The sequence below is a fragment of the Bacillus sp. NTK071 genome, from assembly GCF_017303315.1.
Taxonomy (GTDB): domain Bacteria; phylum Bacillota; class Bacilli; order Bacillales; family Guptibacillaceae; genus Guptibacillus.
In genome coordinates, this window is sequence record NZ_JAFKOI010000001.1 from 748,460 (window position 1) to 806,130 (window position 57,671).

Annotated in this window: 56 protein-coding genes, 1 other RNA gene and 4 pseudogenes (2 of these 61 running past the window's edge); 11 read left to right on the forward strand and 50 right to left on the reverse strand. The window is 37.3% G+C overall.

Annotation, left to right across the window (positions count from 1 at the left end; all coding sequences use genetic code 11):
* On the reverse strand, positions 1-729 hold the start of the coding sequence (locus JI666_RS03755; RefSeq protein ID WP_286170554.1) for a carboxypeptidase M32. It extends 795 nt beyond the left edge of the window; 729 of the gene's 1,524 nt are visible here — the first part of the coding sequence; the start codon lies at positions 727-729; the stop codon falls past the left edge of the window.
* 164 nt (positions 730-893) lie between these two features.
* Between JI666_RS03755 and yppF the strand changes: the two genes are divergently transcribed.
* Positions 894-1,100 carry a YppF family protein gene (gene yppF, locus JI666_RS03760; protein WP_206889079.1) on the forward strand — a complete coding sequence of 69 codons (207 nt, stop codon included), beginning with the start codon at positions 894-896 and terminating at the stop codon, positions 1,098-1,100.
* A 92-nt stretch (positions 1,101-1,192) separates the two neighbouring features.
* On the opposite strand, the gene JI666_RS03765 is transcribed toward yppF, so the two are convergent.
* Together JI666_RS03765 and JI666_RS03770 are read right to left on the reverse strand one after the other, a co-directional pair.
* Positions 1,193-1,450 (reverse strand): hypothetical protein, encoded by a 258-nt coding sequence (locus tag JI666_RS03765; RefSeq protein ID WP_206889082.1) that lies wholly within the window; start codon positions 1,448-1,450, stop codon positions 1,193-1,195.
* Positions 1,451-1,502: 52 nt separating this feature from the next.
* Positions 1,503-1,808, reverse strand: coding sequence for a DUF4359 domain-containing protein (locus JI666_RS03770; protein WP_206889088.1), 306 nt, complete (start codon positions 1,806-1,808; stop codon positions 1,503-1,505).
* Positions 1,809-1,922: 114 nt separating this feature from the next.
* Between JI666_RS03770 and JI666_RS03775 the strand changes: the two genes are divergently transcribed.
* Positions 1,923-2,162: a hypothetical protein gene (locus JI666_RS03775; RefSeq protein ID WP_206889091.1), complete on the forward strand. Its 240-nt coding sequence runs from the start codon at positions 1,923-1,925 to the stop codon at positions 2,160-2,162.
* Positions 2,163-2,239: 77 nt separating this feature from the next.
* Here JI666_RS03775 and JI666_RS03780 read toward each other — a convergent pair whose 3' ends face one another.
* The 11 genes from JI666_RS03780 to JI666_RS03830 form a co-directional block, all read right to left on the reverse strand.
* Positions 2,240-3,382: a THUMP domain-containing class I SAM-dependent RNA methyltransferase gene (locus JI666_RS03780; RefSeq protein WP_206889305.1), complete on the reverse strand. Its 1,143-nt coding sequence runs from the start codon at positions 3,380-3,382 to the stop codon at positions 2,240-2,242.
* Positions 3,383-3,599: 217 nt separating this feature from the next.
* Positions 3,600-3,997, reverse strand: an RNA gene (gene rnpB, locus JI666_RS03785) — RNase P RNA component class B.
* Between the two features lie 151 nt (positions 3,998-4,148).
* The gene (gpsB, locus tag JI666_RS03790) at positions 4,149-4,469 is read right to left on the reverse strand and encodes a cell division regulator GpsB (protein ID WP_048309322.1); all 321 of its coding nucleotides are present in this window, start codon (positions 4,467-4,469) and stop codon (positions 4,149-4,151) included.
* 91 nt (positions 4,470-4,560) lie between these two features.
* Complete coding sequence (locus JI666_RS03795) at positions 4,561-5,136, reverse strand: SLOG family protein (protein WP_206889095.1); 576 nt, start codon at positions 5,134-5,136, stop codon at positions 4,561-4,563.
* 58 nt (positions 5,137-5,194) lie between these two features.
* Positions 5,195-5,689: a CotD family spore coat protein gene (locus JI666_RS03800; RefSeq protein ID WP_206889097.1), complete on the reverse strand. Its 495-nt coding sequence runs from the start codon at positions 5,687-5,689 to the stop codon at positions 5,195-5,197.
* A gap of 421 nt (positions 5,690-6,110) precedes the next feature.
* Positions 6,111-6,833 carry a 3'-5' exonuclease gene (locus JI666_RS03805; protein ID WP_206889099.1) on the reverse strand — a complete coding sequence of 241 codons (723 nt, stop codon included), beginning with the start codon at positions 6,831-6,833 and terminating at the stop codon, positions 6,111-6,113.
* Between the two features lie 2 nt (positions 6,834-6,835).
* Positions 6,836-8,740, reverse strand: coding sequence for a DUF294 nucleotidyltransferase-like domain-containing protein (locus JI666_RS03810; protein ID WP_206889101.1), 1,905 nt, complete (start codon positions 8,738-8,740; stop codon positions 6,836-6,838).
* A gap of 15 nt (positions 8,741-8,755) precedes the next feature.
* Positions 8,756-9,997, reverse strand: coding sequence for a ribonuclease H-like domain-containing protein (locus JI666_RS03815; RefSeq protein ID WP_206889103.1), 1,242 nt, complete (start codon positions 9,995-9,997; stop codon positions 8,756-8,758).
* Entirely contained in the window at positions 9,981-12,278 is a 2,298-nt protein-coding gene (locus JI666_RS03820) for a DEAD/DEAH box helicase (protein ID WP_206889105.1), read from the reverse strand. Before JI666_RS03820 ends, JI666_RS03815 begins: the two co-directional genes overlap by 17 nt.
* Before the next feature lie 189 nt (positions 12,279-12,467).
* Positions 12,468-14,519, reverse strand: a complete 2,052-nt coding sequence (locus JI666_RS03825) for a thioredoxin domain-containing protein (protein WP_206889107.1) — start codon at positions 14,517-14,519, stop codon at positions 12,468-12,470.
* Between the two features lie 96 nt (positions 14,520-14,615).
* Entirely contained in the window at positions 14,616-16,094 is a 1,479-nt protein-coding gene (locus JI666_RS03830; RefSeq protein WP_206889110.1) for a recombinase family protein, read from the reverse strand.
* A gap of 114 nt (positions 16,095-16,208) precedes the next feature.
* Here JI666_RS03830 and JI666_RS03835 point away from each other — a divergent pair, with 114 nt between their 5' ends.
* Positions 16,209-16,445 (forward strand): helix-turn-helix domain-containing protein, encoded by a 237-nt coding sequence (locus JI666_RS03835; protein WP_349769294.1) that lies wholly within the window; start codon positions 16,209-16,211, stop codon positions 16,443-16,445.
* A 61-nt stretch (positions 16,446-16,506) separates the two neighbouring features.
* Here the strand turns inward: JI666_RS03835 and JI666_RS03840 are convergent, their stop codons facing one another.
* The 7 genes and pseudogenes from JI666_RS03840 to JI666_RS03870 form a co-directional block, all read right to left on the reverse strand.
* A complete protein-coding gene (locus JI666_RS03840; RefSeq protein ID WP_206889118.1) occupies positions 16,507-17,175 on the reverse strand; it encodes a class I SAM-dependent methyltransferase in 669 nt (222 codons plus the stop codon).
* The gene (locus JI666_RS03845; protein WP_206889120.1) at positions 17,165-17,860 is read right to left on the reverse strand and encodes a hypothetical protein; all 696 of its coding nucleotides are present in this window, start codon (positions 17,858-17,860) and stop codon (positions 17,165-17,167) included. The genes JI666_RS03840 and JI666_RS03845 overlap by 11 nt, the downstream gene beginning before the upstream one ends.
* Before the next feature lie 23 nt (positions 17,861-17,883).
* Positions 17,884-18,744 carry a DUF6414 family protein gene (locus JI666_RS03850; protein WP_206889124.1) on the reverse strand — a complete coding sequence of 287 codons (861 nt, stop codon included), beginning with the start codon at positions 18,742-18,744 and terminating at the stop codon, positions 17,884-17,886.
* A gap of 234 nt (positions 18,745-18,978) precedes the next feature.
* Positions 18,979-19,173 (reverse strand): annotated as a pseudogene (locus JI666_RS03855) (DUF255 domain-containing protein); the annotation flags it as partial.
* Positions 19,174-19,296: 123 nt separating this feature from the next.
* Positions 19,297-19,818, reverse strand: a complete 522-nt coding sequence (locus tag JI666_RS03860) for a DUF6241 domain-containing protein (protein WP_206889130.1) — start codon at positions 19,816-19,818, stop codon at positions 19,297-19,299.
* 563 nt (positions 19,819-20,381) lie between these two features.
* The gene (locus JI666_RS03865; RefSeq protein WP_206889133.1) at positions 20,382-20,885 is read right to left on the reverse strand and encodes a hypothetical protein; all 504 of its coding nucleotides are present in this window, start codon (positions 20,883-20,885) and stop codon (positions 20,382-20,384) included.
* 32 nt (positions 20,886-20,917) lie between these two features.
* Entirely contained in the window at positions 20,918-21,619 is a 702-nt protein-coding gene (locus tag JI666_RS03870; protein WP_206889135.1) for a MerR family transcriptional regulator, read from the reverse strand.
* 299 nt (positions 21,620-21,918) lie between these two features.
* On the opposite strand from JI666_RS03870, the gene JI666_RS03875 reads away from it, so the two are divergent.
* Positions 21,919-24,297 (forward strand): penicillin acylase family protein, encoded by a 2,379-nt coding sequence (locus JI666_RS03875; RefSeq protein WP_206889137.1) that lies wholly within the window; start codon positions 21,919-21,921, stop codon positions 24,295-24,297.
* A 48-nt stretch (positions 24,298-24,345) separates the two neighbouring features.
* Here JI666_RS03875 and JI666_RS03880 read toward each other — a convergent pair whose 3' ends face one another.
* Complete coding sequence (locus JI666_RS03880) at positions 24,346-25,413, reverse strand: branched-chain amino acid aminotransferase (protein ID WP_206889139.1); 1,068 nt, start codon at positions 25,411-25,413, stop codon at positions 24,346-24,348.
* Between the two features lie 380 nt (positions 25,414-25,793).
* Between JI666_RS03880 and JI666_RS03885 the strand changes: the two genes are divergently transcribed.
* The gene (locus JI666_RS03885) at positions 25,794-26,411 is read left to right on the forward strand and encodes an acetate uptake transporter (RefSeq protein ID WP_211201406.1); all 618 of its coding nucleotides are present in this window, start codon (positions 25,794-25,796) and stop codon (positions 26,409-26,411) included.
* 74 nt (positions 26,412-26,485) lie between these two features.
* Here the strand turns inward: JI666_RS03885 and JI666_RS03890 are convergent, their stop codons facing one another.
* The 20 genes and pseudogenes from JI666_RS03890 to JI666_RS03980 all read right to left on the reverse strand — a co-directional run bounded on the left by JI666_RS03890 (position 26,486) and on the right by JI666_RS03980 (position 44,185).
* Positions 26,486-28,066, reverse strand: coding sequence for a long-chain-fatty-acid--CoA ligase (locus JI666_RS03890; RefSeq protein WP_206889141.1), 1,581 nt, complete (start codon positions 28,064-28,066; stop codon positions 26,486-26,488).
* A 259-nt stretch (positions 28,067-28,325) separates the two neighbouring features.
* A complete protein-coding gene (locus JI666_RS03895; protein WP_206889143.1) occupies positions 28,326-28,916 on the reverse strand; it encodes a kinase in 591 nt (196 codons plus the stop codon).
* 23 nt (positions 28,917-28,939) lie between these two features.
* Entirely contained in the window at positions 28,940-29,299 is a 360-nt protein-coding gene (locus JI666_RS03900) for a nuclear transport factor 2 family protein (RefSeq protein ID WP_206889145.1), read from the reverse strand.
* 193 nt (positions 29,300-29,492) lie between these two features.
* A complete protein-coding gene (locus JI666_RS03905) occupies positions 29,493-30,941 on the reverse strand; it encodes a DUF11 domain-containing protein (RefSeq protein ID WP_206889148.1) in 1,449 nt (482 codons plus the stop codon).
* A 285-nt stretch (positions 30,942-31,226) separates the two neighbouring features.
* Positions 31,227-31,757, reverse strand: a complete 531-nt coding sequence (locus JI666_RS03910; protein ID WP_206889151.1) for a GNAT family N-acetyltransferase — start codon at positions 31,755-31,757, stop codon at positions 31,227-31,229.
* A gap of 57 nt (positions 31,758-31,814) precedes the next feature.
* Positions 31,815-32,729, reverse strand: coding sequence for an aminoglycoside phosphotransferase family protein (locus JI666_RS03915; protein WP_206889154.1), 915 nt, complete (start codon positions 32,727-32,729; stop codon positions 31,815-31,817).
* A gap of 58 nt (positions 32,730-32,787) precedes the next feature.
* Positions 32,788-33,357: a class I SAM-dependent methyltransferase gene (locus JI666_RS03920; RefSeq protein ID WP_206889158.1), complete on the reverse strand. Its 570-nt coding sequence runs from the start codon at positions 33,355-33,357 to the stop codon at positions 32,788-32,790.
* 41 nt (positions 33,358-33,398) lie between these two features.
* Positions 33,399-34,034 (reverse strand): pyridoxamine 5'-phosphate oxidase family protein, encoded by a 636-nt coding sequence (locus JI666_RS03925; protein WP_206889160.1) that lies wholly within the window; start codon positions 34,032-34,034, stop codon positions 33,399-33,401.
* A gap of 78 nt (positions 34,035-34,112) precedes the next feature.
* A complete protein-coding gene (locus tag JI666_RS03930; protein WP_206889307.1) occupies positions 34,113-34,652 on the reverse strand; it encodes a GNAT family N-acetyltransferase in 540 nt (179 codons plus the stop codon).
* Positions 34,653-34,755: 103 nt separating this feature from the next.
* Positions 34,756-35,835 carry a PQQ-dependent sugar dehydrogenase gene (locus JI666_RS03935; RefSeq protein ID WP_206889162.1) on the reverse strand — a complete coding sequence of 360 codons (1,080 nt, stop codon included), beginning with the start codon at positions 35,833-35,835 and terminating at the stop codon, positions 34,756-34,758.
* A 77-nt stretch (positions 35,836-35,912) separates the two neighbouring features.
* Entirely contained in the window at positions 35,913-36,260 is a 348-nt protein-coding gene (locus JI666_RS03940; protein ID WP_206889163.1) for a VOC family protein, read from the reverse strand.
* Between the two features lie 751 nt (positions 36,261-37,011).
* Positions 37,012-38,010, reverse strand: a complete 999-nt coding sequence (locus JI666_RS03945; protein WP_206889164.1) for a tRNA dihydrouridine synthase — start codon at positions 38,008-38,010, stop codon at positions 37,012-37,014.
* 363 nt (positions 38,011-38,373) lie between these two features.
* A complete protein-coding gene (locus JI666_RS03950; protein WP_206889165.1) occupies positions 38,374-39,270 on the reverse strand; it encodes a GNAT family N-acetyltransferase in 897 nt (298 codons plus the stop codon).
* 108 nt (positions 39,271-39,378) lie between these two features.
* Positions 39,379-39,676: pseudogene (locus JI666_RS03955) on the reverse strand (protein kinase); the annotation flags it as partial.
* The gene (locus tag JI666_RS21600; protein ID WP_286170581.1) at positions 39,645-39,791 is read right to left on the reverse strand and encodes a hypothetical protein; all 147 of its coding nucleotides are present in this window, start codon (positions 39,789-39,791) and stop codon (positions 39,645-39,647) included. The gene JI666_RS21600 and the pseudogene JI666_RS03955, both read right to left, overlap by 32 nt.
* 142 nt (positions 39,792-39,933) lie before the next feature.
* Positions 39,934-40,356, reverse strand: coding sequence for a hypothetical protein (locus JI666_RS03960; protein WP_206889166.1), 423 nt, complete (start codon positions 40,354-40,356; stop codon positions 39,934-39,936).
* A 131-nt stretch (positions 40,357-40,487) separates the two neighbouring features.
* The gene (locus tag JI666_RS03965) at positions 40,488-41,189 is read right to left on the reverse strand and encodes a Type 1 glutamine amidotransferase-like domain-containing protein (RefSeq protein WP_206889168.1); all 702 of its coding nucleotides are present in this window, start codon (positions 41,187-41,189) and stop codon (positions 40,488-40,490) included.
* Positions 41,190-41,366: 177 nt separating this feature from the next.
* Positions 41,367-42,023: pseudogene (locus JI666_RS03970) on the reverse strand (Type 1 glutamine amidotransferase-like domain-containing protein).
* A gap of 491 nt (positions 42,024-42,514) precedes the next feature.
* On the reverse strand, positions 42,515-43,147 hold the full coding sequence (locus JI666_RS03975) for a type 1 glutamine amidotransferase family protein (protein ID WP_206889169.1): 633 nt from the start codon (positions 43,145-43,147) through the stop codon (positions 42,515-42,517).
* A gap of 72 nt (positions 43,148-43,219) precedes the next feature.
* On the reverse strand, positions 43,220-44,185 hold the full coding sequence (locus JI666_RS03980; protein WP_206889170.1) for a helix-turn-helix transcriptional regulator: 966 nt from the start codon (positions 44,183-44,185) through the stop codon (positions 43,220-43,222).
* Positions 44,186-44,901: 716 nt separating this feature from the next.
* On the opposite strand from JI666_RS03980, the gene JI666_RS03985 reads away from it, so the two are divergent.
* The 5 genes and pseudogenes from JI666_RS03985 to JI666_RS04005 all read left to right on the forward strand — a co-directional run.
* Entirely contained in the window at positions 44,902-45,585 is a 684-nt protein-coding gene (locus tag JI666_RS03985) for a response regulator transcription factor (RefSeq protein ID WP_206889174.1), read from the forward strand.
* Positions 45,582-46,586, forward strand: coding sequence for a sensor histidine kinase (locus tag JI666_RS03990; protein WP_206889177.1), 1,005 nt, complete (start codon positions 45,582-45,584; stop codon positions 46,584-46,586). Before JI666_RS03985 ends, JI666_RS03990 begins: the two co-directional genes overlap by 4 nt.
* Positions 46,587-46,688: 102 nt before the next feature.
* Positions 46,689-47,450: an ABC transporter ATP-binding protein gene (locus tag JI666_RS03995; protein ID WP_206889181.1), complete on the forward strand. Its 762-nt coding sequence runs from the start codon at positions 46,689-46,691 to the stop codon at positions 47,448-47,450.
* On the forward strand, positions 47,440-49,386 hold the full coding sequence (locus JI666_RS04000; RefSeq protein WP_206889184.1) for an ABC transporter permease: 1,947 nt from the start codon (positions 47,440-47,442) through the stop codon (positions 49,384-49,386). Before JI666_RS03995 ends, JI666_RS04000 begins: the two co-directional genes overlap by 11 nt.
* Before the next feature lie 205 nt (positions 49,387-49,591).
* Positions 49,592-49,735, forward strand: a pseudogene (locus tag JI666_RS04005) (IS1595 family transposase); the annotation flags it as partial.
* Between the two features lie 462 nt (positions 49,736-50,197).
* Here the strand turns inward: JI666_RS04005 and JI666_RS04010 are convergent.
* The 5 genes from JI666_RS04010 to JI666_RS04030 form a co-directional block, all read right to left on the reverse strand.
* Positions 50,198-50,674, reverse strand: a complete 477-nt coding sequence (locus JI666_RS04010; RefSeq protein WP_206889186.1) for a GNAT family N-acetyltransferase — start codon at positions 50,672-50,674, stop codon at positions 50,198-50,200.
* A 179-nt stretch (positions 50,675-50,853) separates the two neighbouring features.
* Positions 50,854-51,309: a rhomboid family intramembrane serine protease gene (locus JI666_RS04015; RefSeq protein ID WP_206889187.1), complete on the reverse strand. Its 456-nt coding sequence runs from the start codon at positions 51,307-51,309 to the stop codon at positions 50,854-50,856.
* Between the two features lie 583 nt (positions 51,310-51,892).
* Positions 51,893-52,648 carry an IS21-like element helper ATPase IstB gene (gene istB / locus JI666_RS04020; RefSeq protein ID WP_206889188.1) on the reverse strand — a complete coding sequence of 252 codons (756 nt, stop codon included), beginning with the start codon at positions 52,646-52,648 and terminating at the stop codon, positions 51,893-51,895.
* Complete coding sequence (istA, locus tag JI666_RS04025) at positions 52,645-54,183, reverse strand: IS21 family transposase (RefSeq protein ID WP_206889189.1); 1,539 nt, start codon at positions 54,181-54,183, stop codon at positions 52,645-52,647. The genes istB and istA overlap by 4 nt, the downstream gene beginning before the upstream one ends.
* 26 nt (positions 54,184-54,209) lie before the next feature.
* A complete protein-coding gene (locus JI666_RS04030) occupies positions 54,210-54,464 on the reverse strand; it encodes a hypothetical protein (RefSeq protein WP_206889190.1) in 255 nt (84 codons plus the stop codon).
* Between the two features lie 189 nt (positions 54,465-54,653).
* Between JI666_RS04030 and JI666_RS04035 the strand changes: the two genes are divergently transcribed.
* Positions 54,654-55,184, forward strand: a complete 531-nt coding sequence (locus tag JI666_RS04035; protein ID WP_206889191.1) for a hypothetical protein — start codon at positions 54,654-54,656, stop codon at positions 55,182-55,184.
* Between the two features lie 157 nt (positions 55,185-55,341).
* Here the strand turns inward: JI666_RS04035 and JI666_RS04040 are convergent, their stop codons facing one another.
* The 3 genes from JI666_RS04040 to JI666_RS04050 all read right to left on the reverse strand — a co-directional run.
* Positions 55,342-55,773, reverse strand: coding sequence for a hypothetical protein (locus tag JI666_RS04040; protein ID WP_206889192.1), 432 nt, complete (start codon positions 55,771-55,773; stop codon positions 55,342-55,344).
* 166 nt (positions 55,774-55,939) lie between these two features.
* Positions 55,940-56,974, reverse strand: a complete 1,035-nt coding sequence (locus JI666_RS04045; RefSeq protein WP_286170557.1) for an alpha/beta fold hydrolase — start codon at positions 56,972-56,974, stop codon at positions 55,940-55,942.
* 563 nt (positions 56,975-57,537) lie between these two features.
* Positions 57,538-57,671, reverse strand: partial view of an HAD family hydrolase gene (locus JI666_RS04050; protein ID WP_206889193.1) — the 3' portion only. It continues 484 nt past the right edge of the window; the window shows 134 of its 618 coding nt (coding positions 485-618); its start codon lies beyond the right edge, outside the window; its stop codon occupies positions 57,538-57,540.

A 57,671-nucleotide genomic window follows, 5' to 3' on the forward strand; every position in this document is an offset into this window, starting at 1 on the left:
TCCTGTTGCGAAAGGGTGGACTGTTGTATCAAGACGACCAGCATTGAAATCATAGCCCATTCCCTCAAGAATATCCAGGCTGAATGCTTTCTGCTTTTCCTGTGGGAAATGACTATATAAGAAATCTGTTTTAGGCTTGTCACTCGCATTTACAACCTGTTGAACTAGTGGCACAATATGCTCTCGCAATTGATTAAATACTCGGTCTATTACCTTAACCGTGACACCTGGCTCATATAGGTCAAGAAGCGTATCGTACTTGTTCTCCTCGTAACCCCAATATTCTACAAATTTTTGATTAAATGCTACGAGCTTTTCAAGATAGGGACGGAACAATTCGAAATTCGACTGTTCCTTGGCTTCTTCCCAAATCGTTTCCGCCTTCGAACTTAGAATAACGTACTCAGAATATTCCTCTGCAGGGATTTTAATATTACGGTCATACTCTTTTCCACATTCTTCTACTGTTTTCCTAGTGCGTTCACTCAAGTTGTTTTGTACTTCTTCTTTTGTAAGTTCATCAAGATACGTCTTCATCTCGTTTGATACCGACATCTCAAATACTTCTGAAGACATCATACCAATCACTTCTGAACGCTGCTCAGCCCCTTTTTTCGGTGCACCAGTTCTGAGATCCCAGTACATTAAGCCAATCGCTTCATTAAAACTCGTCATTTTTTTAACATACTCAAGAAAGTGTTGTTCTGTTTGCATTAGATCAGTTGCCATTACCATTTCATCCTTTCAAGTAGGTTGTAAACTAGTAAATTTCATTCGACACTTCTCGTTTTATTATGTAAAGATTTGTCGGAAGTTAAAAAATTCAAAAACAATGGATTTTCAAAAACTCATGTTATCCTTTGGATAAGCTAAATCGTTCAAGGAGGGATTAGATGTCAGTACAGAATCTGATTAATGCATTCAATGAGGTAAGAGGAAGAAAGCCAGCTACCGCAGACGAATTACTCGACTTTGTACAAGTAAATTACTTACGAGGTACACTCTCTTTAAATGAGTATCAAATCTACTTTAAAGAACTTCATGCACAGGGTGCAAAGAAACCTGAGTACTTTGCTCATGAAGAATTGAAAGCCTTTTAATCTCTCCTGTTCTATCCTACCATAAGTTTACAATATTACGCACACAAGAAGACATGGGCTAATCCCATGTCTTCTTCTATTTCCAATTGCAGTTACATCCCAATGGAATTAAAAAATGCAACAGCTAGAGTAATCAAGACGAATATTAGAATAATCGTCAAAATAAATATCGCAACAAAAATCCAACCTGCAACCTTGCGTCCTGTTTGAATTAAATAGATGCCAAGTGGTAGAAAAGTAAAGAAAAATCCTAGTATCCCCCAAAGCCATGGATTTTTGCCGTGTTTAGGTGCGTCAATTGCAAGATATATAACAATCGCGATGGGTATAATGAACCCAACAAACTCCATGTAAAGCCCTCCTTTCGTATGCATATTCTACGACAGGATACCTTACTTTACCTTACTCGTCTACAATTCTTACAAACTCTTCTTTATCTAGGATAAATTGGCTGAAAACTCCAATCGCCACTACTTCTTTACCATCCCAAATTTCTGTTTTGTAGACGGAGAATAAATACCAATTTTCTCTAGTTGTATTCTCTTTAAAATATGGCACAACAGCTAAATCAACTCCGATTTCAATAAGAGCATTTTGATCTTTCTTCAACTGTTTTCCTATCCAACTACTGTAGTCTTCTTGATCTGGATTGGTAAAGAAAAGAGCGATTGCAAGTAATCCGACAGTAATCACAAACTTATTTCTCATATAATCCTCCTTTTATACAAGCCTATTGTTACTATATACAAGTTTCATAGTTTAAATGTTCTTTAAAGGTGGGTACAGTTAATTAGATCCCATTATTTACAAGGAGGAATTCATATGAGACAGCATCCTATTAATACTTTGAAGCAGGGTGAACACTATACAGCAAAGGAATTAGATAGTTTTGTATCTACTACTGACGTTGTACTATTTTCAAGTAACGCATCTCAGCTGTTTTCTGAACCCGAACGAGAATATAAAGTTGTCCATGAAGTAGAAGGCTTTTTTGAACATTCTTCAGATGATGGGGAGAAATATTTTCGAGATAAACGTGCATATGTAGTTGAAAAGGTATAAAAAATCAGCATCCTGCACTTTAAGCAGGATGCTGATTTTGTTTATAAGCGTAAATAGAAAATAGATCGAATTCTAATTTAGTTGTTCTTAGGCGGTCTTGGACCAAAAAACTGGTAATAATGAGTTTTAATATCACCATTATATAGCTTTCGGTTTTTCGTTGCTCTTTTGCCATAAACCTCTTGGAAACGTGGATGAGAAGTAAGAATGTATACAGACCATGTGTCCAGGCGCTCACGGAACGCTTTCCCCATTTTACGATACATATCTTCTACCTCTTCACGTTCACCAAGACGCTCCCCGTATGGAGGGTTTCCTATTAGTGTCCCATACTCAAACCTTGAACTGACATCGGTCACTTGCATCTGTTTAAATTGAATTAAATCAGCAAACCCAGCTTCTAGTGCATTGTTTTTTGATAAATCAACCATTTTGGGATCAAGATCACTTCCAAAAATATGAAGAGGCTGATCATATTTAGCAAGATCTTCTGTTTCTATCATTGCTTCTTCCCAGCGTTTCTGACCAATCCATTCCCAATCTTCGGAAGCAAACGCACGATTGAATCCTGGTGCAATGTTCTGGCCAATCATAGCAGCTTCAATTGGAAGCGTACCTGAACCACAGAATGGATCTATAAACGGTTTATCAGCGTTCCAATTTGTTAGCATAATCATCGCAGCTGCCATTGTTTCTTTAAGAGGAGCTGCACTATGCAAATAACGGTATCCTCTTCTATGCAAACCTGTACCACTAGTATCTATTGTTAATACCGCTGTATCTTTATGGATTGCCACTTCAATTTTAAACAAGGGCCCATCTTCGTCAAACCATGATACATTGTATTTTTCTTTCATACTTTCCACAATCGCTTTTTTTACGATAGCTTGACAGTCAGGAACACTATATAAAGTCGATTTAACTGATCTTCCACTAACCGGAAATTCTGCGTTAACAGGAAGTAAATCTCCCCACGGAAGTGCTTTTGTCGCTTCGAAAAGCTCATCAAAAGTTGTGACTTTAAATTCTCCCACTTTAAGTTTCACGCGATCTGCTGTTCGTAACCAGTAATTTGACCGGCATATACCGAGCTCATCACTATCGTATGTTACCTTCCCATTGTCGACACGAACATTTTCAAAACCTAGATCTTTCACCTCACGAGCAACCAATGATTCGAGCCCCATGGTGGCCGTTGCAATTAATTCGTATTTTGCCATCTTCTCAACTCCAATCGTTGTTTGATCTCGCATTATGTACTCTTTTATTTCTGTTTTCATATTACAACATTTAATGTCTAATTGTTAAGGCAACTTAGTCAATTGGCTGGTATAATATATGCCTTTGCTTTTTCTTATACTTTAACCGTTTATCATCATTATCTATTCATAAAGTACAAAAAAGCCCCATAAGGGCTTTTCATCAAAGATGATAACGTTCTGTAAGCCATGTTCTGTTCCATTGTACTACGAACGGGTCTCCCCTCGTACTCAGGTGGTAATCATCTATCTCCAGGTGCGTCCTCGCCACCTGGCTCTCTCTCCGTTCAATTCCTTCGAGAAAGCTCCCCTACCATAATTTGGGTTTCTCGCTCGTGGGGTTTACCTCGTTCCACTCTTAATGTTTCCATTAAGACTTCGTCACTGTGGCACTTTCAGAGTATTCGGGCCATATCCGTTAAGAACTTAGGCCGTTTCCCCGCCGTTAGCCCAAAAATGGACTACCCTGACTTATTGTTTCATCAGGCACGAACACTACGATCATCTCAGATCGTGCGAGCATGGACTTTCCTCTATATACTGCTTATATGCAATATACAGCGATCACCCGAACGTTATCATTATTAGGACAGCAAAAGCAATTATATCTTATATATCACTTTCATGCAAGGTTTCTTGTATAATCAGTTAAATGGTACATTTATTATTATATTACGGTGAGTGAAATTTATCAAATGGATAAAAAAACCACCCTATTATGGGCGGCTTATTCGTAAAGCTTACTTCCGAAAACGTGCTTCTCTAAATTGGATAGACGTTTTAAGATATCATAGTTTGTGTTGCCAGGTTGCGTTTGGGAACGTGTCTGCTGACGTTTTTGTTGCTCTGACATGCGATCCATTTCTCTTCTAAGCCGGGTATTCTCCTGGCGAAGTTGTTCGATGTCATTTTCAAAACGTTCATAGTCCTTAATTACAACGTCTAGAAACTTATCTACATCATCTTGATCATATCCACGAAATCCACTTTTAAAATCTTTTTCAAGAATGTCTTTTGCTGTTAATTGAGTCGGTTGTTGCTCTGCCATTTTATCACCTCTATATGTATGCAGTTATATTCTTTTATTTTATTCTTCCAAAAGACCTTCATCTTGTCAATTGGAATCTGTTCAAATAATGCTACTGGCTGTAAAAATCAGGGTTACTTTCACGCAAATCCTGTTCTAGCAGATCAAGATCAACAGGGGTAATGGTAAAAACTTCGTAAGCTGGATCATTTCTCTGTCTGTTTTTGCTTTCTTTCAAATAATAATCTGGCGAACCTGGCGTATCCTCATCGTATAAAACGAGCATTGCGTCACTTTTTTTGACTAAAAATTCATTTTTAGCTTTTAACTGCCCTGGATTTTCGTAAGGTCTACTCGTAATAGACTCGACGAAGTCCGCTTCTGCCATAATCATATTATAATATTCCTGAGTAGGCTCTTTCCATTTACTCTCCTGTTCAAGAAATGGTGTTAATACCGCTAGCTTAAGATCAGGGTATTCTTCTCGAAGATCAAGAGCTGTTTCTCCTGCCCAAAGCTCAACGCCAGTTTGACCACTAATTAAAATCCATTCAAAGTTCCTCTCCTCAATGAGCTGTATCATTCTCATACGGAGTGCTGCCTTAATAATGGGTAAGCCAGGATGGTCATCGTTAAAAATGCCGAGTTCGTGAGCTTTATATCCAGTAATAAGCAAAACGTTCGCCATTCTGACACCTCCTATGTAAAAACGAACTGGATATCCAGTTCGTTTCATTATACCTTTACTATCTTCGTTTTTGTGCTGGACTAACCTGACCAGGACCTGGCATTCCGCTGCCATACTGTCCTTGCATAGCGCCTGCTACTTGGGAAGGATTTGTTGGTCCATACCCAGCCGGCATAGCTCCTGTTGGACGTGGTGGTGGGTAATTGTTTGTGTGTGATGCTAATACTTCATTCGATTCAGTTAATGGATAACTGTGATTATGCTCATACATGTGATGATGGACATTCTTAATATGAGTAGGATGAATATGATCCACATTGTGTTTGTAATAATGATTCTTCACACAACACTTCGTTGGATAAACAACTGGACTTGTTGGACATGGACCTCCTGGCCCTGGCCCTTGCATAGCAGGACTAACTTGCCCTGGCATGCCACCTTTCATTGCTGGACTAACCTGCATAGGCATATTTGCATTTGGACCCTGCATTGCTGGACTTACCTGATTTGGCATATTCGCATTAGGTCCCATGCGATGACGATGATGAAACATAGTGTAGGTTCCCCCTTCTTAATTTGGTGAATTCCCTACTAGCCTATGTAGCACGCATAGTACATGTACTGTGTATTCGTCCTCATTTTACAAATGCTTAACGAAAAAGAAAGCCTATTTTTGCAAGACTACTTCAGAATCATTAAAGATTTGGGCTGACTCACTAATTTGACTCATAACAACCACTGTTAATGCAATAACCATAAAAAACATGACCATAATAATTTGTTTCAATTTCCATCTCTCCATTACATTAAAACTTAATTACTTTTGATTAGAACTAACAGAAACTTCAATATACTATTCAAAGTTACAACAAGAGACGACAATTGTAAACGGCGTATCAACAAGTTATCACACAGAAATCGTCGAATGTTTGTTCTTTATGCGCTTACCCGGGGAATAATTATGGATAAATAATTTATTTCCTACCAAAAACGAGGTTATCTCGGGCTATTCGCTCTCTAATTTCCTGTTCATAATTATCTTTTAAATCTAGTTTGTCAAAAAGCTTTAGGCACAGCTCTGCCGTCATCCGAGCGTCATTTAAAGCATGATGTCTCTCATGGCGTTCAATGTTTAATTTTCGAATTAAAGAATCGAGTTGCGGATTACTTTTCGGAAATATTTCTTTTGCCAGTGCCTCAGAATCAAGGTAAGGTGGCAAGTAATCAGGTAAATCCCACTTTTGAGAAAGTGTTTGCAGGAAATAAACATCAAATTTAACAGGATGGGCAATTAAGGTTGTTCCTCTACTAAAAGTTAAAAAATCATCTAACGCTTCGATAAATGACCATCCTGCCCTAATCTCCCCGATCGAGAGACCGGTTAACTGCCTCACGAATCGAGGTACTTTATGAATGGGTCTTACAATTCGATAAAACGATTCCTCTAAAATACATCCTTCAACAAGATCTATTTTAACAGCTCCAATTGAGATCACTTCATCTCCAAGTGCGGGATAAAAGCCTGTTGTCTCAAGATCAAATACGGTAAAATAGCGACTACTTGATTCTTGATAAGACTGTAATGAATCTGTTAATTGTGCGTAAGCGGGTAAGGATTGATCACTTTTAATCCGTTTTTTCCATCTAATTCTGTCATATATATAATAGCGTAGTAGCTTAAACCCTATCGAAGACATTGCTAAATACTCCGATTCCTGCGGAAGCTCAATTCACTTACCTGCTGCATTCGCTTAGCAACAAGTAAAGCTTCTCTCATTTTTCTTCTTTCTTCCTTTTCCCATTCAATCGGCCGAACTAAATTCGATATTTCTATTCCATTATTCAACTGATGAAGGTTCTGCCTAACTCGAAAAGTGTAAAGGTAATGAAGAGCTGTTTCGATATTTATAACATCTCGGTGATGGAATATTTCTTTTTTCTTCAACTCATGCAGTCTTTTAATTGTATTAACTTCTTCTACTCCATATTTCATCGCAAAGATACGAATACCATTTACAATTTGCATAATAGCGGCTTTTTTCAAGTCAAGCGTTTTTTCTTTTCCACGCAGTTGGATTTTCCCTAAAGGATTTAGTGGTACGCGGAAACGAACAGTATCTTTCATCAACAACATTTGAAGTGTTTGAGCTCTTCTTATGCGCTCAGTTATTCGGCTTCTTAAAGTTCGTGACAGATCAAAATCACCATAGACTGGTCTGAAATCCATAAATATTGTGAAATTGCGTATTTCTTCAGCATCCGTTTCAGTGATCCATCGGTTCACTTCCTTTTGCCAATTGGATAACGATCGCCGCCATTTAGGGTTCTTCGCCATAATGCCCCCATCACATTCAGGCAATCCACATGTTGTTAGCATCGTATTTATCTTTTCGGAAAAAACGCTGAAATAAGTTTCAATTTCCGCTTTATGTTCAAGATGTTCATAGTCATCAATAATTAATCCATTATCTTGATCCGTACTAAAAGCCTGCTCTTTTCTACCTTCACTCCCCATTACAATAAAGCAAAAGTTTACTGGAGCACGCCCATAACCTTCCTGCATCATTTGTTTCTCTGCAAGTAAAATCACGCGTCTATGCATTTCATCGTTATAGTTAGACATCATTTCGCATATTTCGTATCCAAGAGTATTCGCATCTAGCAATTCCTGTATAAATGATCGAAACTCTTGGTGAATAGGTGGAGATAAATTCATAATTTCGTTTAATTCTTTTGCTCTAGATAATCTATAAGAAAGATCCAAGTATGCTGATTCCTGAATACCAAGAAATGATTTTGCGGAAACCATCCCAACAAGTCGATCACGCTTTACAACTGGTAAAAGTGAGACTTTATGATATTTCAAATACGCAAGCGCTTCATAGCTGAATGCATCTTCTTCAACTAGGTTTGGTTTTTGATACATCCATTTGTGGATTGGATCTTGGAACTCACCTCTTGTTAGTGCACTAATGATCTCAAGTGGCGTAACTGTTCCTAGTACACTTTCACGATCTTCACTTACAATTACTCCATCGTAATTATTCGTGCGAAAAAGCTCAGCCGCCTCAAGGACTGTATACGTCGGCGGAATTGTTACCATAGAATCCATAATGGAACTTACGCGTGTCCGATAAAGTGCAATATTTTCTCCATCTGCTTCTCTGTCCCGCTCTTGCTTAATCTCATCATAAAGACTTCTCATTCGTTCACCTATTGTATCTAGTACATTATGTGAAAATGCAGGATTTTCGGTCATGATTTTAAGCATAACTTCTTTTTTAATGCGAATAACCTGGCAGTCTTCATTTGCTTGTACAGAAAATGTCATTGATTCATCTGTTAACATAATCATTAAGCCGACGAGATCACCAGGATAATAAAACCGCATTGTCGTCTGCTGACCGTTTGCTTTATGAACAATATTCTTTGCTATGCCTGATACAAGCAGGAATAACGTATTCGTATCTTCATCTTCGTGGTAAAGGAATTCGCCCTTTTGGTAGGTGGAGAAATGAGCAGATACCATTAACTGTTCAATTTCAGCATCACTTAGCGAATGAAATGGTTCCTTTTTCTTTAATACATCATAGAAATCTTGCATGACAACCTCCTACCGTTAACGTGATTCTTTTTGTTCAAGTCTTTCAATTCTCTTCATATACTGAAGTCGCTCCGATTCTTCTTTATCTTTAAGAATACGTTTTTTATGTTTCCATTTTTGATACCCGGATAATGCATAATAAAGAGCTTTCTCATAGTCTCTCACTTTATGCTCATAGTATTTAGCAAGCTCGACATCGCTTTCTTCATCATTCGATGATTCAGAAAGATCCTGCCAGATGAGAATGGCTTTATCTAGGTTTCCCTGTTTTTTGTAAATACGTGCAAGAGCTTTTCTAGCTTCCCGTTCATGACGACCCGTTGTTTGCTTATATAACTGCGCAGCATGGTCTTCTTCTCCAACGGCATCCCACCAGCGAGCTGACTGGAATTGTTCAGTAGCTGATAAGGATTTCCCTTCAAAATCAAGGAGAAGGTGAGACATTCGAATATATAGGGTGATTAAAGACAAAATATCCTCTTCGTTATGTTTGAGTACACCAGCAATCAATTCTGGATCAGGGTCTTTCACGAATTCGAAATAAAGCATAGGAGCTAGATAACCTGGTATATCTTCATTTCGTGTAAAGCCTAGCTGCTGTTCTTCTACGTTCGAGAGTCTAACAGATTCCATCTCATTTTTCCAGAAACGACGCGCGCCATGCAGAAGGTCAAAATGACCAAATTGTGGCAATTTAGGAACTTGTTCACGAATAAGCGTATGCCTCGTTTTCACCTGTGGCCAATCAAAGGCTTTGCCATTATACGTCACTAAATTCTTCAATTCTTTAACATCTTCTAGAAATGCCTGGTACATAGGAACTTCCGCTCCTGGGCCTGGGAGGAAATATTGATTTACTGAGATACCTTTTTCAGTATACTGGCTGTATCCCAACAAGAAAATCGTATTCCCAACTCCTCCACCTAGACCAGTTGTTTCGGTATCAAAAAACAATAAATCAGATGGGGTTAGATGTTTAGAAGAAAGAGGATGGCTTCGATGAAAGCTATTCCAACGATCGACAACATCTTCAAGCTCTTGAAAAACATACCGTCCATGTTGATATGTTTTAGGATATTGTTTCGTTCGAACGAATGCATATTCACCATCTAAGAAAAAAGGGCTTGCATCGAGTTCACGCCATTTTTGAAGATGTGGAACAGAATGAATAGGCTGTTCCACTTTTTGCGGCGTGTCTTCCCCTTCACTAAGGTTCATATGCTTTTTCATTCGATTTAATTTACCCTTCCGTGACATTAGAATGCTCTCCTCTTAAAAATTCAAGTAAATAGCGGGCAGTTTCTTTGCTATTCTCTCCTGTTTCTCCTGCGACACCTACGCACGACGGACAGCCACTTTCACACTCACAACCAACAACGATTGATTCAGCTTCTTTCAGAATGAGTCCTAGTTCTTTATAGACACGTTCAGAAAGACCAATCCCACCAGGGTATCTATCATAGAAGAAAATAGTAGGTTTATTAGAGTGTATGGCTTTGATTTGTGGTGTTACGTGAAGATCGGAAACATCACACATGACAAAAAGTGGTGCAACGTTACGGAGCACGTTCCCAAGACCTAACAATCCTTCCTCTAATCGGTTTTCCCCCATCGTTTGCACAAAACTTTCTGGAAATTCAAACCAGCATGCGTTTGTATGCAGTTCTTCTTCTGGTAAATGGATAGGTCCAGAACCAATATTCTCATGTGTTTCAAATTTTATCTTCTTAAAGATTGTAGCCATCGCATTCACCATTACTTCACCATACGTGGCTGTGGTATGTGGAAGTTGATCATGCTGATCTTCTTCAAGAACCTTAAGCTGGACGGCAAGATTAGCATCCGTATAATAGTCCACATCAACTTCACGTACCCAGGCTTTCTTTTCCTCGTAATCAAGCAATTCAACCTGATATTGCACACCTTGATGAAGATAAATAGCTTCCTCATGTAGTAAAGTCATAGCACTAAACCTGTCCATTTCCCCAATAACTTTCACATTTGCTGCTGTCGTTTGATCTATAATAACCACATTTTCTTGTGATGCAGAACGAAGGCTAACGTTATGTGCTGGAAAAGCATCATTCATCCAGAACCATCTGTCTGCTCGATGATGGAGCAATTGCTCTTCTGTTAGAAACTCAAGCACATCTTCTACATCTTCACCGCCAAATGTATCACCCTGTTTAAATGGTAATTCATATGCCGCACATTTTACGTGATCGACTAGAATAATTAAATTATTCGGATTCACGCGAGCTTCTTCTGGATTGCGTTCAAAAAAGTAGTCTGGGTGTGTAATCATATATTGATCTAATGGACTTGAACTCGCAACAACAAAGACTACCGATTCATCCTGCCTACGACCTGCTCGTCCAGCTTGCTGCCAGGTGCTCGCAATTGTACCTGGATAGCCTGTCAGAACACATGCTTGAAGCTGACCTATATCTACGCCTAGTTCAAGTGCATTTGTACTAACGACACCTTTTATCTTCCCATTACGAAGCCCCTGTTCAATCTCTCTTCGCTGTTTAGGGAGATAGCCGCCACGGTATCCCATTATGGACCTTGGACCTAGCTCCCGCTGTTCTAGTTGCTGCAAATACGTTAACAGAATTTCTACACGTACCCTACTTCTTGCAAATACGATGGTCTGAATATTATTCCTTAATAGTTCAACAGCAATATTTCTTGCCTCTAACGTTGCTGAACGCCTGATATTAAGAGCTTGATTCACAACTGGGGGATTGTATAGGACAAAATGCTTCCGACCTGTAGGTGCACCATTATTATTAATGAGCGTAATTGCTTCTCCAGTAAGCTCCTCTGCAAGTTCCTTAGGATTTGCAATTGTAGCTGATGTACAAATAAAAATGGGATTGCTTCCGTAAAAGCTACAAATTCGTTTTAACCTTCTTATCACATTGGCTACATGACTCCCAAATACCCCGCGGTATGTATGAAGCTCATCGATAACGATTACTTTTAAATTTTCAAAAAGGGAAACCCACTTTGTATGGTGGGGGAGAATGGCAGAATGAAGCATATCCGGGTTTGTCATGACAATATGCCCAGCTTTGCGTACGATTTGCCTAATTGTTGGAGAGGTATCCCCATCATATGTGTACCCTTTTAAATCTACTTCCATTTCATCAATAAGCTCATTGATTTCACTTTTCTGATCCTGAGCGAGCGCTTTCGTTGGAAACAAGTACAGTGCTCTGCTTGACGGATCTTTCAAAATCGTATCAAGAACAGGGAGGTTGTAGCATAACGTTTTTCCTGAAGCAGTAGGCGTCACAGCTACAAAACTATTTCCTTCAGTTGCTTCTTCGTAAGCAGTTGCTTGATGTGTATATAATTCGTTAACTCCTCTATTTAAAAGAGCCTCTCGCAAAACAGGAGCCACACCTTCAGGGAAGGGTGCGGTTTTTGCTGCTTTCGGTTCAATTGTTTTCCATGTGACGATATTCGATCTATACTTTTCCTCCTGCTGAAACATGTCCAGTAGTTGAGGGAGTTTCTTCTTTATTTCCATCCGATCACCTCAAAAAAATGTCTACTTCTATTGTAGCGAATACGCGTTCGAATGGATACCGTTTTGATTTGGAATACAAGCTTTTCCATTATGATGATAGTATGTATCCAAATACACCAACTTCTTCTTCATAATCAACAGGGTGACAAAAAAAGCTATCAGAGGTTTCCCTGATAGCTCCTGACCTATTTATAATTGCTTGATTAATTGCTCAACATCTGTTGCAGGTAATGAACAGGTAAAGTTCTCACAAAGATAGATCGTGGTTTGTGTTGATTTCATAAATTCAGAAGCAAATGGAGCTGCTTCCTTTAGTAACTCAGGATCTTTCGTACTAATACTTGTAAGCTCTGGTAAAAATGATTGTTGTATAAACTTCTCCATTATTACTCTATTTTCATCGTCAGGCTCCCCAATGATAACCAATTCTTTCGGTGAAGAAACAGTAAACAGTTTGCTCATTAGAAAGTACGCATGCCCACTTGAATAAGAGCTAACATCACCAGAAAAAGCCGTAAACATCTGATTCGCCCATTCATCGTACTTTATTTCACCGGTCATTTTTGATAATCGAAGAAGCTGAAGGACTGCAACGCTGTTACCTGAAGGAAGGGCACCATCGTGCACATCTTTTGGACGGGCAATCAATTCCTCTGCATCATGTCCGTACAAATAGAATCCACCACTTGTTTCATCCCAAAAGAGATGATGCATCTCATCTGATAGCTTTTTAGCTTTCAGAAGAAAATTTGAATCATATGTTGCTTCATAAAGTTCATTTAACGCCCATAATCCATATGCATAGTCATCATGGTACGCTTTGAATTTGACTTCTCCTTCTCGAACGCGTGCCATTAACCTGCCATCAACAACGAGATGTTTCTCTATGAATTCATAGGTATGTTGAGCTGTCGTCAGATAGGAAGGGATATTAAAAACTTTGCCTGCTTTAGCGAATGCAGCAATCATTAGCATATTCCAGCTTGTTAGAATTTTATTATCTTTATGTGGATGAATTCGTTCTTCTCTCACATCAAATAATTTTCGCCGTGCTTCTTCAAGCTTATCTTCGAAGTCTTTCTCGGTTCCATCAAACTTCTCTTTCATTTTTGAAAGGTTTGTATGGATTAAATTAGGTATATTTTCACCTTCAAAGTTACCTTTAGATGTAATATCAAACGTCCGATTATAAAGGGAACCTAACTCATCACCAAGAATATCTAGAATTTCCTGTTTTGACCACACATAGAATTTTCCTTCTACACCTTCAGAATCAGCATCTTCAGCAGAATAAAAGCCACCATCAGGTTCCTTCATATCTCGTTCCACGTAATTCAACACATCACATGCTATTTTCTTATACCGCTCATTTTTGGTCACCTGGTAAGCTTCGGTATAAGTTAAAACAAGCATCGCATTGTCATATAACATTTTCTCAAAATGCGGAACAAGCCACTCCTGATCGACAGCATACCGCGCAAATCCATAACCAATGTGATCATAGATTCCGCCGTTTGCCATGGCATCAAGCGTTCTTGTTACCATCGTTAAGGCGAGCTCATTCTCATATTTCCGATAATAACGAAGCAAGAACATGAGCATGTGTGGAGATGGAAATTTAGGAGATTGACCAAACCCTCCGTAAATCGTATCGAAAGAGTTTTGCATTTGTTGGAAAGCTTTATGAAGCGCTTCCTCCTTTAACTCTCCCCCTTCAGCATTCATCCGTTCTTGAAGAGAAGCTGTAATTTTCTCACCTATTGCTGTAATGCGTTCAGGGTTATCCTGATACTGCTGATACAACTGCATAATTGCATCTTTAAATCCAGGTAGATTGTATCTGCCCTCTTTTGGAAAATATGTTCCAGCATAAAATGGCTTTTGATCCGGGGTTAGAAATACATTCAACGGCCAACCGCCCTGCCCAGTTAATCCCTGACATACTTTCATATAAATTGAATCAATATCAGGACGCTCTTCTCGGTCAACTTTAATTGATACAAATCGATCATTAAGTAATTTTGCTGTTTCCTCATCCTCAAAACTTTCTCTCTCCATCACATGACACCAATGGCAGACCGAGTAGCCTATGGATACTAAAACGGGCTTATTTTCATTTTTAGCTTTTTCGAACGCTTCTTCGCCCCACGGATACCAGTCGATGGGGTTGTATGCATGCTGTAGTAAATAAGGGGATTTCTCATTTATTAACCTATTAGGCTTTTTTTCGTTTGAAGACATTTACCTCACATCCTTTTTATTAAATCCTGTATAATGTCAATCCTCACGTAATGGAATTAAAATGGTTTAAAGGTTAACAAATCAGACGAAGTTATTTCAAAGGTTCTTTATAGAAAAGTGAATTGTCATTTCAACCTCAGCACCAATTAGCCTTTTCCATTCAATTCTTTCAACCAAGGATTTTAAAACATTATTTTCCTCCTGTTCAGTCAAGACTTCTTTATTCATTAAGTCTAATCTTCTATTTAGTTTCTCTATTTTCTCATTAAGAGTTTCCTTACTTATTGATTCTAACATTTTTTCTAAGACCCTTTTTTCTTCCTTAAGTCTTTCCATCTTTAAAACAGTATTATTTTGTCTCCCTAAAAAATCATTAACACTGTATAACCCTATTTCATATGAGTCATGTATTTTCCTAAGCCGAGAATAGTATGTTTCTAAACCCTGTGTAATTCTGTCCAATTTATTTTGTATTTCCACCCGTTGACCATTAACTTCACCATTTCCTTGTTGAAGTTTATTGATATAGAGGATAAGTTGTTCTAAAATTTCTTTTTTAAAGTAGGTAAGCTCTGAACCACGATTAGGACATTTATTGCCATCAGTATCTAGGCTTTGACAGGGTTTAAGAGAAAGTTTGTTTCTTTTGTAATTTAAATACATTGGACTCTTGCATACACCGCATACAAACAAGCTAGATAATGAATACCTCAATTTCCTGGCGGGCTTCTTCCTTTCTAACCTTAAAATTATTTTGTCGTGTTCTTCTTGAGACTTTACTGCTTGATGTGCATCTTCTTTCACTATCCACTGCTTTCTAGGTAGTAATTCTCCTCTTTTCTGTGATGAATTATTTCGACTCTTGTTATAAACAATCCGCCCGAGATGTGTTTCATCTAATAACAACCTCTTAATTGTACTATCTAGCCAATTCTTACCCCTAGGAGATTTAATACCTTTTTCATTTAAATAATTAGCAATGTTATAAATAGAATCTCCCCTGATAAATTTTTCAACAATGTCTCTATATACAGCTAGCCTTACCGTGTTTACGGTAAGACTTTTTGTGTTCTTGTCGTATTCATAAGGGAACGGAGGTGTCCCATTTGTCCATCTACCCATTTTTGCACCTATCTGTTTTCCTTGCTGAAGTCGTTTCTTTATCATTTTGTATTCTTGTCTTGCAATGAAACTGTGGAAATCCGTATATTGTTCATCTTGCTCATTTGATAAATCATAGACTTTGTATGGATTAGCAGTAATTAACTTTGTATTAGAGGTCTTAAAAGCTTTAATAACCTTGTCTTGGTCACCTAAGTCACCTCTTCCGAGTCTATCGTAATCAAAAACTAGTACTGCTTGATATTTGTTCTTTTGGATTAAATCTAAAAGCTCAATCATTTTGGGTCTTGTGTATAGCGAATCCCCACTACCTATCTCAGCAAACTCATCGTAATCCCAGTTTTTATCCTTACATATACTTATCAACTCACTACGGTGATTACTTAAATCTTTCTCACTATCTCCTCTAGACTTCCTTATATAAATAGCAACATGACAGATTCTACCTTTCATTTTAACCCTCCACGTTTAATGACTATAGTTATCTATTAATCTATCACACTCTAATCGTGATGACTATAGTCTGTCGACTCCTTGTCTCTTTAAATGGAGTATTAATAGTAGGGGGTGCTGATATTGCGTGTAGAAGTTGCATTTGGAAAAGTATTAAAGAAAATTAGATTAGAAATGGGATTGTCTCAAGAAAAGCTAGCATTACTATGTGAGCTAGACAGGACTTATATAGGATTATTAGAAAGGGGACAAAGAAAACCTACAATCACAACCATTTTCACAATTGCAGAAAATTTGGATGTTAAACCAAGTTCCTTAATAACTGAAGTGGAATTAATGACTAGCAAATAGTAATTACTTGATTGTTGATTTAACTAAAAATGATGAAGAGAATTAGCTGGTAAAATTACAGCTAATTCTCTTCATCATTTTTTATTAATAAGTATGCAGATTCACCTACTGAACGACACTCAATAACTTTTAAACCTGCTTTTTCACATAAATCTCTTAAAGAAGAAGGAGGAATTATTCCATAAAAAGAGTAATTATTGTTATTTTTTATTAACCATCCATCTTTATACTTAACAGCATTTTTTTTGGATTCATAACTCTTAAAATACGAATTTCTATACTGGGTAGTAATTAGTGCTTTACCTTCAAACTTCAATGCTTTTCGAATAGTAGTTAAAACGTTAACTCTTTCTTCTTCATATGGAATTGCTGAAAGTACATTTGTGCAAATTGCCCAATCAAAATAATTAGCCATATCAAATTCATCGGTAGTGAAAACAGACAAGTTGTCTTCTTCTTCAGCAAAATCCGTAATGGTTAAATGGTTGACTCTATCGAGCTTCTGAGTACGATTAATTTGTTCTTTCGAATCCACAGCAATAACCTCTTTGACTCTATTTAATAAGGGAATTGTATACCTAAGCTTTCCACAACCATAATCTAGAATCACACTACTTTGGGGCAACTCGTTAATCCATTCAAGTAGCCAATTGCTTTGTTGCAAAATAGATTTTGCAGCATATTCGCTTTTAACAATAACTTCTTTCTCATCTTCAATTTTATAATGCATCTTGATACACCTTTTTAATAGATTCCGACACTTGCTCAGTCTCAGACTCAATATTGAATATCAACCTAATCTCAGTATTGATAATTCTTATTGCTCTTTTATAAAACACAACACCTAAAGCACTTAAAATTATAATCAACAAAGCTAAAATTAAGGAAATGCCATTTAACGTCAAAAATAAGAATAGAATTAAAAAAATCATCAAAACCGTAATACTTTCAATACAAATCCAAAATAACGCCCAGTTTGTTAGTGCTAAAATAATGTTATGTTTACTTATTTTAGGTTCTGTAGAATCAGCATATTTATAAAATACTTTATCCATCAATTCATTTCTATCTTCATAAACTTTTTTTCTTTGCTCTGCGTTTAGAGCTATCCCCACTTCATTTGCCATAGGGATAAGAATATACTGAAAATCAAAATGATGTCTAATCTTAAACCTGTTAGAGATTTGATCGTGAAATGCTCCAAAATATGAGAATAGATACCACAACACGGCTGGTATCAAGTAATTAGTGTCAATTGGCACTTTTCTATATTCTACTGTGAAGTTTGGTATATGCTCCATAAAGTCCTTAACTCCGTCTGAATTATTGTAAAGGAAAGAGAAGCAAAAGAATACAACAATCGAACTTACAAGACCAATAAGCCTTAGCATTGATGAATAATCTTTAACAGCCAAAAATCGTTCCCCCAAATCGAAACTTATTTATACAGGGCAATTGGTTTTATAACAATTGCAGGTTTCACAGCGAAGATGTCTTTACTATCAAAATCAAACTCGTTTTTACTTTTAATCTTGGTCTTCGCTCTTCTATGCTCTCTACTAAGCATGTTAGTCATCCCCGATAAAGTGGGGTCAAAGATTGTATATTTTTCTCCAGCTTGTAATACATGTTCTATACGACCCATAACTGTATAAGTTCCGAGAGATAAATCACTAATGTCTACTTCTAAGCTATTAATCCCTAGTGAACCTACGAAGAAAAATTTTGCGGAATTAGGAGAACCAATTGGTCTGAAGATTGCTTTTTGCACATCTTTCTCAATAGCTTTTTTGCCGTAGTTAACTGCAGAATTAAAATCTTCATCAACTTCCATATCAATGTCTAAATTATTCGCCAAGTTAAAAAAATCACCCGCGTTGTTTAAAAAATTTCCTATTTCGTACCCTTTAGAAAGTTTTACTTTCGTTGAAAACCTTACAAATTGACCTTCTTCTAACTGCGCCCATATTTCTCTATCAAAGCCTTCCAAGTACTGTATTGCAGGTTCTAAGTAATTATCTAATTTAGAGAACAGTGATTCTTTTGTAGGTTCTCTCAATTGACTTATATTAACTGATTTTCCTTTCCCTTCTCTCTTAATTGATGTAGCAGGAATTGGTATACCCATCGATACTAATATCTTCTGAAGTTCACCAGTTGAAATATCAAAATTCCACTTAGGAGAACCATCACTAGTAGACGATTCCGTATATTTTATAAGACCATCTTCTATAGTAGAAACATAATTTCTCAAAATTTTCTCATCTAAATAATAAAAATCTTTCAAGCTATCAATCATACGTTCCCACCTTTTCCATTTTTATCTATTATACCACACCCTATTTCTGTAACTCCACTTCGCTTTTTCTATTAATTTCCATTATCATTCTCCTTTCTTAGCTTAGAGATATAGAGAATAATTTAGTTGGTTTTGTGTTGACGTCGAAAAATACAGGTAATATGCACTTATTGGTATCTATAATCTCATAATTAAAAAGGTTTTTAGGGGGTTAACACAGCCATAGGTTCTAAAGACCAAGTGACACCAATGACATGTAGAATACCCAATAGATACAAGGACAGGCTTATTTTCTCTCTTTGCCTTTTGAAACGCTTCCTCTCCCCATGGATACCAGTCAACTGGATTATGTGCATGTTGCAGGAGATAAGGAGACTTCTCATCAATCAGCTTATTTTCATAATGATTCTTCTTATTATGCTCGTCCATTCATTCACCCTCCAACAATTAGTTAGGTATGATCTATCTACAGTTTAACAAAAGAATCCTTTTAATCATAAAATCTTTCGAAACTGACATCCGCACAAAAATAAGCGGTGGATTCACCGCTTATCAATAGTGCTTATTAATATATTTCTGTTCTTCTTCATTCGTCATTAATCGCTTAGCCTTACCGATTGTACCACCATTTAAACGCCATATGTGATTATGAACCTCTACTGCGTTTTGATAATTATCTTCATCCCATTGATTCAACGTTTCAAGATAAAAATCAAAATGCTCATATTCATCCGGTGTTCCTTTTATTTTCTCTAATACGCCAAGCATACTATCAATTCTCTCATCAGAGATTTGATAAATTCCCCATTTTTGTTTAGCTACGACCTTCTGATGAGTCATACCATGTATGTAATCTTGAAATTCATTTTCAGAAGGTATTCCATCTTCAGAAATTAATGGTTCACCATCATCTATGTATCGATCTGGATCAATGGGTTCTGACTTATTACTAGCTGATTCACTTGACGATTTCTCTATACTCGAATCTAAATCAGAAATAAACCAGTATGTAACGCCAAGAACGATTACAACGATGGATGATATTGAAATGATTAATGTTCTTGTTGAAGGCATATCTCGCTTTCAGCTCCTTGTATTTTCTACTGTACAACTACTATGTCATGAAAATAAAAAAGGGTATTTATACCTACTTTTACATAGTTTGCTAGAAAGTTTAGGAGAAGTCAATGATTATACAGATATTTGTTTAGAATATTAGCATAAAAGAGGCGAATGCATAAGCATGTCCATCGAATCTAGCATAGCTTACTAGTAAAAGGAGGTGTTCTTTATGGGAAAACGACGTAGCGCAAGTACACCAAGAACATATCTTAACAACAACAGCAACAACCGAACTCAAGGAGCATCCAGAGGCGAAACTGCTCCAAGCTGTTCTCGCTTCTGTTCTAACGTGTGTCAAAGACTGTTTCCTTTTAACTTTAACCGCTGTTTCAATGACTGCTTATCTTGTAAGAGAGGTGTCGTATCTGACACAGATCACGATTTTTACGACGAGTAATCAATTGAAAGTCACCTAAATGGTGGCTTTTTCTTGTTAGAAGACATATAAGAGCGATATCTTTTCTCTCAAAAGATATCGCTTTTATGCTGAAGAGATATATTCTCTATTATTCACTCTATTGATCTCCAAACGTTTCTGTTACACCGAATGTATCTTCATGATTATAATGATTCATAGCTTTATCCAAATCATGATAATACCTGTGGAGTGATCGAACCTCAGCTCTAGTTAATTCATGACTTGAGAGCTCTTTAATAGATTCTAAATCCCTTTTTAGGTCATCATGAGCTACCCCATTCTTTAGAAAAACATCGATGTATGTGATAGCAGCATCAGCATGGGATTGTTGAACCTCCATATCTAGCTCTCGATCAATCATGCCATATCCTGTTGTTCGGTTATAATAAGCATGAAAATCTGCGATAAATTCGTCAATATGTTTATACTCTGCTGGAAAAGAAGCAGCAGAGACAACTTCATCTGTACCTTCTACCTTCATACCATTCATTTCTGTATGAAGTGAGAATATATAAATATAGAGAGCAGCGAATGTAGCAGCGACGAGGAGACTGAGGATGGAAAACATCATTTTGACTTGATCCATTTCATCTTCCCCCATTCGGATTTCTCCCTATCTATCTATAAAATCCGTTATTTGGCAAAACCAAAAATATTCTTAATTTTTGATACCCCCCACTTCGTATCATGTGACCTACTTTCATCACGAAAACGGTCCTGAACAACCGCCATTAATCTTTCTTCTCTAGCAGACATTCTCTCTTCAGAAAGCTTTCTCTCTTTCGTAACTTCATACTGGTAGAATTCCCTCTCATCAACGGACACATCTGCGAGGTTATCAAGTTTTTTCCCTATAGCACTTAACTCTATTTGATTAATCGTCGCATGAGCATCTGATGCAGTGGCAATTTCCTCGTGGACGATTTCGTGTACCTGATGAACAATATCTTTTTCCAAACGTTTAACGGTTTCATCCATCTTGAGAAGTTGTTTCACTTCTTCAGATTCTACGAAAGAAACTATTTTGGATAATGATAAGTTAATATTTTCATGATCTGTAATAACCCCAGGGGATTCTCTTACTTCAACTTTCAATGGTTCTTTTGTGCGAAGTTCTAGTGTATTTGTTATAACATCGTCCCCAGCACGACTTTCTTTCATATTTTTAATCAATTGAAGGACTTCAATATCCCCGATTGTATACGTTCGAGCGTTATTCTCATCACGTGGAATTGTTAGAAATGGGGCAAATTGTTCCTCCCATAATTTTAGCGTATGACGGGACACATTCAACATGGAAGCCACCCTGGAAATCATCATTGTATTGGTATTCATTTTCATTCCTCCCCGTTGATTTTATAGATGTATTCCATGCGGATATATCAATATCCCTCTGTGATGACAAAGGTTCTTAAAAACAGTCAGAGACTTGCAAATATAGCTATGTTCTTCTCCAAAAACCCGTTTAGTGTAAGTTTATGCACCCTTTATATTTGATAATGTTGTTTTTCAATGTGAATTATTTCATTTAAAGATTAAAATCGACAAATTTTATAATGGAGCCTCTTGTCGAGAAAGCGATTTCAATTCTGAATATTGTGGTAATATTAATTTAAAATGAAATGAGGGTCGCAATGGGTACTTTGATTACGCCTGTAGAGCAGGTTAAGAAAAAAAAATGGCCGCTTTACATTCTTGTTAGCGTTCTACTCCTTTTGCTACTAGCAGGGAGTGGTGCCTTCTGGTTTATTCAGAAAAGCGCTCCTGAAACAACTGGAGAGATCGTCTTATCGTCATTGAATGCACCCGTATCCGTCTATCGAGACAGTTCAGGTGTGCCACACATAGAAGCTTTGTCAACAAAAGATCTCTTCATAGCACAAGGTTACGTAACTGCTCAGGATCGTTTGTTTCAAATGGATCTCAGTCGCAGGCAGGCTTCCGGTACACTAAGTGAAGTCATTGGAGAAGCAACAATTAACAAAGATAAATTCTTTCGTACGTTAGGCTTACGAAGGGCAGCTGAAGCTTCTTATAACGAATATTCTGAAGAAGCGAAGGAAATTCTTCAATGGTATGCAGATGGAGTGAACGCCTATATTACCCAAGCGAGATCTGACCGATCATTACCGATAGAATTCACCTTTGCTGGTTATGAACCTGATGATTGGAATCCAATAGATTCCCTCACAATTGGGAAATATATGGCCTTTGACCTTGGTGGGCATTGGGAAGGACAAGCATTTAGATATTATCTTCTTCAGAATTTCACTGAAGAAGAAGCAATGGATCTTTTTCCGAACTACCCTAAAGATGGGGCGACTGTTATTCAAGAAGTACAGAATAGTTCAATTGATGTCACGAAAAGTTTTGCTAAAGCTGTAATGCCCGATCCCTTTAATGGAAGCAACAATTGGGTCATATCAGGTCAGAAAACAGCATCCGGTAAACCACTACTCGCCAATGATCCGCACCTTGGTCTTGGGACACCACCAATATGGTATGAAACCCACCTAAATTCACCTGAGTACAACGTGAATGGTGTGATATTTGCTGGTGTTCCAGGCATTATTGTCGGTCGAAATGAATCTATTGCGTGGGGTGTAACAAATGTTGGTCCAGATGTGCAGGATTTGTACATCGAGAAACGTAATCCTGAAAATTCCAAGGAATTTCTCTACAACGATTTATGGGAGAAATCTCGTGTAGAAGATGAACCCATTTTCGTTAAAGATGCCGAGCCAATTCCATATCAGGTAACTATAACTCGACATGGACCGATCCTCTCTGAATTCGCATATGACGATCAACCTGATACAGCACTCTCACTCAGGTGGACAGCTCTCGACCCCTCAAACGAGCTTGAAGCAGTGCTAATGATGAACAAAGCGACGAACTGGGATGAATTCAAAAAAGCGCTTACTTCTTTCCATACTCCTGCACAAAATTTTGTTTTCGCTTCAACTAATGGAACCATTGCTTATCGTGCGAATGGCCTTATTCCAATTCGTAAAAAAGGTGACAGCATGCTCCCTGTACCAGGTTGGAATGATGAATACGAATGGGAAGGATATATTCCTTGGGATGAACTTCCTACCATTGTAAATCCCGAGGAAGGCTTTATTTCGACTGCCAACAATAAAATAACAACAGAGGAATACCCTTATCACATTACACATACGTGGGCGCAGCCATACCGTCAGGAGCGAATTCGAGAAGTTCTACTTGGAAATGATCAACTTGATCTAAAGGATATGATGAAGCTTCAAAATGATTTTGTGAATTTACAAGGAAAAGAATTTACGCCAATTTTAATAACTGGTCTTAATCAAAAAGGATTTACATCACCTGAAAAAGATGCTCTTAAACTCCTTAAAAATTGGAACTTTATCGATGGAAAAGATCAAGGTGCACCACTTCTTTTTCATCTGTGGCTAGTTGAAATTGAAAATAGATTGTTTAAAGGAACAATTGATAAAGAAATGATGAGACTCTTCGAAGGAAGAAGTCAGATTGTCGATCAGCTCATTAGAGATGCTGCTGAAGGGCACCCTGGTCCATGGGTAACAAAAGCTGGTGGCTTTGAATCTCTCTTAACCAAATCGTATAAAACAGCTGTAGATCGAATTATTAAGCTACAGGGAGATTCGCCTGAGGACTGGTCATGGGGGACATTTCATTCTGTTCCATTTGAACATCCTCTTGGAGCCATGAAACCCCTCAATCTCCTTTTTAACCCCGAAGCACATGCAATGAGTGGAAGTCGCGTAACAGTTGGGGCAGCAGGCTGGAGCACTTCTAGCGGATTAGTGAATCACGGAGCTCCATGGCGAGGTATTACTGATCTTTCTAAAATTGAAACAAGCTACAATGTCGTTTCGCCCGGTCAGTCAGGTTACGTATTTAGTAAATGGTATGATAACCAAATTGAGGATTGGGTTATTGGTAGCTATCATAAAACGCAGCTAAATGGATATGAAACTAACTCAGATCATCTTATCTTAAAACCTTAAAAAGAAGCCATCTCATATAGGGAGATGGCTTCTTTGCTTTTGGTAAAGTTATTTAATAGTAATAGTCCAATCCTGACTATCTTCTAACTTTCCTGTTTGAATGCCCGTAATCGTATCATATAGTCTTTGTGACAACTCGCCAATTTCATGGTTATTGATTACCATTTTCTTACCTGCCCAGTTCAGTTCTCCTACAGGTGAGATCACTGCGGCTGTTCCTGTTCCGAATGCTTCTTCAAGCTGACCCTTTTCAGAGAGTTGATACAGCTCCTCAATGGATACTTTTCTTTCCGTAACAGGAATTTCCCATTTTTTCAGCAATTCAATAACTGACATTCTCGTAATCCCATGAAGGATACTTCCGTTTAATTCCGGTGTAACCACTTCTCCATTGATTTTAAAGAAAATGTTCATACTACCTACTTCCTCGATATATCGCTTCTCAACTCCATCAAGCCACAGGACGTCCGCATTCCCATCTTTATATGCTTTTGCTTGCGCTTGGTAGGCAGACGAATAATTTCCTGCTGTTTTAGCCATACCTGTTCCGCCTTTAACAGCTCTTGTGAACTTGTCCTCAACACTAATTTTGACTGGGGTTAGACCTCCAGAGAAGTAAGATCCAACAGGAGAAAGAATAATCATTAACTTATACGTATTGGAAGGTGCTACGGATAAGTTAGGTTCCGTTGCAATGATGTATGGGCGAACATAGAGTGAAGTTCCTGGTGTAGAAGGAACCCAGTCCTGCTCAAGATGAATCAATTCTTTTAAGTAACCAATGACACGCTCTTCATCAATTGGAGGAATGCTCAAACGTTCGCTAGAGAGATTCAGTCGTGCTAGATTCTTCTCAGGTCTAAACAACAGGATCTGATCATTTGCTCGGTACGCTTTCAAACCTTCAAAAACAGTTTGTCCATAATGAAAAATCATTGCAGCAGGATCTAATGTTATTGGTTCATATGGAATAATACGTGGTTCGTACCACCCTTTACCAGTTTCATAGTCCATCACAAACATATGGTCAGTAAATGTTTTTCCAAAAGGTAGCTGATCTTTCTCAGGTTTCGCTTTAGGATTAGTGTTTTTTACGATTTCTAAATCAGTACTCATAGCAAGGACTCCTAACTTTAGTAAAAGTGATTAATATAAATTGCTCCTCCCATATGGAGGTAGCTAGATTACAGTCTATTGTACGTCCTTTCTCTAGCGAGTTAAAGCTTTATTGTGAAGAATGATAAAAAAATTCTGTGATTTCTTCCTAATTTCTTTTGTTATTTATCTTTTTTCAGTTCTCTCAATGCCTTCAGTGAAAATTATATAGAAATTTATTTGTTTTTTCACTTTATAGTGTAAGCGATTACGGTTGAGGCATTGCAAGGTACAACATAATATTTCTACTTCAAGGAAAAATTCCGCTTATTTTATTTGCTATTGCATTGGTTCATTTTTTTATGTAAATTAGTCAAGTATGTTTATTAGGAGGTATCATCATGAATCAAACACAAACAACTCAACGAGTACAAATGGCAACAGCTGACCCATCCGCTCTTGGACTATTCGGACTTGCAATGGTAACACTCGTAGCCTCTTCCGCTAAACTGGGCTGGACAGATGGCGTATCCTTCGTTCTGCCATGGGCAATTTTTCTTGGCGGCATCGCACAGTTGATTGCTAGTTTTCTAGATTCAAAACACAATAACACTTTTGGAACAACAGCCTTCGCAGCATTTGGCCTTTTCTGGTTAGGTGTCGGAACATCATGGTTAATTCAATTTGGTGTCTTTGGAGAAGCGGCAGCAAACACTGTTGATCCGAAGCAACTTGGAATAGCTTACATTGGATATCTGATTTTCAGTCTATTTATGACTATCGGTGCCATGGAAACACATAAAGTACTATTCTTTATATTCGTTTTTATTGATTTCTTGTTTATCGGTCTTACATTCTCAACCCTTGGCATTCTTCCTGATGGAATGCATCTTGTAGCTGCTATAGCGGAGTTCTGTATTGCTATCTTGAGCTTTTATGGCTCGGCTGCTAGCGTACTGAATACTCATTTCGGCAAAGTAACTTTACCAATTGGAAAACCTTTTGGAGTGTTTAAATAAACATTCTTTCAACCGAAAGAGGGATCGGTCACGTTTGTGATCGATCCCTCTTTTAATTTAGTTTTTAACTTTTGCTAGTTAACCAGTCGATTACGATCTTTCCAAAACGATTTTCGAATCACAACTTTTTGGATCTTACCTGAAGCCGTTTTAGGAAGTTCTTCACTAAACGTTATACTTTTAGGTGCCTTGAAATGAGCGAGCTTTTCTCGACAGAAGGCTATTAATTCATCTTCCGTTGCCACTTCACCTTCCCGTAAGACCACGACAGCATGTGGCACTTCCCCCCACTTTTCATGTGGAATTGAAACGACTGCTGCTTCAAGAATTGAAGGATGTTCATAAAGAATTCCTTCTACTTCAATCGATGAAATATTTTCGCCTCCACTTATTATCACATCTTTCTTGCGATCTACGATTTCAATATTTCCATTTTGATCAACAACCGCCATATCACCTGTATGAAGCCAACCGTTGCGAATCGCTGCACTCGTGGCTTCTGTATTTTTGTAATACCCTTCCATCACGCCATTTGTACGTGTAATGATCTCTCCAATCGTTTTAGCGTCATTCGGGACTTGACTACCCAGTTCATCAACCACTTTCACCTTACTACCGATCATCGCATAACCAGCTTTTGCTTTAAGACGATAGATTTCTTCAGGGGCAGATCCAAGATCCATGGATCTTAATTCAGAAGTTGTAATTAATGGTGAAATTTCCGTCATCCCATACACCTGAATAAATTTCCAGCCTAATTTCTCTTCAACCTTTTTCACGAAAGCTGCTGGTGGTGCAGACCCAGCAATAACAACACGAACGTCTTGTCGTATGTCAGGTTTTACTTTCTCAAAGGCTTCTAGTACCATATTTAAAACAGTCGGTGCCATATGTAAAACAGATACGCTATGTTTTCTAATCTTCTCTAGAATAAGATCCGGGTCCGTTTTTCGTAGCATCACCTGTGTAGCGCCATTCGCTGTATAATAGAAAGGTGAACCCCATCCATTAACATGAAACATAGGAAGAACATGTAGCAGTGTATCCTGATCATTCACACGTAGATGGTGCATCGCAGATAGCGCATGTAAATAGTTCGATCGATGACTAAGCAGAACACCTTTTGGATTTCCAGTTGTACCACTTGTATATAACAATGAGGCGATATCAGTTTCTTCTAACTCCATACGTTTAAAAGGTGCATCTGAATAGGTGGAAAGCCATGATTCATAAGAAATAAATGCATCATTTCCACTTCCATGAACAATTACATGTTGTAATTGTTCTAATTTTGGTATAACGTCTGCTACCAAATGAAAGAGCTCTTGATCAACAAATAATACCTTGCTCTCACTATGCTCTAGAATAAATTGGTAATCAGTTGCTTTTAACCGTGTGTTTAAAGGTGTCATAATCCCACCTACTTGGAATACCCCATAGAATCCTTCAAACATTTCCGCTGTGTTAGGCGCTAAATAAGCAACCTTATCTCCCTTTTCTACTCCAAGTGATTGCAATCCTCTTGAAAGTTGATTCACACGGCAATTCATTTGTTTATATGTTAAAACACGATCGTCACCAATTATAGCTGCCTTTTCACCATACAATTCTACCGCTCGATCAAGAAAGTCCGTCAATAATAATGGTACATGCATCACGTCAGCTCCCCACATTTGAAATCGGTTACATTCCTCATTGTAAACATCAATCTGTCCTATATCAACGGTTTAAAAGTATTACAGATTTTACGACAGGTTTCATGGTTTTTTCTAGCTATAAAAAGTTTCTTGGTAAGCTAGAAGGGGTTTTGTCGGAGTTTTATTAAATACATCAGACCAATTGTTTTGTCAAGAGATAGTTAGTGCAACCTATTTAGATAACAATAACTTAATTATGTAAACAAACTATTTATAACTATGATTCAATAATTAAATCGGCCTGTTCAATAGGGTTAACTTGTCTCATATAAAATTCCTCTGCTTTCCAGTATCGATTTTGAAATTTTTCAATCTCTTTTCTCGTTCTTTCATTTTCTCTAGCAAATCTTTTCTCCTTAGAACAGTCCAGAAATAAAACGGTATCAAAAACATGTCTCCATTCTTCACGTTGCAAAAAGACACCTTCCACAATAATGAACTCCACTTCTGCTATATTTACCATTTGCAATTTCTGTACATCATGTAGGTGATCGTAATAAGGTAGTTCTAATTTAGTCTGTTCCTTGATCTTTTCAAAGAAGTGATTCTTAAGCCATTGAACATCCCACTGTAAATAATAATACTCAATCCATTCTTCATTACCTGTATTATAACGCCTATGACGCTCAACAATATGGTCATCTATATGGAACGTAATATAGCGTACGTTCTGCTGGTTCAACTTATTCTCAAGCTGACGGACAAATGTTGTTTTACCGGAACGACTAAGACCGTCTATTCCAATAATAAATGGATGAGCTGATTTACTATTTTTTAATAGATCTTTGAAAATCCAGTTATTTTTCAATGTTTCACCTCTACATGTGTATATTAGGATTCAGTTAACGTCCCTTGATGGAAATACATCTGCCATCTACCGTCTATTAATTTCCATATTGAACTACGAAGAGTATTTTGTTTCCTCGTTTTATCTTTCACATGATAGGTCGCTAACACTACCCCTTCTGCTAAAGAATAGATTTCAAAATCAGAGAGCGTCATGTCTCTCACACTTAGCCCTTGACCGCCAACAGAATCTTCTTTATACCAAACCGTTCCTAAACTACCAAACTCAAAAAATTCTTCAGCAAGAAATTTGTCAATTTCAGCTGGTTCTTTACGAATATGAGGATTTAACAATTGAAGTTCTAAATCTAATATAAGTTTTTTTAATTCTATTTGCTCTATCATAAGTACTCCTATTCAATATGTGATTATGTTCAAAATTCAGTCTTTCATTCACCTTTCTATTTTAGCACATTATATATGTTAAATTTTAACAAATTGCTATCATTCCTTAAAAACCCTCCAGTTTGCGACTGAATTGACTGATAAAATACTATAATAACCCAAAAAAAGATGCTGCGTTTGATACAGCATCCTTTTAACAGCAACATCCATCATCCCCACCACAAGAACTCTGACAAGATGTTGTTATGACCGAATTACTAGTAGCAACTTTACCGCAGCTATACGTCAAAGTTGCTTCATTAATGATAAAGCATTTTTTACCAACACGTACCTTATAGGTAATCACGCGTGATTCTCCTACTGGGATTGGATCTAACGGGAAACCTACTACCGGATCGAGCCCAGGTTGTGTTATACCATCAATCGTAACGGTATTTTCAATAAATTCTGCTCCTGCAGAAAGCTGGTCTTCAAAGTAGGCATTGTCAGCTCCAACTACACCATCGTTTGTAATGGTAACGGTATATGTTAGAACGTCACCTTGGTGTGTCATGGTTTTATTAACTTCTTTATCCATTTCGAGATCTGCTTCTCCAAAGTCAATCTGGATGCCAAGAGCGTTAGGCATATAAAGATCGCCAGTGGAATTAAATTGAAACAATGCAGTGGATTGATTATTAGGTAAATAGTTGTTCGCACTAACATTGGTGATATCCCAGCCCTGTCTTCCTGCAAATATATTTGTGCCTGGTGTTCCTGGAGTATGATTTCTAAAACCATAAGAGCCACTTGTGTCTATATTTCCTGAATCATCATTAATTTGAGAACCGAAGAAATTTCCTGCTGGATTCCGAGGACCTGACAAATTTGTAAGTGTTCCTGAGTCAGGTCCAAAAAGAGCCTGGTCCCCATTTATGTTTGCGTCTCCCTCTTGGGCACTTAAAAGAACCCTTGCATCCACGTCTCCCGTTGGAGGAGTTAGGAAGCCTGATATTGGAACATCGCTTGGACTTCCATTACTAACAAATCCTTCCGCACCGACATAGAGGGTCATATTACGGTTATTTAACGATGTATTTCGGTAAATAACTGCAAGCGTCCAGCCGGCATGGTTAACAGGTGAGTCAAATTGGTTAATAATTGCAGGAACACTTCCCGCACTATACGTTCCTCCTCCTCCAGCTTGAATAAGTGTAGTAACGTCAGCTGATCTCATATAAAAACCAGTGTTACCAGATATGAACTGGTTTGCAGTTATAGGATCTGGAGTAATTGAGATGTTACTTTGTGCAGGAGTATTAAATAGAATATCATCATCTATGACTCCTGAAATGTCTATCCCACCTCCAATATACAAGCCTCCCCATATGAGTTCAGCATAGAGGATTGTGCTTCCGGCAGGTAAGTTCAGATTGGCTTCAGATCCATTCTCAGTGTAATCTAATGTAGTACCAGCAGATCCAATCACAGTTGGTGGAGGAAAAGCGTCGACCGTAGAAGAACTATCTAAGGTAATAAAAGCACCAGCTGTACCATTTGTACCTGCTTCGTTTGAAAAGCCAGTTCCACTAAGCCCTATTGTGTTCCCAGTAAATGTCATTGCTCCACAATCGTTTGCTGTATACCGATTTGTAAAAGGCATAATCAGTTATCCTTTCTAACTATAAATAAAAACTGTTCAAATTACAGTTAGCACATTTAATGTATTCATTGATAATATATGTAAGGCCCTAGGACAAGGTATACATATTCGTCTAGTTTGAGTAAATACTCGTTTATCTATGTCAATCTCTTAATGGTAACTAGAAAGGCTAGATTTGACTTATGGTTACTATTGACTAAGTTAGCTTCTATTCTTGAATACAAACGAAAATACCACTCAAGTCGTTCTGACGACCTGAGTGGTATTTTCGTTTATTCAGCTATTCTAACGTCTTGCCCTCCACTCCTGTTCTAATATACTCATTTCCCACAAACTCCAATACTCATTGTCGTTCTTTCTATAGTCCCTAAGCAACCCTTCCTTTGTAAAACCTGCTTTTTCGTAGCAGCGAATAGCTGACTTATTAAACTCAAAAACACCTAGACTAACTCTATGTAACGCAAAATCTTCAAAAGCTACCTTTAACATCTCTTCCATCATAAGTTGACCAATACCTTGACCTCTTACAGTCTCGTCTCCAACTAACACTTTACCTATTCGAGCTGATTTGTTATTTTTATCTAATTTCCCTAAAGATATATGACCAATCACTTTATTTGAGTATTTATGTATAACCTTGTATACTAATACGATAGAATCATTATTATTGGCACCATTAACGTAGTTTTCTAACTGGCTCAGAGTTAATGGGTATGTAAAGCCAGGACCTCCCCATTGCAGTAAAAATTCTTGAGAAGGAATCCATTCAATCAGCTGCTGAAAATCTTTTGGTTCGAAATTTTGAAGTTCAATCATTGTTAATCCCCTCTGGAAGTATAGAGTTTTAAACCTATTTTAATCTACATCTAACTTTTAAATCCGCTTCTCGAAATGAGCTTCATATATCTGTTCAAAAATATCAATCATTCGAAAAAAGTCTTGATCATAACGATTACCCTCTATAGTCCATGATGTGGCTAAAACAGTCTGACAGTATCCCCAAAGGAGTAATCGCTCTTTATCTAACTTAAGTTCTTCCATAAAGATGTTGATCCGCTTCTCGGTTAGTTCATATACACCTTGACTTGGAAGTTTATTTAAAAGGAATTGAATAACATCGAGCTCGAGTTCACCAATTAAACCTTTAGGGTCTATTGCGGTCCAACTATCCTCATTCGAAGTTAGAACGTTGTAATGATGGAAGTCACCATGAAGAAGTAGCTCTTGCTTTGATGTTTGATGTAAATACGTACATGTTCTCAATGCCTTAACAAGTGTCTCTTGAGAAATTGGTCCAACACCTTGTTTATTGTCGATGATAAGTGCTTTAAGACTATCTTCCTTAGTCAGCGAGTTTGGTAGACGCGTATTAACAGGTACTGACATTGTTAGTGTCTTCAATACTTTAGCTGCAATTCGACAAGCTTCATCATCATCTTCCACTTCTGCAAGAGTAATCCCTGGAGTAAGTTTACGCAAAATGAGAATACCATTGTCTTTATCGAAATCAATAAGCTTAACGATTCTTTCCTCACCAAGTAGTTGTAACGCTTCAAGCTCATTAAGAAACTCTTTACCTGGTAAACAAATCTTCACGACTACCTCTGTACCATCAGTTAATAGAGCAGGGGCAACATAATTAATGGACAGAGTATAAGGGTCCTGTACCTGCATGTCCCATTTTCGTTCACAGTAATAAATCGTTTCTGGTAGTTTCTGTAACCAGGACGCTCCTTTATCACCAAAATACAAATGCACTAACTGTTCAAACTTACTTTGCAGCTTCATTTTACCCTCCTAGCTAAAGGAATTTATTCTTAACTCGAATCTATATGTTTTTATGGTTCTATTTTGGCTTTATAGCATCTAAAATGATCGAAACAAATCCTAGATTCCCTTCTGAATTTCGGTGATCAAATCGCTTTGATCGATAAATGAAACCATCCTCTTCGTTCCAATCATTGTAAATAAATTCTCCTTTTTCATTACAATATTCAAGTAAGCGAACAGTATATCCAGCTTCTTCAAACATAGATTTCAAAGTTTTATATGTATGAATTATTTTATGACTAGCTGCGGGATGATCACTAGGACCAGGGCCACCCACCTTTACACTTTTTTGATAAAGCTCATTTGGGAAATTCCCATCTGGAACGGCACATCGTAAGTATCCATTTGGTTTTAGATAATGGTAACATGTCAGTGCTGCATCCTTTCCTTCATCATACGTCAAATGCTCCCATACGTGCTCTGCTACTATCGCATCAATTGAATTAGGTTTAAATCTGCTCTTCCATTGCTTATCATTTAATAAATTTAACTCTGATTCTTGTGTTTCGATCCATCCTGGATTATTTGAATACTCTCCGGCTCCAATAACAACTTTAACTTCTTCATAACTGTTAATATAATTCATCTCCCTAAAATGAAATCACACTCATCTAAGCTCTTCAAGATTTAATACAATCTCTTACTATAACTTTCTATTAAATCTTCCTCTATTTTTTCTTCGCTAATTCCTTGTAAGTTAGCATGCGCTTTTAAAATCGTTGCTGCTCTTGGTAGTGAATCCTTTGTCGGCCAAGTATCATTATCCCAGAGTTGGGATCGTTTAAATGCTTTTGCGCAATGCAGAAAACACTCTTCTACTTTTACTGCAATACCCATTAGCGGCGCTTTTCCATTCACACTCATTGTCTCAAGAATTTTTTCATCTTTCACAACCATCGCCTGTCCATTTATTCTAAGTGTTTCTTCTAACCCAGGGATTACAAACACCAAACCGATTTGAGGATTAGATAGAATGTTCATGATTGAATCTAACCTTTTATTGCCTGGGCGTTCAGGAATCACCAACATTTCTTCATCAATCACATGTACGAACCCCGGAGCATCTCCCCTTGGTGAATTATCACACTTCCCATTTGAGTTTGAAGTAGCCATCATTAGAAATGGTGACAGGGCTATGAATTGTTGGCAGTTCTCATCTAGTTTAGTAATTACTTTATTAATCGCTCTCTCACTCGGCTTACCTATTAAATCTCTTAATTCATCTTCATTCATAATTTGGTTTTGAAATCGTTCTTTTTCCATAGTTTGGTTCTCCTTGGTTTGTCTAGATATTTTGAGATTAACATGCCTTAAATATTATTAATAAATGATCATGAAACGTCACTCCGCCACTCTTCCCATCACTACCGTGTTATAATATTTCCCATCAGATAGCAATTTGTCATGCTTCAATGTCCCTTCCACTTCAAAACCATGTTTATGATAAAGTTGGATCGCTTTTTCATTGGTCTCAAGTACGCTCAATGTTACTTTTTTGATTCCACTAGCATCGGCCCAATGAAGGGATTTTTTTAGTAGGGCTGTTCCAATACCGTAGTCCCAGTACCCTTTTAATACACCTACACCGAACTGGACCTTGTGAGATAGTCTTTTTAGGGTGGTTCCTTCACATCTTGAAAACCCTACTATTCTATTATCCATCTCAGCAACTAAAAACAAGTTATGATCTCTCTCATGATCATTCCTTATAATCCGTGTAAATTCAGATTCGTTTATGTAAGACTCACCCTGTTCGCGATCTAAGTTCTCAGTTTCTCCATCAATCTGTACCCTAATCTCTGTTAAATTTGTAGCATCTGCCTCTATTGCAACTCTTACAATATATTGAAATTGCGTGCTTATTTTTGAATCAATTATGATCTTTACCTCCAATTTAATATATTTTCTATTAAAGTTATATAATTCCAATTATTTCATTTATAACAAATTAACTCAATTTCAATATAAAAATTTAATCCTGCGATTAATCAATTTCAGTTTTTACCATTCGATCATCTTCCTTAATCGCCTTCCCCCTTCCATCTTTATTGTTTGTTATCGCATAAATCGTATTATTTTCTTGAAAAAGGGAGCGTATCCGACCGATTTTGTCTACAATCACTTCTGATTTATTACCGCTTAAATTAAAGGCTCTTATTTCTTCTCCTCTAAGACCTGCCATATATAGTTTGTTATCTTTCACAACAATTCCTGAAGGTGCCCATGTGTCATTTCCAGAATGATAGAGAGGCGTTTCCATCCCTTTTTCCTTCTTATCTCCTTCAATAACAGGCCATCCATAATTTTTACCAGCTTCGATTTTGTTGATTTCATCATGTGCCGATTGACCATGTTCTGAGTTATAGAGTTGACCTTTTTCATCCCACGCTAAGCCCTGGGGATTTCGGTGTCCGTAAGAATAAACGAGTGAACCTTTAAAAGGATTATCGGTTGGAATTTGGCCTGATAAAGTCATACGAAGAATTTTACCTGCAGTGCTTTTCACATCTTGAGCTAGCTCAGGACTACCTGCATCACCTGTTGTAATATAGAGCATTTCATCTGGACCAATTCTTACACGTCCACCATTGTGGTATAAAGAACCTGGTATGTTCTCAAGAAGTTCTTGGTCCTCTCTCCACTCCCCATCTTTAAGTACAACTTTTACGACCCGATTAAATGTATTCCCATTCTCTTGATAAGTGTGATAAATAAATGCAGATTTGGAGGTTATAAAATCGGGCGAAAGCTGTAACCCGAGTAGACCTCCCTCTCCCTCATGATGGATTGGTACGCTTAGTTGAACGGGATGCCTCTGTACTTCGCCGTTTTCATACTTTACGATCGTTCCAGCTCGTTCTGTAAGGTAGAATGCTTCTTCATTCTTCGTTATCTCCCACGGAATGTCGAGGTTTTCAATAACCACTTCTATCGCTGTTTCTTGTTGCTCTTCACCTTCTGTTTCCTGATTAGTTTCATTAACGACGCATCCTGTTGCTATACTAACGCGAGTAAAACTCCTGAACGTTCTAAGATAACGAACCCACCCCTTTCTTAATAGCATGTATCGATTGTGACCCTAGCACATACAATCTCCATAAAAGAAAAGACAGCTGTTGATGAACAGCTGCATTCTCCCTATTACTGACAAACCATGAGAAGGTTACCGTCCAAGTCTTTAAAATTAAACCAGTGACCATTCTCAATCTCTGTTGTTAGTTCTATACCTTTTTCTTTCATAAATGAATAAGCCGCATTTATATCTCTCGTATTCAGATGGAATGCGGGCCATTTATAAATGTTCTCTTCTGAATATATCTTGCTGTCGAGCACGATTCCTGTTCCATTCATTGGCATAACGTACAGATGACCCGCAATAACATCCCCAGTAGCTGGAACACCTAATAAATCACAGTACCATTTTTTTGCTTCATCAATGTTTCGAACCGGTATAAATACCGTTCCTATTTCATTGAGAATTGGCTTCATGCACTTCGCCTCCAATCGTTTCATATACAAATATTCGACAGTTTAATCCTTCTACAGATGACGTATATTTCCTTCTGTCCAACCTATACATTTTTTATATGGATAGATTAATGTCCAATAGGTTATCCAGATTTTCAGATATATACAATAAACCACAACTTAACCCTTTCCTTGATTGAATCTTCTATTTATTTATAGATTTATTTGTAGGAAAGCATTAACCCCAATTTATACTAATTATCTAACGTCTGCAGTAAAGTATTCATCGACAGTTAACTCTGATTTTCATACCTCCCTTAGTTAAGTATAGTGCTATTGTAGCTCCCACGCTCTTTATGGAAACTTTCTAGCTTTTTTTAAGAATATTGGCCCGAATGAAGCTCTGCTCTCACACAACCAAGTTCCAAATCTGCTAAAGAGTATAGTACATAATTGTAGACATTATTGATATATACCCTCCTATCCTTATGAAGCAAAAAAGTAATTGATCTTTTTATTTTTTTATCTGTTTCCTAACCCACTTTCGAACTTACGTAACTCATTCTTTAAGGTTTCATTTTATTTTTGTTTCAAATGGCAATTAAGCGAACAAGTGCCTATATAGAAAAACCAGTTAGGCTAATTAAGATAATAATTAGACTAACTGGTTTTCTTTGAAAATCATATAGGATTTGAAATTAGCACATCTCCACTTTCTGCAGTTCATCAAAAGAACCGTCCCCGTAATTCTAGGGTTTAAGCAAAATGGGCTTTATTTAGAAACAATACTTTCTTCCTTTTTCAATTCATCTTTCCCTATATACTCCTCAAGCAGAGCACGCACTTCATCAGTGGATTCTGTCTTCATTAACTGATTTCGCAACTCACCTGCTCCCCTAAATTCGCGGACATATATCTTAAAAAAGCGACGAAGCGGTTTGAAGGACCGAGGCTTCAGTTCCCTGGAATACTTATCATGTAAATCGAGCTGAAGTCGAAGTAGATCAAGCAGTTCCTCACTGGTATGCTCTTTCTTCTCTGTTTCGAAAGCGAATGGATTATGAAAAATCCCCCTTCCAATCATCACACCGTCTACGCCATATTTTTCAACGAGTTCAAGTCCCTTTTGTCGATCAGGAATATCACCGTTAATCGTCAGAAGCGTCTCAGGGGCAACTTCATCACGAAGTTTCTTGATCTCAGGAATTAGTTCCCAGTGAGCATCAACTTCGCTCATTTCTTTCTTTGTACGTAAATGGATGGAAAGGTTGACAATATCCTGTTCCAAAAGGTGCTTCAACCAGTGGCGCCATTCTTCTACTTCCGTATAACCAAGACGGGTCTTCACACTTACAGGCAGTCCTCCTGCTTTAGCCGCCTGAATGATTTCTGCTGCAACATCAGGACGACGAATGAGCCCGCATCCTTTCCCTTTCGCTGCGACATTATGCACTGGACAGCCCATGTTGATATCCACTCCACGGTAGCCCATTTCTGCCATTCCTATACTCATTTGCCTGAAGTATTCGGGCTTATCTCCCCAAATATGGGCAACGATCGGCTGTTCATCTTCTGTGAACGTCAGACGTCCCTTTACACTTTCTTTTCCATTAGGATGACAAAAGCTTTCTGTATTGGTAAACTCTGTAAAGAACACGTCAGGTCTCGCTGCTTCACTCACGACATGCCGAAAAACGACATCTGTGACGGCTTCCATCGGTGCCAGAACAAAAAATGGTCGCGGTAGCTCATGCCAAAAATTATCTTTCATAGTATATCTGAACCCTTTCCATAAGAGACACATGATCCCTAAATTATAAAGTAAAATTCTTTGTTTTATCCATTACCAATTATGTTGGATTGTAACCATTATATACTTTAAGATGATTTAAGGAAAAGTGCAAGGGAACGAGTCATTGTGTATGGACAAATATTCTTGAAATTACTGGAAAGGCTCTCCTAAATTGCTTGGACGCACTGTTTGGTTAACTTTTTACACCCTATTTTCCATCGAACAATTACTAAAAATGGTCGTAATCTTAAAAAACTATATCAAAATAGCCCTCTTATTAAGGGCTAGGAACTATCACTAATTTTTTCTATCATAGTTTATTATTGTATTTAAGTAATTAAGTTATTTCTTTGTTAGTTTGAAATAATCAATTGTAGAAGTCACTTTGAAACCACAGGATTGGTAAAGACCTAAAGCATTCTTGTTCTTTACTGCAACTTGTAGCATAATTTGTTGTACTTGTCTTTCTTTTAATTTCTCTACAGCTTTCATCAGTATACCTTTGCCAAAACCTTTTCCTCGATATTCTGGGAGAACTCCTAATCCATAAATGCCACCTAAACCATTATGAACTTCCAAATGTACTTTACCTATAACCGATTGGTTTAGTTCAGCCAGAAATGTATGCATTCCATTGCTTGCTTCTTCCTCAGGAAGTGCTAAATCTTCTTCTAACGAATTCATTTGAAAGTAGATAGCATTTTGTCTTGCTATTTCTTTTGCATCTTGATTAAGAGCCTTTCTAAATTTTAGGTTTTTCATTGAGGAGGCTCCACTTGCTTCACCTATCATAACCATCTCATATTCTGAGTTTTCATAGTGAGCTCCTGTACTCTTAATAAAATCAATTCCAGGTTTAGAAGTGTGATCACATAACAAAAGCATATGTTGCGCTTCCCTATTATTCCACTCATCTCTTACTAATGAAAACAAACGTTTGAAGACTCCCATTTTCCTGAAATCAGGATGAACCATCCCATTTACTTCTAACGTTTCTGAACCAAATTGACAGATGCCTATATAACCTATTAGATTATCACCATCATAAAACATAAACTCGTTGTTCTTATCCTGACCTATACTCTCGTTAGAGGATTTATTTAATTTGTAATCTAGTTCTAGTTTTAGGATTACATCTTCTTTTTCAAAGCAGCATTCTCTTAATGTAAGTATATCTTCGTAATCTTCTCGTTCTAATGAAGATTTTAGTTTTATAGATGGATTTATAATTGTTTTCATTCTATATTAATTTCTCCCGTTACTTTTTATTTTCCTTACGTCGTTCGTTCCTCTTTGATCAATTGTTGCATCCCATACGTTTCATTGTAGTTCAATGAATCTTTTCGGTTAACACTCAATCATAGAATGATTTCCTTCAATCCTCATCCTAAAATGATTCATAATTCGCATCTGTTCTTCCGTTAGCTTCTCTTTATCCCAGTACATGTGCATTAAGCTGTATTCAAAGATTTCTTTAAGCTTTATAAATAAGGGCAGTTTTTCAAGCATTTCTGCTGAAAGATCATTTTCCTCTTGGTACCCCTCATATTCTACGATGTTACCTCTACCGACGAACGAATACTCGATCGCACTATAGATTAGAACCCGCTAAATCATAAATATAAAAATGTTTCTCGCAATCTTGAATCTTTGAAGGTTGCACGCTGCTTGCTATCAAAATAATCATTCAGCTCTCCTAAGAGAATTAATAACACAATAAATCCAGTTATATAGAGAAGGTAGTGCCAACGAAACTTCATTATATCCCCCCAGAAATTTTCTCCTCAAATTATAAAAACAAACAAGACTTCAATTTAGTTCAATCAACTTCTTTATTCAGCAAGTGCTTTCGATGCAAGAAGATGAATTATTAATTCAGATTAATTTATATCTCTTTTACCATCATGAAATTCGTAGTTTCGCCACTTCATCAATCTTCCAAAATAACGAGGCAGAAATGATCACGATTAACAACCACGGACTGGTACTTAAAAGATAAACGAGGGGATTTATTGAAATTGAATTAGAAAAAACAAGCAAGAAAAGCAGTATTCCGAGCCCATTATGTACGATATATGAGTGCAACTTACGATGATTACTTTCGGCTGTAAGTTGATCAGCTGTCACCGAAATCGGAATCCCACCAATTAAAATAGCTGGGATTAGATATATAATCATTAAAAATGATCCACCGATCGCAACAGATATTTTACCGTCTCCCCCACTCAACTTATAAATAATACCCCCTAAAGTTATTAATACGATAGAAAACAACCAAGTCAGGATGGAAGTTACCATTGTTGTTTTAAGTTTGCTAAAAAGCATAATAATTAACTCCTTATTTTATATGTCTTGTCCCCCAGTTATCGCTTCCTCAAACAAGGCTTTTACAAAGTAGTTATTAATAGATATTCAGAATCACTCCTAACTTGATAAATTATGTTTCTATTCCTCTTCTAATACCAATCCCCTAGAAATTTTGTCTCCATTTCAATCTCATTTACTCTATTTTCGTAATAAACTTTATAAGCCCTTGCATTGGGTCTTGAACTAACGATTTTACTTAGGTCATTGTTTACATAATGCAGGGCAACACCATCATCTGTGGCAATACCCGACTTTATTTTCCCTTCAGAAACAAGTTCCCTATAGGAACGTCTTCTAATTGTTTCCCCATCATAATGAGGGCAATTACTACCTTTTAGGAAACCTAAACACTCTAGTGGTTCTAGTTCACCACCAAATGAATCGGTGACACCTTCTTCGAACCAGCAAATGGAGCCTGCACTTATACCAGCTAATACAACCTCTTGTTCCCAAGCCTTTTTTAAAATAGTATCTAATCCCCATTCTTTCCACAAGACTAGTAAATTTCTGGTATTTCCACCACCAACATACATTATATCTTTATCTAGTATAAACCTCTCCAAGTCTCTGGTTGGTGGTTTAAATAATGATAGATGGGATGGGGTACAATTTTGCTTTTCAAAGAAGTTATAGAACCTTGATATGTAATTATCTGAATCTCCACTTGCAGTAGGGATGAAGCAAATCTTAGGCTTTACTTTTCTTGATTGATTAAGTACATACGTATCTAACAAAGGATTTTCTGGCTCCATAGAGAATCCTCCGCCTCCTAAAGCAATCACTTGTTTCAACTGTCTACATCCTCTCTTATGTCTATTTCAACAATCCTCTGTCATTAACTTAAACAAAAAGGAGCGTAATCCTTTCTAGATTAGCGCTCTCACATTCAACACTCGTGCCCGATTGCAATAGACCTCTATCTGTACATATATGCTTTGGTGACGATCCTATTAAAATAACCACTACAATTAGAGCGTCTCATCCAATTTCCGAATCTTTGAGTGGGAAATTAAAAAAAACAGTGCAAAGAACATCGATTTTGTCTCCCTTTACACGTACAGCACAATCTTTGTTCGATGCATAAATATTTATTTCTTCTGAAAGGAGAGAAAGTTCGCTCTGAACCAGTGCAATATTATTTTCAAGATCAAAATGAGACAGGACAGAAAAATTGTCAAGACCGATTCCGTTGTAAACAGAGCTCTTTTCAACTTCATATCCAAAGGTTTTCGAGCATAACCATTTAGCGGACATGTTGATTGCACCAGCGCTTGCTCCCATCACAACTGCTCTGCTTTCTTTTATAGAAGCTAATAATTCATATTCCATCAAAAACGATTTTGTTCCAAAATATTTCCACCCAACAAAAAAATAACTGAAGCATTTTGAATTTTCGTTTGGGCTTCTTGCTTCTGTAATCGATAATTAATTAAATGATATTCATCAAACATAATGCCAGCTTGGTCAAGCCAGGAGCGTTCAGTAGCGCCATCATCCTCATAAATAGATGGATTCGAACTAATCATAGCAATCGAATTTCTATCAATTATATCCTCCTGTAACAACCTGCCCAGAGTATCTGGAAAGAAATTGTTAAACCAACCTAAATAATAGTGAATTTTCATAAGTACCCCCGTAGTCAAGTGTAAAAACAAACATTTATTTCTTGCATCGCTCATTCTGTTTTCTAATCACTAACAATATAATCTCAAATAAAGTCCAGATTATTGAACACAAGTTAAACAACGCACTTCAATTACTTTTCTATATCTTTAATACCAATTATTTCAAATTACTGAGAACTACTCAATCTTTTATTTCACATTAAAAGGAGCCTATCTCATTTTCAGATAAGCTCCTATTTAGTTGAACAAGAAATGAGACGCTAATTAAACAAACACGCCGTTCCATAACGGAACTATAAGGAATTGCCTTAAAAAAACGTAAGGGTTATTACTGGAGGAGCGTCAGGTAAATGCGGATTTAAAACGAACGATAAGGAAATTCCCATTAAAAAGCCCAACTTCTCTGCAAGCAAAATAGAGAAAGTGAGCTTTTCAGTTAATTCATTATTTTTATTTGAACTAATATAAAACTGCTAAGTTGATTTTGTAGCTCAGCTATTTATTGAATTCATTAACTGGAAGAAGTATTCAGGTTTATGAGTCTTATTTAGGTTATACCATGAATGTAATGTAGCTGGTGCAAATACATCTAATTTTTTCAGTACTTCCATCGCAAATTCCAAAGGAGCTATTCCTGATGCAGTAACTAAGTTCGCATCAGATACCGCAAATTCCAACTCATAAAACTTTTCTCCTTTATAGTTAGGACATACCATTTTAGTATATTCTAAGTTATTACTTGTATGCTTTCTAGTATCTAAGTATCCCATATTCGCGAGGCCCTCAGTTGCACCACAAATTGCAGCAACAATAGTGCCGAGCTTTAAAGCTTGTCCAACTCTTTCCAACATAGGTTGATGAATTTCTTCATTCCATGTAGTTCCTCCTGGTAAAATTAAAAGATCTTTACTCTCAAGTATACATTCATCAAGGGAAATATCTGGTTTTATGTTCAGTCCTCCCATAGTAGTAATCATTTCTTTATTAGCTCCTACTGTAATAACTTTTAAAGGTGCTAAATCTTTTTTGAAATATCTTCCTGAGTTTAGTTCAGCAACTAAATATCCATATTCCCAGTCCGACATTGTATTAAATACATATAGTAAAACCTTTTTTGTTTGCATCCAATAACACTCCCAATCGCTATTTATATAGCAATTATAAGATAACTTCCCTGACAGTTAACGTCAGGGAAGTTATCTTACTTGATGAAATTCTATTAATTCCAACAGAACTTCAATAAGTTTTTCCTTAAGACTTATTGGCTCAATAACCTTAATAGATTTATTGTACGGTAAAAGTAAATAAGGTACATATGTATGTATCGTATCTTTTTCAAGAAGAAAGACTGCTTGATTTGAAGTCCGTTCTTGTAAATAATGTCCTAAAAACCAATGTTGGCAAATATCAGCCAAAACACTTTTATCACCATTAATAACCAAAGAAATAATCCCTTCCTTATCTTCTATAGTTGGAAGAAGACTTTTTATAAACAAGTCACGTGCTGAAAAATTTTCTGGCCGGATAAACTTATATTCGGTTAGCATCAGACTTTCAATTCGATCTACTCTAAAACTACGAATATCATTCCTAAGATGACAAAACCCAATCACATACCACTTATTATTCCAATAGATAATTCTGTACGGATCGACCAATCTATCATTTGATTGCTTTTCACCACTTTTATGGTAAAGAACTTTTACTGAGTACCCGTCAGCTACGGCCTGCTCCAACTCTTTCAAAAAAGGTTCTATAGAGAGTGAACTTAATCGACTTATTACTTCAAGACTAGTTAAATGTTGGTTTATCTTTGTTTCCTGCTCTTTATTTGAGTATTTACTTAGTTTGGAAATGGCTCTACTTAGTGCTTCACCTCCATAATATCCGGCTTCTTCTGCAAAAACAGCAGCGTGAAATAGTGAAGTTTGCTCCTCATAATCAAAAAAAAGAGGAGCCTCAATAAAATTGTTTAATAAAGAGTATCCACCGTTATGTCCTGGTTCTGAAATGATAGGTACGCCACTTGTTGAAATTGTATCAATATAACGATACACAGTCCTTATATTCATCTCTAACTTTTCTGAAATTTGTTTTGCAGTAATTTTTTCCCCTGAACGAAGCATCCAAAGAATCGCTAACATATTGTCAATTTTAGGCATATATTTCCACCTCTATATGAAATTTATTTTCTTATATATATTTCCGATTTCTGGTTTAACTCATCAACTGTTCCTTTGCGATAACTTTCTATATAACGTGGCCCTTGCAGGATCATTATCTACATTAGTTAGGGGAACCGTCGGAAAAATGCGGATTTTCAACGCTAAGCCTATACTCCTGACGAATCCCCCGTATTTGATAAGTCATTAAAAAGGGATAACCTACTTAAGATGCTTGAGGAATTGAAAGACTTTACCTTCATTTGCATACGAATCATTGAACACTTCTTTTGTTAAAAACAATCTTTCAACATTTCCAACATTTCCATAATTGCCGATTCAAACTGTTTGTAAGTACGGTGAAACAAAGTTCACTTCTCCTTATGGATAACCATTTAGAACAACTTTTAAATAAGTCAAAAATGACAAATTTTTTAAACGAGAACACTTATTCAACCAAGTGTTTTTTAATGCCCAATTAGTGAGTAAATGATAGGTTTTTTTAATTGTTATTTTTTTCTCTACATTATCAGAACTACTTATAACAAGCAGATAACACATATTTGCTAGAGTATATCAGAAGATCAACTATCCTCGATTAACTGGTATTTTCGAAAAACAGAAAAAGATTAGATTAACTATAGAATCTGCTATCTCGCATTGCCAAGTTTTGCTATAATTTTCATAGTATATGAAATGAAGCGTGGTGACAATTATTGTATAAAATATTATTAATTGAAGATGATACGTCACTCTTTCAAGAAATTAAGGAGCGACTTAAGCAATGGTCATACGAAGTCTATGGCATTAATGATTTTAGTCAAGTAATGCAAGGATTTGCCCAGGTAAATCCTGATCTTACAATTATTGATATTCAACTTCCGATGTTTGATGGTTTCCACTGGTGTAGAATGATCCGTGATCATTCGAATGTACCGATCGTCTTTCTTTCCTCCCGAGACCATCCGACAGACATGGTGATGTCGATGAATCTTGGAGCAGATGATTTTGTTCAAAAGCCATTTCATTTCGACGTATTAGTTGCCAAAATCCAAGCGATTCTACGTCGCGTTTATGATTACAGTACTGAGGAAAGTGAGCTTAAAACTTGGCTAGAAGCAACAGTTGATAAAGAAAGAAACCGCGTTACGAATGAAGTAGGCGCTATTGAGCTTACTAAGAATGAAATCATCATTCTTAGCATGTTAATCGAACGTAAAAATAGAATTGTCACGCGTGATGAACTCATCAATCGTCTCTGGGACGACCAGCGTTTTGTTAGCGATAACACGCTAACAGTGAACGTAAACCGCCTTCGGAAAAAGCTTGCTGAAATCGGACTTGGTGGGGCGATTGAAACAAAAGTTGGTCAGGGATATATGGCTTTGGAGAAACTATGATCTGGAGGTTCCTGAAAGAACGTCGTAGCTGGATCGGATTTGTGCTTTTTACAGAGTCTATTTTTCTTTTAATAACATTTGTTGATTCGACTATCCCTCTTTCCTCTGCCATGTATGCTGTGTTTTTATCCCTGATTCTGTTCGTACTGTTTCTTTTACTACGTTATGTGAAAGAAACAGAATTCTATAAAGTTCTTGAAGATCGAGAAAACAACTTTGATCTTACGAGTATGCCGGATGCCACAAGTCCTTTTGAAGAAGTGGTTCAGCACGTTACAACGGATCAAATGGAACAGCTTAAAAAAGAAACCAATCGAATGAGACAACAGCTTGAAGTTGAAAAGGACGACCTCGTCTCCTGGATTCATGAAGTAAAAACGCCACTTACAGCACTTCATTTGCTAATTGATCGCGTTCAGGATCGTGAGTTAAACGAGCATCTTACATACGAATGGCTTCGCATTCATTTTCTCCTTGATCAACAGCTCCACCAAAAGCGTATGCCAGCCATTGAAAATGACCTCTACATTGAATTCGTTGATCTTCAGGAAATTCTATTCAATGAAATTTCTCCGCTTCGCACTTGGTGCAAGCAGCGAAGAATTGGTTTTGACCTTAATTTGAACGTAACTAACATGCTAAGCGACTCTAAATGGCTTTCTTTTATGCTAAGACAACTGCTGACGAATGCTGTTAAATACAGTGAAAACAATGATATTCGAATCATAAGCGGGATGAATGGAAATCAACCTTTCCTCACCATCCAAGACTGGGGTCGTGGAATTGAAAAACGAGATCTGCCACGGATTTTTGAGAAAGGCTTCACGTCAACTGCTAACCATTCTGATGCAGTCGCAACAGGTATGGGACTCTATCTGACAAAAAAAGTGGCTAACTATCTAATGATTTTGATTGAGGTGGAGTCTGAGCCGGGTAACGGTACTGTCTTTACATTAACGTTTCCTGAATTAAATGCCTTTGAACATATACGGGGCATGTGACAACAATGTCACTTGCTCCTCTTTATTGTTAGGTGAATCGCAGGAAACATCTAAAAACCCTCTATATAATGAAACTATCACCAACACAATGGAGGGAACGTTATGAACGTACTTGAGGCAAGTAAAATTCAAAAAAGCTATGGGAATAAATTCATGAAACAAGATGTCTTGATGGGAATCGATGTTTCGATTGAACGAGGTGAATTTATCAGCATCATGGGTGCGTCGGGATCCGGAAAGACCACGCTTCTAAACGTACTATCATCGATCGATCGCGTTAGTGGCGGATCCATTAAAATTGATGGACAGGAAATGACAAAGCAAAAGGAAAAGCAGCTCGCTGAATTTCGAAAACGGCACCTCGGCTTCATTTTCCAAGAATACAATCTGCTCGATACATTAACCGTAAAAGAAAATATTTTACTACCACTTTCGATTGCAAAAGTATCAAAGGAAGAAGCAATCATGGCATTCGACTCACTCGCCCAAGAACTCGGGATAGATGAGATTCAGGACAAATACCCAAACGAAATATCTGGAGGACAAAAACAGCGAACATCAGCTGCACGTGCATTTATACATAAGCCAAGCATCATATTCGCAGACGAGCCTACAGGATCACTTGATTCAAAATCTGCTTCTGATCTCCTTAACAAGCTAAGCGACTTGAATGTGAGACGTAAGGCCACGATTGCTATGGTCACACATGATCCCGTTGCAGCGAGCTACAGCAGCCGTGTTATCTTCATTAAAGACGGCCGTATCTATACTCAGCTGAATAAAGGAACAGAGTCACGCCAATCGTTTTTAAAAGACATCATGAAAACACAAGGTGTACTTGGTGGTGTTCAGTATGAGCATTAATCACATGATTCTAAGAAACATGAGAAAAAATTTGAAGAACTATTACCTTTATGTTTTTGCTCTTATTTTCAGTGTCGGTCTCTATTTTTCCTTCGTCACTCTCCAGTATGATCCTGGCGTAGACAACGTTGAGACGTCAGCGAAGATGGCAGCAGCGATTCGAACAGCCGCCATTATGCTTGTGGTGATCGTAACGGTGTTCCTTATCTATGCCAACAGCATTTTCATTAAGCGTCGAGGGAAAGAAATCGGACTTTTTCAATTGATCGGCATGACAAAGGGTCATATCTTCCGCGTACTCACAATTGAAAATCTTATGATTTATATTAGCTCGATGCTAATTGGTATATTCGTTGGCTTTTCTTTCTCAAAGTTGATTCAAATGGTCCTTTTTAAGACAACTGGAATAACAGAGGTTGCAAGCCTGAACTTTTCAGCAGCTGCGTTACTGCAAACAGTTATTGTCTTCATGGTAATCTTTGGAGTCATCATGCTAACGAACTGGATCTTCATCATAAGACAAAGCATTTTATCCCTTTTTCGTGTTACATCTAAGACAGAGGGGCGAATCAGAAACATATCGGTACTTGAAATTAGTATGGGCGTACTCGGAATAGGGCTAATCATTGCAGGTTACTATGTTTCCAGCAAGTTATTCGATGGAGACTTTTCACTTATGAATGAACTGCTCTATGTTATGGCCTTCATTCTTGGGGCTGTGATTCTTGGGACTTATCTTCTCTATAAAGGATCGATTCGATTCGTAGCCAACCTGCTCCGAAAACGAAAAAATGGCTATCTAAACATTAATGACGTTCTTTCACTCTCCTCCATCATGTTTCGGATGAAATCAAATTCGCTTCTGCTAACTATCATTACGACTGTTTCAGCACTTGCAATCGGACTTTCTTCCTTAAGTTATATTTCGTATTACTCAGCTGAAAAAACGTCTAAACAGAACATCCCAGATCATTTTTCACTAGCCGATGAGAAGAATGCCAAACAGTATGAAATGGCGCTTAAGGAAAATGGTTTTGACTTTTACCAAAAGGAGCTTGAAGTTCTTCAGGCCAATGTCATAACAAAAGAAATCCTTGCCAAACAACAATCTGGCGCTGCTTTTGATCCTTCTGAAATGGTCTTACCGATCATTAGCGATGAATCTCTTAATGAAGTGAATGTTGCTCCTAATGAAGCCATTTTTACTGGTTACAGCAAGATTCTTGCTTCCGTAATCAGTTTTGATAAGGAAGGTTTCATTCAAATTGAAGGTAAAGAAAAAGTAGTTGATCAAGATTATCTAGGACTCAAAAATGAGTATATCTTGCCTTATTCTTATTCAGATGGTGGACTGCCTACCGTTGTAGTGGACCAAACCACCTTTGCCTCTATCCAAGAAGATATTGATGAAGATGTTCAAGATGAACCTTTAACGTATTTTGGATATAACCTTGAGGATTCTTCAAAGTTACCTGAAGCAACTGAACTGTTTCAGTCACTGTCATTTGATGATGACGAAGGTAGAAGCTCACAGTACGAAGCCTTTCTGCAGCAGAAAGAAAACATGGGGCTCGTCATGTTTATTGTAGGCTTCCTTGGCCTGACATTCCTCATTACGTCCGGCTGTATCCTATATTTCAAGCAAATGAATGAAAGTGAAGAAGAACGGCCAAATTATACGGTGCTTCGAAAGCTAGGTTTCACCGAAGCAGATCTTTCTCGTGGCGTTCGAGGCAAGCAGCTTGTGAACTTCGGCATCCCTCTTGTCGTTGGTCTATTGCACGGCTACTTCGCCGTTCGTTCTGGCTGGTTCTTCTTCGGCTCTGAGTTTTACACGCCTATGCTTATAGTCATGAGTATTTATACTATCCTCTACTCCATCTTCGGTGGGCTATCAGTGGTATACTATAAGAAAGTGATTCGAGAAGCGCTATAGAAACTGGTGATGCTAAACAACGGGCTTACTTCAGAGGTGCAAAACGTGAATTTGCTTAGAAATTCACAAACCAATTTACAGTATAAATTACATGCTAAATCACACAAGATAGAGCTTGGAGGCGCAATTGCCATTCCAAGCTCTTTTATTTTGTTATTTCATTAAAGCTCGGAGATTACGTAAGACTCGGATCCGAGATATCTCTGAGCAATTAGATAAAATTATCGGTCATAAGCTTTCCAGTAAGAATGTCATGTGCACCGACTCTTGGCGTGCCTTTAAAACTTATGCGACTGAAAAAGGGATGGATATACTTCAATTCAGGTCTGATGGTAAGGTTCGAACAAAAATTTATGATACACTTAGATTAACTAAGTTCAATATCTAACATTTCTTTTTTCCTCGAACGGAAGGTTTAGGGGGAGATTGACTGGGAAATTCTTAATTAAATAAAGGTGGAATTTTATGCTTTTGCTTATGTTAATAGTTATATTTCTGCCTTTTATAGCAAGACGAATAGAAAGGCATTTTCAACGATTAAAAAAAGAAAAAAATGAAATGAAGGATATCTTCAGTGATTGAGAGAAAATGATATTCCCACTTAATTAACCTATTGCTCTAGTTAACAAACAAAATATACCCAGCGTAACTTCCATAAAAATGGAAGTTCCTGTTTTTTTGTAAATATCACATGAAACTTAAACATAACCATTTAATTAAAAAGAAGCCTATCTTATTATAGATAAGCTCTGAGATTCTGGAAGACTTGAATCTGAAGTAAAAGTACTGGACTAATTAAGAAAAGGAGCTTTTAACTTAATATTATCTCCATTTTTCTACTTTTTGTTGTCATCCCTATTGATCTATAGAATTCAATTGCAGAAGTATTTTTCTCTGAGACCCCCAATTCAATACTATCAACTCTGAGGTTTCTCCCAAAATCAAAAGTGTATTGAGTTAGTTTTTTTCCTATTCCTTTCTTTCTATATTTTTCAGCTACAGATAAACTGTTTATAACTAATACTCTTCTCGCTTTGACAAATGAATTTCCAGTTGATTCTTCTTCCTTTGTCACTATAACTCCGACTAATTCATTACCTATTGTTGCAACAAATATGTGCTGTTTCACATCACTCAACTGGCTTTCAAAGAACTCTTGCTCAACTGGGATCGAATTCTCTTTGTACAAATCTGGTCTTACAAAAACGTGGAGGTCATGAACTTGCCTAAATAAAGGCAACAATGACTCGTAATCGTTTTGATCGGCTTTTCGAATAGATATATTCATATTTTTCTCCCCCTACCTATTAACCTTCTATTAGTTGTTATTATTAAATATGTTAAGCATTTTAGAAAATGATTTATCTGAACTTTTCTGGGTTTCCTGCATAAAACTCTATGACTCCACATAAAAGACTTGATATCGAGATAATTGGACAAGGTACCCTTCTTAGTTAGTATACAAATCTAGAATAAAAAGAAACTCATCAAGATTCCCAGCATAAATCCAACCACGTGGGAAACAGCTCCGCCCAAACCTATAAAGTTTCCTAAAATTGAATAGAAAATAATATAGTTTGTTTTCCAAGTACCTAATTGGAAATTGAATAGATCAGGAGTTTGTATAAATAGGTAAAATATACAACCTACCAATGCAAAGATCCCAGGAGAAGCCCCTGTTCCTTTATTAAATGAAGAAAATATAGAAAATAACAAGGAAACAATTACATTTCCAATTGTATAAATGAGAAGAAACATAATGCTTCCAATTTGGTTTTCTAGCACTAATCCGACGAAATAAATGCCAAAAGCGTTTCCCATGAGATGAATTATGTTCATATGAAAGAATGGAGCAGTAATGAGTCGATACCATTCTCCCTTACTCATATAGTCAAAACTCTTTCCTGTACCCCATTTAGACAATTTATTGCTCCACATTCTCTCTATGAAAAAAATAACTATGTAAATAACAAATAATGTAATTGTCACAGGAGGGGTATTTAATATGGTAACGTTATCGACTTCCTTTCTAAAAGTGATACACAATATTTATTTACCTTTTTGCCTTTTTATTTTTCACCTCTATCCACAGTTACGGTGACTACTCTTGTTAGATAATCGCTCCGAGATATTGGAGTAAGATTTAAATTGAAACACAACCACCAAGTAATCGGTATCTTTGTCCACAAAACACTGTGCACCACGCCTGAACTGGCTGGTGTACAGTTTTTTTTTGAATGCTCAATCGAATTTGCTCGCTTACAAGTGAAGTACCTCAAATAAACTAACTGAAGTTATGAATCTGCTTTCTTCTTCAAGGGGTATTTCTTATTTATTATCGAGATAACGACCATAGTTGTCGAACTTAATGCCACTGTGAGTATTGCGGAACGAAAAAGCCACTTGTGCGAAGTTTTGAGCCATCAATTGCGGAGAATGGAGCCAGTGAATGCATAGAAGAGAGCCACCGGGTAAATTTCACTAGTGACTCTCTTCTTTAATATGGTCAACGAGGAGCGACTAAACTATGCCTTTCACGCATTGATATGTGGCCATCAATTATTATTTTATAAGAGTCATGGACAATCCGGTCAAGAATCGCATCAGCTACCTGGGCTTGTCCGAGTTTGGAATGCCACCCTTCGGGTGAGAACTGGGAACAAAAGATGGTAGAAGTCCGCTTGAGCCTCGCGTCGATAATTTCTAAAACGTGGAGCACTTGATCTTGAGACAGCTCACTCAGGAGCCATTCATCCAATATCAATAAATCAATCGATCTGTACTTTTTAATCAGTTTGCGAAAACTTCCATCTGCCTCATGTTTGGCAACTGCGAGTTCATCCAATAATTCGGGCAATCGGATATACTTCACCTTGTAGAACTGCCGGCAGGCCTGAATGCCGAAAGCATTTGATATCCAAGTCTTTCCGTTGCCTGAAGCCCCCATAAGGATAATATTATGATGCTTCTGAAGATAGGTGCCGGACGCCAGCTCTAAAATTAACTGCTTATCCAACTTACGGTCAGCGTGATATTCGATCAGTTCAACGGCTGCGCTCGAGTCATCAAATGTGGCTTGTTTAATCAATCGGTCCAGCTTATTCGATCTTCTGCGATCATATTCTGTATCCACCAATAGGTTAAAACGATCATCAAAATCCATGCCTTGGAAGTCTTTATTTTCATTCTGTAGTTGATATAACTCCGCCATTCCACTCATCTTCATGTCCATTAACTTTCGTAAGGTTTCTTGGTTAATCATTTTTTATCCCTCCCAAAATAGGTAGCGCCTCTGGTAAAACCATAGTCCCCTGTTTGCGTTTCTCCAACTAGCTGTTTGTTCACTTGCTTTTTCTTCTGCCTCTCCAAGATACTTTTAAGAACGGCAACAGTGGGATGAGAGGATATCTCCAGTAAGGTCTTGGTCGCTTCCTCAAGCTCAGATTCCGTTCTTTTAGAGGCTGTACTTCTCAACCCGTTCAATATATTCAAAGCTTTCTTTTCGACATTTGTTTTCAAGATATGTTCAACCAGTCGTTCCGTATTCGGTCCGACAGTCCTTGCCCATTTCCGGTTGTTTTCTGGATTGTGATCGAGATAAAGCCGATGGTGGTCTGGCATGTGATCCGGATTTGTGGCATATGAATCTTCTGTTTTTTGTTTACGTGGATGGGATGCAATCCGCACATCTTTAAAGTACAATTCAATTACATCCGCAGTGATTCGGACATCGACATCCTCGCGGACGTATTCATAGGGGACGGAATAGAACTTATAGTCCACTTGAACGTGGTAGTTCGGTTGAACTTTGGCAGTCGCCCATTCCGTCATCTTGAACCGTGTTGGAGGTAGAGGATGAAGGTGGCTCTTCTCCTCTTCTTCAAACACTTTGGACCTAGAACCCTCGCGCTTTTGGAAATTCATCGTATTGATTTCTTCCAGCTTTTCAAAGATTCGTGCATTTAAATCCTCTAGATGAAAACACTGATAGTTTCGTAGTGATGCAATGATCTGCCTTGATATGTATCCGACAGTTCCTTCTACACTCGCTTTGTCTTTCGGCTTTCTGACGCGACTGGGCACCACAACCGCCCGGTAGTAATCGGCTAATTCCCGGTAAGCTTCATTGATCATTGGATCGCCCCGATGGGGCTTAGTCACGCCCGTCTTCAAATTATCAGGTACCAAAGCCTCGGTAACGCCTCCAAAATATTCGAATGCATGAATATGTGCACGCAGCCAGGAAGTTGATTTCATATCAAGAAATGCCTCTACATAACTCAACTGACTATAGGGAAGGGTTGCAATGAATACATACGCTGGTATAACCTCGCCGGTCGAATTATCTATGATCTTAAGCGTCGTTCCTGCCCAGTCCACCTCTAAGATCTCGCCTGGCTTTCTTCTGATTGGCATGGTTAGCTTATGCTTCTTTGCGAAGTTCCCATATTTTTCAGCGAATGTTCGATAGGCATAAGGGACTTTTCCAGCTTCTCTAGCTTCACTGGCATATTCGTTATGCAGAAGCGTCAGGGTGACATTTTTCTTTTGTAGTTCTTTGTGAACCCACTCAAAATCAACGGGGCAGTATCCCTTTTCAATTGCTTGTTTCTCAGGGAACAAGTAAGTCCCAAGCCACTGATTATTCATGGAATCCTCTAACCCCCTTAAACCTCTTTCATTAGCCCGCTGGACAACTTCAGCGATTGTATTTCGCGAGTGGCCGGTACTGGAACTGATCGTCCTCTGGCTTATGCCATCGAACTCCATCCCCAGAATCTTCCGATAATTAACCATAAAAAAATCCTCCTTCTACACAAGTGTCATGCTTTATAGGCATGTCCCTTAAGTATACCGGAGGTATATTGTGAAAATATGTTTTTGTGGCTCTCTACTCCGCAAATGGTGGCTCTATCTTCCGCAATCGGTGGTTTAATTTTGCGCATAAGTGGCTCATTCACCATGCAATATTCAGCCACTGCCTTAATCATTAAAATATCCGGCAAAATTATATATTCAATTCCCATAACAACCATTACGATTAAACATGTAATAAGAAATCTTTTCCCGAAAGACATTACTAAACCTCCTCGAAAGTTTATTCACTGGCTGTGATTTCGAAATCACACCCTTCAGCTCCCGTTTCATACTCAATCTTAATATTAAATCCACTTCAACTATAGTACCGAGATTGTTGAAGATAGTTATCTATTATTCCGAAACTTATGTAGCTTTGTTTCGTAGTACTTAATAGGAGGGATATACATATGAAATTCAAACTAACTTATTTAATGCTAGGGTTATTAGTTGTTTTGGCTGCTTGTAATTCTGGCGGTGGTAGTTCCACAGAAAACCAACTGGAAACGCTTAAAGACAACTATCCAGAAGTGAAGACTGAATTAGAAAAACTCCCAGAAGAATTTAGAAACGAGATAACGGTTCCAAGTAAGAAATCAATTCCTCTTGATGTATCTGAAGTTGAAGCAGTGGCAGAAACGAAACTCAAACCTTATGGTATGAACTTTTATTACCTAGAAGACGAGAAACGTCTAAATCTATCGATCAAGGATCAAAAAGGTATAGACGTATCACTCGGGAAAGATTCAAATCAAGAACTGGATAATGATATTAATGGGTATTACAGTGAAGGTGGAGGAATGTCTAAACTAATGTGGTTAAGTGAAAATAAAAATGCATTATATTCAATACAGGGCGTTGTCCCACCTGAACAAGACTCCCCTTTTAAAAAGGAAGATATGGTGGAAATCGCTAACTCCATCATTCAACAAAGAAAATAGATCGTTATCTGGGTAATTATTGGGAGCTTATCTATTTAAGATAAGCTCCCGAATTGTGGAAGTATTCAAAACAAAATAATATATCTGTAATTGACCGCAGCTACCGAAACCAGTTGTAAACATAACTAGATTCTATTTAGAGGTTAGATGTTTATTCCTATTTTATTTTTACAGGAATTTCAGTCTTGTGTTCTCCATTTTTTCGCCAACTAATGACGATAGAAGTATTTTCTATATGTTTCTTATAAAATTCAAGTTTGTTTTTTTTAGTTCTAGGTGATCCTCCACTCGTTGCTGTTTCAAAAGTCACTTGCCCTGTGTCAAGTGAAGAGAATTTACTCATACTACCTTTTCCCATTTCCTCTGGAAATTTCCACTCATAGCTAACATTTTTAGGAGTACCTTCTCCAATATAAGTTAATACTGCATTTTCCGAAAATCTCTTTTCCTCCACCTTATATTCAGTTGTGACTTCCCATTGCTCATTTTGTCCTTTAGCTTGAAAGCTGCCAGTGTCAGCTGATTGGTTGTTACATCCCGTTATAATGAGAAGTAAACCTAATAATACAAATGTGGGAATTCCCCTCATTAACATTCTCCTTTATATTGAATTATACTAAATCGCCTCTCTCAGCTTAAGTTAACAATTGCTAGTGGTTAAATCTATGTGTTGCTCTTTTCGACAGAGCAAATTTGGTTCCCTTGTTTATTCGAGAATTGCTCCGAGATTGTTAAAAAACTTATTTACGTTGGTATTATTGATTTTCATTGAATGAATTTATAAATTCATTCACATCTTTACTAATTTCCTCATAACGAGTCCAATGAAGGTAATGCTGTCCCTCTAATAAAACAATTTTACTAGAAGGGGTATTAGTTAACTGTGTTTTATAAAAGGACAGATTGTTCTTACCATCTTCTCTTATGTCCCCTTTTTCGGTAGTAAAAATTAAAACCGGAATATTAGGAGGAAATTTCATCCCCACCGTCATGTCAACGTTATCTTCTATATTATTAGCTTCATTAACAACGCTTTTGTTATAACCCTTCCATGCGGAGATCGCCTTTGTCATTTTTAAATTTTCTTCAGAATAGGTACCATCACTAGCAATAGGTAAAAAATTTTCAGGACTAATCATTAGGGCTAATCTTGCTATACCAGTTGGTGCCAAATAACTTAAATAACTGGGCATTGTTGGAGAATTTTCTCCAAAATAATTTAAAGCTTGTGGCAAAGTTGGGTCAATTCCTACAATCGCTTTAACTTCTTCTGGATATGTAGTAGCAAAATACATACTGTAAAAACCAGAAATTGAATGAGGCATCAGAATGTATGGCCCTGGTATGTCCGCTTTTTTTAATCCTAACCTCATTTCCTCTACAATGTTCTTCACCGTTCGTTCCTTGTTGGTGATATCGCTCCAACCATACCCAAAGGGCTCTACAACTACAACTCTATTAGTCTTTGAAATTTCATCTATCAAAGGTTCAAAATCCAGTACTGGTGCTGATGTTCCAAGGCCACTCATTAAAACGATCGTGTTATCTCCTTCACCTTTGGAATGAATGTGCATCTCCTTACCGTCAACCTCAACGATTTCCCCTAATGGCTTGTACTTTTTTTGTTCATAAGCGCTTAGTAAGTTATTGTAAATGACCCAAATAACAAGTGCACCTATCAATACTAATAAAAAATTCCTTATAAAAACCCAAAACTTATATTTCTTTTCAGCTTTTATCATTAATTCCTTAGACCTACTTTCAAACTTTTCTTTAATCTTACATTTCATGGAACTTCCTAGAAATGCTTTTTGGTATTATTTTGAAATAGGTCTTGCGTCTTATAAATTCGTTTGTCTATTGAAAAAGCTTCTAATTGAATTACTGCTTATTTGTTGAAGTACTAGACCTCTTATTTCTCCTTAAAAACGAGGCTGAATTTATTAAAGATAAGCTCCGAGATTGTTGAGCAGTATTCAAACCTCACGAGTTTGTAAGAGGATTATTTCTTACCTTTTAGTAAATCAATGATATAAAAAAGCTGAGTAATAATAAACGCCGCTAACAGAACTAATGAAGCAACTAGATATGAAACAAAATCAATGTCACTAGTAAATCGCCAAATAAACATAGGAAGAGTAAAGAATAGTAAAAAAACTACAATTAATGTAAGAATAAATATTCCTATATAACGATTCATATGTACCTTGTACCTCCCCTTTAAACCTTTTTCTTATGCTAACTTGCCGAGTAGCTCAACGTCGATTATTTCAAAAGATTCTAAGGGTCGCAATAATAATCATATAGAATGGGAGGCTATCTTATTTTAGATAAGCTTCGATATTGCTTAAGATCAAAATAGGGCCACGAGATCATCAAACTTTTCTATGACCTCATCATACTCATTTACTTGTCCGAAACCATATTTTGCATAAACAAATGGAATCCCTGCATATCTAGATGCATTTAAATCACCTATTGTGTCTC

Coding starts and splice junctions, on each gene's coding strand:
- JI666_RS03925 (WP_206889160.1), bottom strand. CDS start 34,034: ATGGAAAAAGAACGATTTCAAAACCAAATTATGAATGAAGATGAATTA.
- JI666_RS04040 (WP_206889192.1), bottom strand. CDS start 55,773: ATGAGGGGAATTCCCACATTTGTATTATTAGGTTTACTTCTCATTATA.
- JI666_RS03940 (WP_206889163.1), bottom strand. CDS start 36,260: ATGAAGCCAATTCTCAATGAAATAGGAACGGTATTTATACCGGTTCGA.
- JI666_RS21600 (WP_286170581.1), bottom strand. CDS start 39,791: ATGAAGTTTCGTTGGCACTACCTTCTCTATATAACTGGATTTATTGTG.
- JI666_RS03820 (WP_206889105.1), bottom strand. CDS start 12,278: ATGGAAATAAAGAAGAAACTCCCTCAACTACTGGACATGTTTCAGCAG.
- JI666_RS03850 (WP_206889124.1), bottom strand. CDS start 18,744: ATGATTGATAGCTTGAAAGATTTTTATTATTTAGATGAGAAAATTTTG.
- JI666_RS03810 (WP_206889101.1), bottom strand. CDS start 8,740: ATGCAAGATTTCTATGATGTATTAAAGAAAAAGGAACCATTTCATTCG.
- JI666_RS04035 (WP_206889191.1), top strand. CDS start 54,654: ATGAAATTCAAACTAACTTATTTAATGCTAGGGTTATTAGTTGTTTTG.
- JI666_RS03870 (WP_206889135.1), bottom strand. CDS start 21,619: ATGAATACCAATACAATGATGATTTCCAGGGTGGCTTCCATGTTGAAT.
- JI666_RS03800 (WP_206889097.1), bottom strand. CDS start 5,689: ATGTTTCATCATCGTCATCGCATGGGACCTAATGCGAATATGCCAAAT.
- JI666_RS03910 (WP_206889151.1), bottom strand. CDS start 31,757: ATGATTGAACTTCAAAATTTCGAACCAAAAGATTTTCAGCAGCTGATT.
- JI666_RS03995 (WP_206889181.1), top strand. CDS start 46,689: ATGAACGTACTTGAGGCAAGTAAAATTCAAAAAAGCTATGGGAATAAA.
- JI666_RS03815 (WP_206889103.1), bottom strand. CDS start 9,997: ATGTCACGGAAGGGTAAATTAAATCGAATGAAAAAGCATATGAACCTT.
- JI666_RS03880 (WP_206889139.1), bottom strand. CDS start 25,413: ATGAGTACTGATTTAGAAATCGTAAAAAACACTAATCCTAAAGCGAAA.
- JI666_RS03960 (WP_206889166.1), bottom strand. CDS start 40,356: ATGCTTTTTAGCAAACTTAAAACAACAATGGTAACTTCCATCCTGACT.
- JI666_RS03825 (WP_206889107.1), bottom strand. CDS start 14,519: ATGTCTTCAAACGAAAAAAAGCCTAATAGGTTAATAAATGAGAAATCC.
- JI666_RS03830 (WP_206889110.1), bottom strand. CDS start 16,094: ATGAAAGGTAGAATCTGTCATGTTGCTATTTATATAAGGAAGTCTAGA.
- JI666_RS03990 (WP_206889177.1), top strand. CDS start 45,582: ATGATCTGGAGGTTCCTGAAAGAACGTCGTAGCTGGATCGGATTTGTG.
- JI666_RS03795 (WP_206889095.1), bottom strand. CDS start 5,136: ATGGCGAACGTTTTGCTTATTACTGGATATAAAGCTCACGAACTCGGC.
- istA (WP_206889189.1), bottom strand. CDS start 54,183: ATGGTTAATTATCGGAAGATTCTGGGGATGGAGTTCGATGGCATAAGC.
- JI666_RS03865 (WP_206889133.1), bottom strand. CDS start 20,885: ATGGGGGAAGATGAAATGGATCAAGTCAAAATGATGTTTTCCATCCTC.
- JI666_RS03875 (WP_206889137.1), top strand. CDS start 21,919: ATGGGTACTTTGATTACGCCTGTAGAGCAGGTTAAGAAAAAAAAATGG.
- JI666_RS03860 (WP_206889130.1), bottom strand. CDS start 19,818: ATGCCTTCAACAAGAACATTAATCATTTCAATATCATCCATCGTTGTA.
- JI666_RS03840 (WP_206889118.1), bottom strand. CDS start 17,175: ATGCATTATAAAATTGAAGATGAGAAAGAAGTTATTGTTAAAAGCGAA.
- JI666_RS03920 (WP_206889158.1), bottom strand. CDS start 33,357: ATGAATTATATTAACAGTTATGAAGAAGTTAAAGTTGTTATTGGAGCC.
- JI666_RS03885 (WP_211201406.1), top strand. CDS start 25,794: ATGAATCAAACACAAACAACTCAACGAGTACAAATGGCAACAGCTGAC.
- JI666_RS03935 (WP_206889162.1), bottom strand. CDS start 35,835: ATGCTATTAAGAAAGGGGTGGGTTCGTTATCTTAGAACGTTCAGGAGT.
- JI666_RS03775 (WP_206889091.1), top strand. CDS start 1,923: ATGAGACAGCATCCTATTAATACTTTGAAGCAGGGTGAACACTATACA.
- JI666_RS03905 (WP_206889148.1), bottom strand. CDS start 30,941: ATGCCTTTTACAAATCGGTATACAGCAAACGATTGTGGAGCAATGACA.
- JI666_RS03980 (WP_206889170.1), bottom strand. CDS start 44,185: ATGCCTAAAATTGACAATATGTTAGCGATTCTTTGGATGCTTCGTTCA.
- JI666_RS03805 (WP_206889099.1), bottom strand. CDS start 6,833: ATGTCTTCGATAGGGTTTAAGCTACTACGCTATTATATATATGACAGA.
- yppF (WP_206889079.1), top strand. CDS start 894: ATGTCAGTACAGAATCTGATTAATGCATTCAATGAGGTAAGAGGAAGA.
- JI666_RS03890 (WP_206889141.1), bottom strand. CDS start 28,066: ATGCATGTACCATTATTATTGACGGACTTTCTTGATCGAGCGGTAGAA.
- JI666_RS04030 (WP_206889190.1), bottom strand. CDS start 54,464: ATGTCTTTCGGGAAAAGATTTCTTATTACATGTTTAATCGTAATGGTT.
- JI666_RS03975 (WP_206889169.1), bottom strand. CDS start 43,147: ATGCAAACAAAAAAGGTTTTACTATATGTATTTAATACAATGTCGGAC.
- istB (WP_206889188.1), bottom strand. CDS start 52,648: ATGATTAACCAAGAAACCTTACGAAAGTTAATGGACATGAAGATGAGT.
- JI666_RS03765 (WP_206889082.1), bottom strand. CDS start 1,450: ATGGAGTTTGTTGGGTTCATTATACCCATCGCGATTGTTATATATCTT.
- JI666_RS03900 (WP_206889145.1), bottom strand. CDS start 29,299: ATGATAGAGCAAATAGAATTAAAAAAACTTATATTAGATTTAGAACTT.
- JI666_RS04010 (WP_206889186.1), bottom strand. CDS start 50,674: ATGAATATATCTATTCGAAAAGCCGATCAAAACGATTACGAGTCATTG.
- JI666_RS03950 (WP_206889165.1), bottom strand. CDS start 39,270: ATGAAAACAATTATAAATCCATCTATAAAACTAAAATCTTCATTAGAA.
- JI666_RS04045 (WP_286170557.1), bottom strand. CDS start 56,974: ATGAAATGTAAGATTAAAGAAAAGTTTGAAAGTAGGTCTAAGGAATTA.
- JI666_RS03945 (WP_206889164.1), bottom strand. CDS start 38,010: ATGAAAGATAATTTTTGGCATGAGCTACCGCGACCATTTTTTGTTCTG.
- JI666_RS04000 (WP_206889184.1), top strand. CDS start 47,440: ATGAGCATTAATCACATGATTCTAAGAAACATGAGAAAAAATTTGAAG.
- JI666_RS03770 (WP_206889088.1), bottom strand. CDS start 1,808: ATGAGAAATAAGTTTGTGATTACTGTCGGATTACTTGCAATCGCTCTT.
- gpsB (WP_048309322.1), bottom strand. CDS start 4,469: ATGGCAGAGCAACAACCGACTCAATTAACAGCAAAAGACATTCTTGAA.
- JI666_RS03780 (WP_206889305.1), bottom strand. CDS start 3,382: ATGGCAAAATACGAATTAATTGCAACGGCCACCATGGGGCTCGAATCA.
- JI666_RS03915 (WP_206889154.1), bottom strand. CDS start 32,729: ATGAAGCTGCAAAGTAAGTTTGAACAGTTAGTGCATTTGTATTTTGGT.